The organism is Streptomyces sp. NPDC059668, from assembly GCF_042734135.1.
Lineage (GTDB): Bacteria > Actinomycetota > Actinomycetes > Streptomycetales > Streptomycetaceae > Streptomyces.
In genome coordinates this window covers 1-45,264 of the sequence record NZ_JBHWEL010000074.1, presented here as the reverse complement: position 1 = coordinate 45,264, position 45,264 = coordinate 1, and the positions used below count along the sequence as shown (strand labels likewise).

General features: G+C 75.5%; 6 protein-coding genes and 2 pseudogenes. 3 read left to right on the top strand and 5 right to left on the bottom strand.

Features of this window, described 5'->3' with window-relative positions:
- Nucleotides 1–69 precede the first annotated feature (69 nt).
- From ACFV2J_RS34865 to ACFV2J_RS34855, 3 genes and pseudogenes are all read left to right on the top strand, one after another.
- Complete coding sequence (locus ACFV2J_RS34865) at nt 70–15,954, top strand: type I polyketide synthase (protein ID WP_385442435.1); 15,885 nt, start codon at nt 70–72, stop codon at nt 15,952–15,954.
- Between the two features lie 165 nt (nt 15,955–16,119).
- Nucleotides 16,120–26,412 carry a type I polyketide synthase gene (locus tag ACFV2J_RS34860; RefSeq protein ID WP_385442433.1) on the top strand — a complete coding sequence of 3,431 codons (10,293 nt, stop codon included), beginning with the start codon at nt 16,120–16,122 and terminating at the stop codon, nt 26,410–26,412.
- A gap of 95 nt (nt 26,413–26,507) precedes the next feature.
- Nucleotides 26,508–37,442, top strand: a pseudogene (locus tag ACFV2J_RS34855) (type I polyketide synthase); the annotation flags it as partial.
- An 85-nt stretch (nt 37,443–37,527) separates the two neighbouring features.
- On the opposite strand, the gene ACFV2J_RS34850 reads toward ACFV2J_RS34855, so the two are convergent.
- The 5 genes and pseudogenes from ACFV2J_RS34850 to ACFV2J_RS34830 all read right to left on the bottom strand — a co-directional run.
- Nucleotides 37,528–38,559 carry a ketoacyl-ACP synthase III family protein gene (locus ACFV2J_RS34850; RefSeq protein WP_385095112.1) on the bottom strand — a complete coding sequence of 344 codons (1,032 nt, stop codon included), beginning with the start codon at nt 38,557–38,559 and terminating at the stop codon, nt 37,528–37,530.
- A gap of 208 nt (nt 38,560–38,767) precedes the next feature.
- The gene (locus ACFV2J_RS34845) at nt 38,768–42,877 is read right to left on the bottom strand and encodes an AMP-binding protein (protein WP_385442438.1); all 4,110 of its coding nucleotides are present in this window, start codon (nt 42,875–42,877) and stop codon (nt 38,768–38,770) included.
- A 29-nt stretch (nt 42,878–42,906) separates the two neighbouring features.
- The gene (locus tag ACFV2J_RS34840) at nt 42,907–43,764 is read right to left on the bottom strand and encodes an ABC transporter permease (protein ID WP_385094489.1); all 858 of its coding nucleotides are present in this window, start codon (nt 43,762–43,764) and stop codon (nt 42,907–42,909) included.
- Nucleotides 43,764–44,756, bottom strand: a complete 993-nt coding sequence (locus tag ACFV2J_RS34835; RefSeq protein WP_385094492.1) for an ATP-binding cassette domain-containing protein — start codon at nt 44,754–44,756, stop codon at nt 43,764–43,766. The genes ACFV2J_RS34840 and ACFV2J_RS34835 overlap by 1 nt, the downstream gene beginning before the upstream one ends.
- Before the next feature lie 38 nt (nt 44,757–44,794).
- Nucleotides 44,795–45,264 (bottom strand): annotated as a pseudogene (locus ACFV2J_RS34830) (dehypoxanthine futalosine cyclase); the annotation flags it as partial.

The following is a 45,264-nucleotide window of genomic DNA, read 5'->3' as shown; positions in this document are numbered from 1 at the left end:
CTCTCTCTATCTCTATCGCCGCGCGGAGCTCCCCCGGGGGGGGCGGGCGCGTGCCGGGCGGCGAAGGCCGTGGGTGCCGATCATCTCGACTCCCTGACGCGGGACTTGGACCTGTCGGCGTTCGTGGTGTTCTCCTCGATCGCCGGTGTGTGGGGCAGTGGTGGCCAGTCCGCGTACGCCGCCGCCAACGCCCACCTCGACGCCCTGGTCGAGCGGCGCCGGGCCCGGGGCCTTGCCGGCACCGCCGTCGCCTGGGGCCCCTGGGGCGAGAGCGGCATGGCCGCCGACGCCGAGGCCCAGGACCTGCTGCGCCGCCGTGGACTGCGCCCGCTGGAGCCCGACGCGGGCCTGCGCGCCCTCTCCCGCGCCCTCGAACTCGGCGACACCACCGTGGTCGTGGCCGACATGGACTGGGACCGCTTCGCTCCCGCGTTCACGACCGGCCGCCCCAGCCCCCTGCTGTCCGCACTGCCGGAGGCCTCCGACGCACCGCGCGGCACCGGCCCGGCCGCGGACACCACGAGCGCGGGCGCCGCCCTGCGCGAACGGCTCGGCCCCCTGCCGGCCGAGGACCGCGACACGGCCCTCCTCGACCTGGTCCGGGAGCACGCCGCCACCGTGCTCGCCCACACCGACACCACGGCCGTCGCCCCCGGGCGGACCTTCCGCGAACTGGGCTTCGACTCCCTGACCGCGGTCGAACTGCGCAACGAACTCACCGGCGCCACCGGGGTGCCGCTGCCCTCCACCCTCGTCTTCGACCACCCCACCCCGCTGGCCGTCGCCGTCCGGCTGCGCGACGAACTCTTCGGCACCGACACCGGCGCCGACACCACCGCCCGGCCGCCGGCGGCCACCGTCACCGACACCGACCCCGTCGTCATCGTCGGCATGGGCTGCCGCCTGCCGGGCGGCGTGAGCGGCCCCGAGGCACTGTGGCGGATCGTCTCCGGCGGCCTCGACACGGTCTCCGGATTCCCCGAGGACCGCGGCTGGGACCTGGAGACGCTGCTCGCGGCCAGCGACACCCGCTCGGGCGGCTTCCTGCGGGAGGCCGCCGGCTTCGACGCCCCGTTCTTCGGCATCAGCCCCCGCGAGGCCCTCGCGATCGACCCCCAGCAGCGCCTGATCCTGGAGACGTCCTGGGAGGCGCTGGAGCGCGGCGGCATCGACCCGACCGGCCTCAAGGGCACCCGCACCGGCGTCTTCGTCGGCGCCGGAAGCTCCGGCTACGGCTCGGGCCTGACCGAGGTCCCCGAAGGCCTCGGCGGACACCTGCTGACCGGCGGCGCCGGAAGCGTCGTCTCCGGCCGCGTCGCCTACACGCTCGGCCTCGAAGGCCCCGCGGTCACCGTCGACACCGCCTGCTCCTCCTCCCTCGTCGCCCTGCACCTCGCCGTGCAGTCCCTGCGCACCGGCGAGTGCGACCTCGCCCTGGCCGGCGGCGTCACCGTCATGGCGAACCCCGGCGCCTTCGTCGAGTTCAGCCTCCAAGGAGGCCTCGCACCCGACGGACGCTGCAAGGCGTTCGCCGACGGCGCCGACGGAACGGGCTGGTCCGAAGGTGTCGGCGTCCTCGTCGTCGAGCGGCTGTCCGACGCCCGCCGCAACAACCACCGCGTCCTCGCCGTCGTCCGCGGCACCGCCGTCAACCAGGACGGCGCCTCCAACGGCCTGACCGCCCCCAACGGCCCCGCCCAGCAGCGCGTCATCCGCGCCGCCCTCGCCTCGGCGGGCCTCACCCCGGCCGACGTCGACGCCGTCGAGGCGCACGGCACCGGCACCGTCCTCGGCGACCCCATCGAGGCACAGGCCCTGCTCGCCACCTACGGGCAGAACCGCCCCGCCGACCAGCCGCTGTGGCTGGGCTCGGTCAAGTCCAACATCGGCCACACCCAGGCCGCCGCCGGTGCCGCCGGCATCATCAAGATGGTCCTCGCCCTCGACGAGGGCGTCCTCCCGCGGACCCTGCACGCCGACGCGCCCTCCTCACGCGTCGACTGGAACACGGGCGACGTCCGGCTGCTGACCGAACAGCGGCAGTGGCCCGACACCGGCCGCCCGCGCCGCGCCGGTGTCTCCGCCTTCGGCGTGTCCGGCACCAACGCCCACGTCGTGATCGAGCAGGCCCCCCAGCAGCCCGCCGCCCCCGCCCGCCGGACCGCCGCCGAGACGGTGACCCCGTGGATCGTGTCGGCCCGCAGCGCCGCCGCCCTGCGCGAGCAGGCCGCACGCCTGCTGGCCCACGTCGAGGAGCACCCCGCACTCGACACCGCCGACATCGCCCACGCACTGGTGACGACCCGGCCCGGCTTCGAACACCGGGCCGTGGTCCGCGGCACCGGACGCACCGAACTCCTGCGCGGGCTCGCCGCCGTCGCCGCGGGCGAACCCTCCCCGCAGGCCGTCACCGGCGACACCCTGACCGAGGGGACCACCGCGTTCCTGTTCGCCGGCCAGGGCACCCAGCGGCCGGGCATGGGCCGCGAGCTGTACGACGCCTTCCCCGTCTACGCGGACGCCTTCGACGCCGTGTGCGGCCACTTCGAAGGCGGACTGGAACGGCCGCTGCGCGAGGTCGTCTTCGGTGACGACGCCGCCCTGCTGGACCGCACCGAGTACGCGCAGCCCGCCCTGTTCGCCGTCGAGGTCGCCCTGTACCGCCTGGTCGAGTCCTGGGGCGTACGGCCCCACCACCTCCTGGGCCACTCCGTCGGTGAACTGGCCGCCGCCCACGTCGCGGGCGTCCTCACGCTGCCCGACGCCTGCCGGCTGGTCGCCGCCCGGGGCCGGCTCATGCAGGCCCTCCCGGAGGGCGGCGCCATGACCGCACTCCAGGCCACCGAGGAGGAGGTCCTGCCCCTGCTGGCCGGCCGGGAGGACGAGATCGGCATCGCCGCCCTCAACGGCCCCCGGTCCGTGGTGGTCGCCGGCGACGAGCCGGCCGTCCTCGCCGTGGCCGCGCACTTCGCGGGCGAAGGACGCAAGACCACCCGGCTGCGCGTCAGCCACGCCTTCCACTCACCCCGCATGGAACCGGTGCTGGCCGACTTCCGGGCCGTCGCCGAAAGCATCACCTACAGCGAGCCGCGCATCCCGGTCGTCTCCGACCTCACCGGCCGGCCCGCCGAGGCCGGGGAACTCACCTCGCCCGAGTACTGGGTGCGCCACGTCCGCCAGGCGGTCCGCTTCGCCGACGGCATCGCCTGGCTGGAGGACCACGGCGTCGAGCACTGCCTCGAACTCGGCCCCGACGCCACCCTCACCACCCTCGCCCAGGGCTGCTGGGAGTCCCACGGCCACCTCACCGTGCCCGCGCTGCGCGCCGACCGCCCCGAACCGGCCGTCCTCATCGCCGCCCTGGGCGCCCTGTCCACCCGCGGAGTCCCGGTCGACTGGCCGTCCTTCCTGGACGCGGTCGCCCCCGGCGGCCGGCCCGTACCCCTGCCCACCTACGCCTTCCAGCACCGTACGTTCTGGCTCGACGTACCCACCGGATCCGGCGACCCGTCCGCGGCCGGACTCCTCGACGCGGACCACCCGCTGCTGACCGCCGTCGTCCCGCCCGCCGAGGGCGCCACCGTCGTCCTGACCGGACGCCTGTCGGCCCACGCGCAGCCCTGGCTCGCCGCCCACCGCGTCAACGGCTCCGTCGTGGTGCCGAGCACCGCCTTCCTCGAACTCGCCCTGCGCGCCGGTGCCCACACCGACTGCGGGCACGTACGCGAACTCGTCCTGGAATCCCCGCTCGTCCTGCCCGAACACGGCCGCGTCCACCTCCAGATCCGGGTCGCCGAACCCGACGCGCTGGGCTCCCGCGTCTTCGGCGTGTACGGCCGGCCGGAGAATCCCGACACGGACGGCCCCTGGACCCGGCACGCCGGCGGCCTGTTGAGCGCCCGGGAACCCGAACGCGGTGCCCGCACACCCGAGTTCGACTTCACCGCCTGGCCGCCCCCCGGCGCCGAACCCCTCGACGCCGACGGTGTCTACGAACGGCTCGCCGCCGCGGGACTCGACTACGGGCCCGTCTTCCAGGGCCTGCGGGCCGCCTGGAGCCACGGCGAGGACGTGTACGCCGAAGTCGCCCTCCCCGAAGGGACCGCGCAGGAGGCCGGACGCTTCGACCTGCACCCCGCGCTCCTGGACGCCGCCCTGCACCCGCTCGGCCTGGGCACCTTCGACGGATTCGGTGACGGCCGCGTCCTGTTCTCCCTCGCCGACGCCTCACTCCATGCCACCGGCGCCACCACCCTTCGTGTCCGCCTCTCCCGCCGCGGCCCCGACACCCTGACCCTGGAAGCCGCCGACGCGATCGGCGAACCCGTCCTCACCATCGCCTCCCTGCTCATGCGGCCCGTCGACCCCCACCACACGAGCGCCCCCGCCGCCCCCGCCACCTCCGACCGGCCCGCCCCCGCCCGCAGCCGGGCCGTCGCCCGCCGCACCGCGGCCCGCGCCCAGCAGCCCGGCAGCCTGCTGGAACGGCTGTCGAACCGGCCCCCGGCCGAACGCGCCCGCGTCCTGCTCACCACCGTGCGCACCCAGGTCGCCGACGTCCTCGGCTACGAGGGCCCCACCGACATCGAGCCGGCCCACTCCTTCTCCACCCTCGGATTCACCTCACTCACCTCCGTCGAACTGCGCGACGCGCTCAGCACCGCGCTCGGCGTCGCCCTCCCGGCCACCCTGGTCTTCGACCACCCCACCCCCCACGCACTCGCCCGGCACCTCGACGCCGACCTGTTCGGCAGCACCGACCACGACGACGACCACACCCGCCGCCCGGCGTCCGCCGACGACGACCCGATCGTCATCGTCGGCATGGCCTGCCGCTACCCCGGCGGCGTCCGCAGCCCCGAGGACCTGTGGGACCTCGTCGTGGCCGGCGCCGACGGCATCTCGCCGCTGCCCGGCGACCGCAACTGGAGCCCCGAGACCCTCTACCACCCCGACCCCGACCACCCCGGCACCGTCTACACCCGCGAGGGCGGATTCCTCCACGACGCCAGCCAGTTCGACCCCGCGTTCTTCGGCATCAGCCCCCGCGAGGCCCTCGCCATGGACCCCCAGCAGCGGCTGCTGCTGGAGACGTCCTGGGAAGCCCTGGAACGCGCCGGCATCGACCCGGCCACCGCACGCGGCAGCCGCACCGGCGTCTTCGCCGGCGTCACCTACCAGGACTACGTCACGATCCTGGCCGCCGCCGACGACAACGTCGAGGGCTACGTCGGCACCGGCAACTCACCCAGCGTGCTGTCCGGCCGCATCGCCTACACCCTCGGCCTGGAAGGCCCCGCGGTGTCCGTCGACACCGCCTGCTCCTCCAGCCTCGTCGCCCTCCACCTCGCCTCCCAGGCACTGCGCCAGGGCGAATGCTCCCTCGCACTGGCCGGCGGAGTGACCGTGATGTCCACACCCGGCTCCCTCATCGAGTTCAGCCGCCAGCGCGCGCTCGCCCCCGACGGCCGCTGCAAGCCGTTCTCCGCGGACGCCGACGGCGCCAGCTGGGCCGAGGGCGTCGGCATGGTCGTCCTCGAACGGCTCTCCGACGCCCGCCGCAACCACCACCCCGTCCTGTCCGTGCTCCGCGGCTCCGCCCTCAACCAGGACGGCGCCTCCAACGGACTGACCGCCCCCAGCGGACCCTCCCAGCAGCGCGTCATCCGCCAGGCGCTCGCCGGCGCCGGACTGACCCCCGGCGAGGTCGACGCGGTCGAGGCACACGGCACCGGAACCACCCTCGGCGACCCGATCGAGGCCCAGGCGCTCATCGCCGTCTACGGCCAGGACCGGCCCGAGGACCGGCCCCTGTGGCTGGGCTCCCTGAAGTCCAACATCGGCCACAGCCAGGCCGCCGCCGGCGTCGGCGGCATCATCAAGATGGTCATGGCCATCCGCGAGGGCGTCCTGCCCCGCACCCTGTACGCCGACAACCCCACCCCGCACGTCGACTGGAGCGCCGGCGACGTCCGCCTGCTCAACCGACAGCTCGACTGGCCCGAGACCGGACGCCCGCGCCGCGCCGGTGTCTCCTCGTTCGGCATGAGCGGCACCAACGCCCACGTCATCGTCGAACAGGCACCCGCCCCCGAAACGGCCACCGCCCCGCCCGCGACCCCGGACCCCGCGGCCTTCACCGGCGCCCTGCCCCTCGTACCGACCCTGCTGTCCGGCCGCACCGAAGCCGCCCTGCGCAGCCAGGCCGCACGCCTGCGCACCCACCTGCTCGCCCGCCCCGACACCCCGCTCACCGACCTCGCCTACTCCCAGGCCACCACCCGCTCGGCGTTCGAACACCGGGCGGCCGTCCTCGCCACCGGCCGCGACACCCTCGACGAGGCACTCGCCGCCCTCGCCGCCGGCGCCCCCGTCACCGGACCCGGCGTCGTCTCCGGCACCGCGCCCACCGCCGCCGACCCCGTCCTGGTCTTCCCCGGACAGGGCGCCCAGTGGACCGGCATGGCACGCGAACTCCTCACCGAATCACCCCTGTTCGCCGCACTCGTCGCCGACTGCGAACGCGCGCTCGCCCCCCACATCGACTGGTCCCTGACCGCGGTCCTGCGCGGCGACGAGGACGCGGCCGACATCGGCCGGGTCGACGTCGTCCAGCCCGCCCTGTGGGCCGTCATGGTCGGCCTCGCCGGCCTGTGGCGCTCCCTCGGCATCACCCCCGCCGCCGTCGTCGGCCACTCGCAGGGCGAGATCGCCGCCGCCTGCGTCGCCGGGGCCCTGTCCCTCGACGACGGCGCCCGGATCGTCGCCCTGCGCAGCCGGGCCATCGTCGCCATCGCCGGCACCGGCGGCATGATGTCCGTACCGCTGAGCGCCGACGAGACCCGCGCCCGGATGAGCCCGTGGGCCGACCGCCTCGCCGTCGCCGCCGTCAACGGACCGGCCTCGGTGGTGGTGTCCGGCGAAGCCGCCGCGCTCGACGACCTGTTCACCGCCCTCACCGAGGACGGCGTACGCGCCCGCAAGGTCGCCGTCGACTACGGCTCCCACTCGCCGCAGGTCGAACCCATCCGCGCGACCGTGCTCGACGCCCTCGCCGGCATCGAGCCGCAGGACGCCGGGATCCCCTTCCGCTCGTCCCTCACCGGCCAGTGGCAGGACACCACCACCCTCGACCCCGAGTACTGGTACACCAACCTGCGCGAGACCGTCCGCTTCGAGGACGCCGTCCGCGGCCTGATCGCCGAAGGCCACCGCACCTTCATCGAGGTCAGCCCGCACCCCGTGCTCGCCGTCGGCCTGCGCGAGACCCTGGAGGACGCCGGCGTCGAAGGCGCCGCGCTCGGCTCCCTGCGCCGCGACAAGGGCGGCCTCGGTCAGTTCCTCACCTCCGTCGCCGAGGCCCACGTCAACGGCGTCACCCTCGACTGGACGGCCGTGTTCACCGCCACCGGCGCCCACCGCGTCGACGTACCCACCTACCCCTTCCAGCAGCAGCGGTACTGGCCCCACGTCCCGGAGCAGGACACCTCCGCCTCCTCCGACACCGCCACGGACACGGTGGAGTCCCGCTTCTGGGAGACCGTCGACCAGGGAGACCCGGAAGCCCTCGCCGACGCCCTCGACCTGCCCGCCGACGCACCGCTCAGCGCCTTCCTGCCGGCCCTGTCCACCTGGCGCCGCACCAGCCGCGAACGCTCCACCACGGACTCCTGGCGCTACGGCGTCGGATGGTCCCCGCTGACCGACAACGCCGCCGGCGCCCTGTCCGGCACCTGGCTCCTCGTCGCCCCCGACGGCACCCACGACGCCCTCGTCGCCGACGCCCACCGCGCCCTGACCGGCGGCGGCGCCCGCGACACCCGGCTGGTCACCGTCCCCGACGGCGGCACCGACCGCACCCACCTCGCCGCCCTCCTGACGGCCGCCCTCACCACTGACGACGCCACCCCCGCCGTGGCGGGCGTCCTGTCCCTGCTCGCCCTCGACGAACGCCCCCACCCCGACCACCCGGCGCTCCCGCACGGCCTCGCCGGCACCGTCGCCCTCCTCCAGGCCCTCGGCGACACCGGCACCGACGCCCCGCTGTGGTGCGCCACCCGCGGCGCCGTCGCCGTCGGCGCCTCCGAGACCGTCACCAGCCCCGCCCAGGCGCTCGTCTGGGGCCTCGGCAGGGTCGCCGCCCTGGAACACTCCGAACGCTGGGGCGGCCTCGTCGACCTGCCCGCCGCACTCGACGGCCGGGCCGGCACCCGCCTGTGCGCCGTCCTCGCCGCCCCCGGCGACGAGGACCAGATCGCGATCCGGCCCTCCGGCTCCTTCGGACGCCGCCTGGTCCACGCCACAGCCCCCCTCGCCGACACCCCGGCCTGGCAGCCGCGCGGCACCGTCCTGGTCACCGGCGGCACCGGCGCCCTCGGCGGCCACATCGCCCGCTGGCTCGTCGGACGCGGCGCCACCCACCTGGTCCTGGCCGGCCGGCGCGGCGCCGACGCCCCCGGCGCGAGCGAACTGCGCGACGAACTCACCGCCCTCGGCGCCGACATCACCCTCGCCGCCTGCGACGTCGCCGACCGGGACGCCCTGGACGGCCTGCTCCGCTCGATCCCCGCCGACCGCCCGCTGGACGCCGTGTTCCACGCCGCCGGCTCCCTCGACGACACCGTCGTCGACTCCCTGACACCCGACCGCATGGACCCCGTCCTGCGCGGCAAGGCCACCGCCGCCCGGCACCTCCACGAACTCACCCAGGACCTGGACCTGTCGGCCTTCGTCCTGTTCTCCTCCTCCTCCGGCGTCCTCGGCGGCGCGGGCCTGGGCAACTACGCCCCCGGCAACGCCTACCTCGACGCCCTCGCCCAGCACCGCCGCTCCCAGGGCCTGCCCGCCACCGCCATCGCCTGGGGCCTGTGGGCCGACGGCGGCATGGTCGGCGACGCCGCCGGCGACCGCATGCGCCGCTACGGCGTCCACCCCATGGACACCAAGTCCGCCTGCGACGCACTGGGCCGCGCCCTGGACGCCGACGACACCACCGTCGTCGTCACCGACCTGCGCTGGGACACCTACGCGCTCGCCTTCACCGGACCGCGCCCCAGCCACCTCCTCGACGAACTGCCCGCCGCCCGCCGCGCCCTGGACACCGCCCGCACCCAGCAGGCCGAAAGCCCCGCCGCGGACGCCTCCTCCCTCCAGGCCCACCTCGCCCAACTGCCCGCCTACGACCGGGCCGGCGCCGTCCTCGACGTCGTCCGCTCCTACGTCGCCAACGTCCTCGGCTACCCGTCCGCCGAGGCCGTCGAACCGGGCCGCCCCTTCACCGACCTGGGCATCGACTCCCTCAGCGCCGTCGAACTGCGCAACGGCATGAACCGCATCACCGGCCTGCGCCTGCCGGCCACCCTCGTCTTCGACCACCCCAACTGCGACGCCCTCGCCGGCCACCTCCTGAGCGAACTGGCCGGACAGGAACAGCCGGACACCCGGGCCCCCGAGCCCATCGCGGCCCCACGCGACGACGAGCCGATCGCGGTCGTCGCCATGGGCTGCCGCTTCCCGGGCGACGTCAGCACCCCCGAACAGCTGTGGGCCATGCTGCTCGGCGGCGAAGAGGGACTCGTGCCCTTCCCCGAGGACCGGGGCTGGGACCTCGACGCCCTGTACGACCCCGAGCCCGGGAAACCCGGCAGCGTCTACACCCGCACCGGCGGCTTCCTGAACGACGCCAGCGGCTTCGACCCGGCGTTCTTCAACATCTCCCCGCGCGAGGCCGTCGCCATGGACCCGCAGCAGCGCCTGCTGCTGGAGATGACATGGGAGACGTTCGAGCGGGCCGGCATCGACCCCAGGACCCTCAAGGGCAGCCGCACCGGTGTCTTCGCCGGCACCAACGGCCAGGACTACACCGGCATGCTGGCCGCCTCCCGGGAGGACTTCGAGGGCTACATGCTGACCGGCAACGCCGCCAGCGTCGTCTCCGGCCGGCTCTCCTACACCTTCGGCCTGGAAGGCCCGGCGGTCACCGTCGACACCGCCTGCTCGGCCTCCCTGGTCGCCCTGCACCTGGCGGTGCGCTCGCTGCGCTCCGGCGAGTGCGACCTCGCCCTCGCCGGCGGCGTCACCGTGATGGCCTCACCCGGCCTGTTCGTCGACTTCAGCCGGCAGCGCGGTCTGTCGCAGGACGGCCGCTGCAAGGCGTTCGCGGACGCCGCCGACGGCACCGGCTTCTCCGAGGGCGGCGGCATGCTCCTGGTGGAGCGCCTCTCCGACGCCCGCCGCAACAACCACCCCGTCCTCGCCGTCGTCCGCGGCTCCGCCGTCAACCAGGACGGCGCCTCCAACGGCCTGAGCGCCCCCAACGGCCCCGCCCAGCAGCGCGTGATCCGCGCGGCGCTCGCCGACGCGGGGGTCGCGGCCACCGAGGTCGACGCCGTCGAGGCGCACGGCACCGGAACCATGCTCGGCGACCCCATCGAGGCCCAGGCGGTCCTCGCCACCTACGGCCAGGACCGCGAGCCCGGACAGCCGCTGTGGCTCGGTTCGGTGAAGTCCAACATCGGCCACACCCAGGCCGGCGCGGGCGTCGCCGGGATCATCAAGATGGTCCTGGCCCTGAACAACGGCGTCCTGCCCGCCACCCTCCACGTCGACCAGCCCTCCACCCACGTCGACTGGACGGAGGGCGACGTGCGGCTGCTGACCGAGGCCGTCGACTGGCCCGAGGCGGACCGACCCCGCCGCGCCGGTGTCTCCTCCTTCGGCATCAGCGGCACCAACGCCCACGTCATCCTCGAAGCCGCCACCGACGAGGAACCCGCCCCCGCCGCCACCGAAACGGCCCCCGCCGACGGCGCGGTGCCGTGGATCGTGACCGCCCGCAGCCGCACCGCCCTGCGGGCCCAGGCGGACCGCCTCCTCACCCACCTCGCCGGCCGGCCGGAGACGGACCCCGCCGACGTGGGCCTGTCCCTGGCGGCACACCGCGCGGTCTTCGAACACCGCGCGGTCGTCCTCGGCGAGGACCACGACACCCTCGTCCAAGGCCTGCGCTCACTGGCCGCCGACGAGCCCGACGCCTCCACCGTGACCGGCTCCGCCCGCGGCGAGGGCAAGCTCGCCTTCCTCTTCTCCGGCCAGGGTGCGCAACGCCTGGGTATGGGACGGGAGTTGTACGACTCGTTCCCGGTGTTCGCGGAGGCCTTCGACGCGGTGTGCGCGGAGTTGGACGAGGGTCTGCGGGAGGTTGTCTTCGGTGAGGACGCGGAGCTGCTGAACGAGACGGGCTGGACTCAGCCCGCGTTGTTCGCCATCGAGGTGGCGTTGTTCCGGCTGGTGGAGTCGTGGGGGATGAGTCCCGACTTCCTGGTGGGTCATTCGGTGGGTGAACTCGCTGCCGCGCACGTGGCCGGGGTGTTCTCGCTCGAGGACGCCTGCCGGCTGGTGTCGGCGCGCGGCCGGCTCATGCAGCAACTTCCCTCCGGTGGTGCGATGTTCGCGCTGGAGGCGTCCGAGGGCGAGGTCCTGCCGCTGCTGGAGGGCCGGGAGGCGGAAGTGTCCGTCGCCGCCGTCAACGGCCCCCGCTCGGTGGTGATCTCCGGTGTCGAAGCGGTGGCGGAGGTCATCGCCCAGGAGACAGCCGCCCTGGGCCGCCGCACCTCCCGTCTGCGGGTCTCGCACGCCTTCCACTCGCCGCTGATGGAACCCATGCTGGCCGAGTTCCGTGCCGTGGCCGAGAGCGTGACGTACACGCCGCCCCGTATGGCGGTCGTCTCGAACGTGACCGGACAGGCCGCCGGCGTGGGGGAGTTGGAGTCGGCCGAGTACTGGGTGCGGCACGTGCGGGAGGCCGTACGGTTCGCCGACGGGATCACCTGGCTCGAAGGACGCGGCGTACGCCGGTTCGTGGAGCTCGGCCCGGACGGCACCCTCACCGCCCTCGCCCAGTCCAGTGCCTCCGGCGGCGACGAGATGCTCTTCGTCCCCGTCCTGCGCAAGGACCGCCCCGAGCGCGAAGCACTGCTCCTCGGCCTGGCCCAGGCGTTCGCCAAGGGCGTCGACATCGAGTGGGCCCACGTCTTCGACGGCGCCGGCGCCCGGACCACGACCCTGCCGACGTACGCCTTCCAGCGGCAGCGGTTCTGGCCCGGACCGCCCGTCCTGCTCGGCGACGTCGGCTCGGCGGGCCTGGACTCCGCCGCGCACCCGCTGCTCGGTGCCGCGGTCGAACTGGCCGGAGGCGACGCCCGCCTCTTCACCGGACGCCTGTCGCTGCGCGGCCAGACCTGGCTCGCGGACCACGCCCTCACCAGCACCGCCCTGTTCCCGGCCACCGGCTTCCTCGACCTGGCCCTGCACGCCGCGGAACACGTCGGCTGCGACCGGGTGGAGGAACTGACCATCCTCACCCCGCTCACCCTCCCCGACAGCGGCGCCCTGCACGTACAACTGCACGTGGAGGCCGCCGACGCGAACGGCGCCCGCACCCTGAGCGTGCACTCCCGCACCGAGGACGCCGCCCCCGAGACGCCGTGGACGCTGCACGCCTCCGGCCTGCTCACCGACGACGGCGCGACGACGCCGGACACCGCCTACGACTTCACCGCCTGGCCGCCGCAGGACGCCGACGAAGTACCGCTCGACGGGTTCTACGAGCGGTTCGCCGAACGGGGCCACCTGTACGGGCCGCTCTTCCAGGGCCTGAAGTCCGTGTGGACACGCGGCGAGGAGGTGTTCGCCGAGGTCGCGCTGCCCGAGGACGCCGACCCGTCCGCCGACGCGTTCGACCTGCACCCGGCCCTGCTCGACGCCGCCCTGCACGCCGTGATGTTCGTGCCCATGAAGGACGCGGGCCGGCTGCCCTTCTCCTGGAACGACGTCCGCCTGGAGGCCGCCGGCGCCGACGCCCTGCGGGTCCGCATGGTGCAGACGGGCCCGGAATCCATCGGCCTGGCCCTCGCCGACACCACGGGACGCCCCGTCGCCACCGTCGGCTCGCTCACCCTGCGCGAACTCACCGGAGACCTCGCGGGCGCCACCATCGGCGCACCGCGCCAGGAAGGCCTGTACGAACTGGACTGGACGCCGGTGCCCGCCGGCGCCCGGACGCCCGGCACGGACTGGACCCTGGTCGGCGGCCCCGAAGCCCGGCCGCTGGCCGCCGAACTGGAACGGACCGGATCACCGGTGCGGGCCTTCCCCGACCTGACCGCGCTCGCCGCCTCGGACCTGGAGATCCCCGAGACCGTCCTGCTGGTCCTGCCCGACCCCGACCCCGACACCAACCTCGACATCGACGTCGATGCCGGCGCCGGTGGTCTGGCCGGCGCCGCACGCGCCATCGCGCACACGACGCTGCGGCTCGTGCAGCAGTGGCTCGACGAACCCCGCTTCGCCCACGCCCGGCTCGCCGTCGTCACCCGCGACGCCATGCGCGTGGGAACCCGGCCCGCCGACCCGGCCCGCGCCACGGCCTGGGGCCTGGTCCGCTCGGCCCGCTCCGAGAACCCCGGCCGGTTCGTCCTCGCCGACCTCGACACCGCCCCCGCCTCGGCGGCCGCACTGCCCGCCGCCCTCGCCTCCGGCCACCTCGAACTGGCCGTCAGGGAGGGCACGGTGACCACACCGAAGATCATCCCCCTCGCCGTGCAGCGCGCGCTCACCGAGCCCGCCGACACCGCCGCCTGGCGGCTCTCCGTCGAGGAACGCGGAACACTGGAGAGCCTGAAGCTCACCGCGTGCCCCGAGGTGACAGGACCCCTCGCACCGCGCGAGGTCCGCATCTCGATGCGCGCCGCGGGCGTCAACTTCCGCGACGTCCTCACCGCGCTGGGCATGTATCCCGGCGACGCCACGGCGATCGGCCTGGAAGGCGCCGGCGTGGTCACGGAGACCGGCGCCGACGTCACCTCCCTCGCCGTCGGCGACCGGGTGATGGGCATGTTCGCCGGCGCCTTCGGCCCCGTCGCCGTCGCCGACGAACGGATGGTCGCCGCCATCCCGCGCGGCTGGACCTTCGCCCAGGCCGCCACCGCGCCCATCGTCTACCTGACCGCGTACTACGGCCTCGTCGACCTCGGCGGGCTGCGCCCCGGGCAGTCCGTGCTCGTGCACGCCGCCGCCGGGGGAGTGGGCACGGCCGCCGTACGGCTCGCCCGCCACCTGGGCGCCGAGGTGTTCGGCACCGCCAGCCCCGGCAAGTGGGACGCGCTGCGCGCCGCGGGCCTCGACGACGCCCACCTCGCCTCCTCCCGCGACCTCGGCTTCGAGAAACTCTTCCTGGAGACCACCGAGGGCCGCGGCGTGGACGTCGTACTCGATTCGCTGGCACGCGAGTTCGTCGACGCCTCGCTGCGACTGCTGCCGCGCGGCGGACACTTCCTGGAGATGGGCAAGACCGACGTCCGAGACCCGCGGCAGGTCGCCGAGGACCACCCGGGCGTCGCCTACCAGGCCTTCGACCTCGTCGAGGCCGGCCCCGACCGCATCGGGGAGATGCTGCGCGAACTGGTCACCCTCTTCGAGGAAGGGGTGCTGCCGCCGCTGCCGATGACCACGTTCGACGTACGCAGGGCCCCCGACGCGTTCCGCTTCCTCAGCCAGGCACGCCACATCGGCAAGGTCGTCCTGACCCTGCCGACCGCCCCCGACCCGGACGGCACCGTCCTGCTCACCGGCGGCACCGGCGGACTGGGCCGGATCACGGCCCGCCACCTGGTCGCCCACCACGGCCTGCGCCATCTCGTCCTGGCCGGCCGGCAGGGACCCGACGCGCCCGGCGCCGCCGAACTGCGCGAGGAACTGACCGCCCTGGGAGCCGACGTCGCCATCGTCGCCTGCGACACCGGCGACCGCGCCGCGCTGGCCGACCTCCTCGCCTCGCTGCCCCCGGCCCACCCGCTGACCGCGGTGATCCACACCGCGGGCGTCCTGGCCGACGGCGTCATCTCCTCGATGACACCGGAACGCATCGACCGGTCCATGCGGCCCAAGGCCGACGCCGTGACCAACCTGCACGAACTGACCCGTGACCTGGACCTGGCGCGGTTCGTGGTCTTCTCGTCCGTGGCCGGCACGTTCGGCGGCGCCGGACAGGCCAACTACTCGGCCGCCAACGCTTTCCTGGACGCCCTCGCCCACCACCGCCGCGACCTGGGCCTGCCGGCCACCTCCCTCGCCTGGGGCACCTGGCTGCCCGACGCGGGCATGACCGGCGAACTCGGCCAGGCCGACCGCGAACGCCACGCCAGGACCGGCATGGTCCCGCTCGGCGCCGAACTGGGCATGCGCCTGCTCGACGCCGGCCCCGCCACCGACCGCGCGGTACTCCTGCCCATGGACCTCGACCACGCCTCCCTGCGCGAACACGCCGACGTACTGCCCCCGCTGCTGCGCGCCATGGTCAAGGCGCCCGCCCGGCGCCGGGCCGAGACGTCCGCCGCCGCGGCCGGCAGCACCCAGACCCTCGCGGAGCGGCTGGCCCCGCTGCCGGCCGCCGACCGGGAACAGCTGCTGCTCGACGCGGTCGCCGAGCAGGCCGCGGCCGTCCTCGGCCACTCCTCGGCCGCCGAGATCGAACCCGAGCAGTCCTTCAAGGAACTCGGCTTCGACTCACTGACCGCGGTCGAACTGCGCAACCGTCTCAACGCCGTCACCGGCCTGCGGCTGTCGGCGACCCTCGTCTTCGACTACCCGACCCCCGCCGTCCAGGTCCGCCACCTGCTGACCCAGCTCGACCTGCCCGACCCGCCCGGCGGCGCGCAGGCACTGCTGGGCGAACTCGACCGCCTGGACGCCGCGTTGAACGGCACCGACGTGGACGACACCGAGGTCCGCTCCCGCGTCACCGACCGGCTGCGGGACCTGCTGGCCCGCTGGTCGGGCGCGCCGGTGACGGTCACCGGGACCGAGGAACCGGACGCCGGGGACGGCGAACTGGAATCGGTCGAGACCGCCGACGATTTGTTCGACCTCATCGACAGGGAGTTGGGAACGACGTGACAACGGCAGCGGACGCCCGCACAGCGGCGGCACCCGCCGCCGCGAATCACCCCCCTACGGGAATCGATCCCTCCCCTCGGGCCCCTCGGGCACTGGACCTCCCCACTCCGGCACTGGCTCCCGCACGGCGGACACTGTCCGGCTCGGGTCAAGGAAGTGAGACACGTGGCTGACGACGGCAAGTACGTCGAGTACCTCAAGCGGGTGACGGCAGAGCTGCGGCAGACCCGCCGGCAGCTTCACGAGGTGGAGGAGAAGCAGCGCGAGCCCATCGCCATCGTGTCGATGAGCTGCCGCTTCCCCGGCGCCGTGGCCACCCCCGAGGACCTGTGGCGGCTCGTCGACGAGGACGGCGACGCCATCGGCCCGCTGCCCGCCGACCGCGGCTGGGACATCGAGGACCGCTTCGACCCCGACCCCGACAAGCCGGGCACCTTCTCCACCCGCGAGGGCGGCTTCCTCGGCGACGCCGCCGCGTTCGACGCCGGCTTCTTCGGCATGAGCCCCCGCGAGGCCCTCGCCACCGACCCCCAGCAGCGACTGCTCCTGCAGGCGTCCTGGGAACTCCTCGAACGCGCCGGCATCCCTCCCGCCACCCTCCGCTCCAGCGCCACCGGCGTCTTCGTCGGCGCCGCCACCTCCGGCTACGGCCAGGGCCCCGTGGAGGTCCCCGAGGACGTCCACGGACTGATGCTCGCCGGCAACGCCACCTCCGTCGCCTCCGGCCGCATCTCCTACGTCCTGGGCCTGGAAGGCCCCACCGTCACCGTCGACACCGCCTGCTCCTCCTCCCTGGTCGCCCTCCACTGGGCGGTGCAGGCCCTGAGGTCGGGGGAGTGCGACCTCGCCATGGCCGGCGGCGTCGCCGTCATGGCGACCCCCGGACTGCTCTTCGAGTTCAGCCGGCAGCGCGGCCTCGCCGCCGACGGCCGCTGCAAGGCGTTCTCCGACGACGCCGACGGCACCGGATGGTCCGAAGGCGTCGGCCTGCTCCTGGTCGAGCGCCTCTCCGACGCCCGCCGCAACGGCCACCCCGTCCTCGCCGTCGTCCGCGGCTCCGCCGTCAACTCCGACGGCGCCTCCAACGGCCTCACCGCCCCCAACGGCCCCGCCCAGCAGCGCGTCATCGAACAGGCCCTGGCCAACGCCGGTTTGAGCGCCGCCGACATCGACGCCGTCGACGCCCACGGCACCGGCACCTCACTGGGCGACCCGATCGAGGCACAGGCCCTGCTGGCCACGTACGGCGGCGCCAAGGACGCCGACCGTCCGCTGCTGCTCGGCTCCCTGAAGTCCAACCTCGGCCACACCCAGGCCGCCGCCGGCGTGGCCAGCATCATCAAGATGGTCATGGCACTGCGCCACGGCCGCCTCCCGCGCACCCTGCACGTCTCCGAGCCCTCGACCCACGTCGACTGGGCGGCCGGCCACGTCCGCCTGCTCACCGAGCCCGCCGAATGGCCCGACACCGGGGACCGGCCGCGCCGCGCCGCCGTGTCGTCCTTCGGCATCAGCGGCACCAACGCCCACACCATCCTGGAGGCCGCGCCCGCCGAGCCGCCGGCCGACGCCCCCACCGACGCCCCCGCCGACGCCCTCGCGCCCGCGACACAGGCCGCCCCCGCCGACGCACCGGCCGCCTCCCCGGCCGTGCCGTGGATCGTCTCCGCGCGCAGCGCCGCCGCCCTGCGCGGCCAGGCCGCCCGGCTCCTCGACCGCGTCACCGCCGAGGACGACACCGCCACGCCCGGCATCGCGCACGCCCTCCTCACCACCCGTCAGCTCTTCGAACACCGCGCCGTCGTCCTCGCCGAGGACCACGCCGCCGCGCTGCGCGGCCTGGCCCGGCTCGCCGACGAGGACCCCGACGCGCCCGACGCGCCGCACGTCGTCACCGGCCGCGTCCTGCGCGGCGCCACCGCCTTCCTCTTCTCGGGACAGGGATCCCAGCGCATCGGCATGGGACGCGAGCTGTACGCCGCGTTCCCCGCGTTCGCCGCGGCCTACGACGCGGTCTGCGCCCACCTCGACACCGCCCTGGGCCGGTCCCTGAAGGGCATCGTCCTCGACGGCGCCGAGGGCCCCGGGGCCCTGGACGGCACCGACCTCACCCAGCCCGCCCTGTTCGCCCTCGAAGTGGCCCTGTTCCGGCTGCTGGAGTCCTGGGGCGTCAAGCCCAAGTACCTCGTCGGGCACTCCCTGGGCGAACTGTCCGCCGCGCACGCCGCGGGCGTCTGGTCGCTGGCCGACGCCTGCCGGCTGGTCGCGGCCCGCGGCCGCATCATGCAGGCGCTCCCGCCGGGCGGCGCCATGATCTCCGTCGAGGCGACCGAGGACGAGGTCACCGCGCTGCTCGCCGCCCACGGCGACGCCGTGAGCATCGCCGCCCTCAACGGCCCCCGCTCCACCGTGATCTCCGGCGACGAGAACGCCGTCGAGCAGGTCGCCGCCCAGCTGGAGGCCCGGCAGCGGCGCACCCGGCGCCTGCGCGTCGGCCACGCCTTCCACAGCGCCCGCATGGACGCCGCCCTCGACGAGTTCCGGACCGTCGCCGAGAGCGTCACCTACCACGCGCCGCGGATCACCGTCGTCTCCAACCTGACCGGCCGGCCCGCCACCGCCGAGGAACTGCGCTCGCCCGACTACTGGGTACGCCACCTGCGCCGGCCCGTGCGCTTCGCCGACGGCATCGACTGGCTCGCCGGACACGGCGTCAGCCGGTTCGTCGAACTCGGACCCGACGCCACCCTGACCGCGCTCGCCCGCACCTGCCTGCCCGACGACACCACCGAACGGGTCTGCCTCGCCTCCCTGCGCAAGGACCGGCCCGAGGCCCCCGCACTGCTGGCGGCCGTGGCCGGACTCTTCGCGCACGGCGCCGCCGTGGACTGGGAGCGCCTGCTGCCCCCGCCCGCCGCCGCCCGCGTCGACCTGCCCACCTACGCCTTCCAGCGCGACGACTACTGGCTGCGCATGAGCGCCCGCGGCGCCGGCGACCTGTCCGGCGCGGGACTCGGCAGCGCCGGGCACCCGCTGCTGAGCGCCGTCGTCCGCGTCGCCGACGACGGCCGGGTCCTGCTCACCGGCCTGCTCTCGGTGCGCTCCCAGCCCTGGCTCGCCGACCACCAGGTCTCCGGCGCCGTCCTGCTGCCGGGCACCGCCTTCGCCGAACTCGCCCTGCGCGCGGGCGACGAGGTCGGCTGCGACCTGCTGGAGGAACTGACCCTCGAAGCCCCGCTCGTCCTCGCGGAGAAGGACACCGCGCAGCTCCAGCTCGTCCTCGGCGCCCCCGACGACACCGGCCGCCGCCACCTGGCCGTCTACGCACGCCCCGAGACCGCAGCGGGCGACGACACCGACACCGGGTGGACCCGCCACGCCTCCGCGGTCCTGGCCGCCGGCGCGGCCGGGGCCTCCTTCGACCTGACGGCCTGGCCGCCGCCCGGCGCCAAGTCCGTACCCCTCGACGGCTTCTACGCCGCCCTCGCCGACACCGGCTACCAGTACGGCCCCGTCTTCCAGGGCCTCAAGGCCGCCTGGCGCGCGGACGGGGCCTGGTACGCCGAGGTCGCCCTGCCCGAGGACCAGCACAAGGACGCGGCCCGCTACGGACTGCACCCCGCGCTGCTGGACGCCGCCCTGCACGCCCAGCTCACCGCCCCCGCGGGGGAGGAGAGCGGCCCCGCCGGGGTCGGCCTGCCGTTCTCGTGGAGCGGGGTGCGCCTGCACGCGGTCGGAGCCACCAGCCTGCGGGTACGGATCGAACCGTCCGGCGCGAGCGGGGTCGCCCTGCGCATCGCCGACGCCGAGGGCCACCCCGTCGCCACCGTCGACACCCTCGTCTCCCGGCCCGTCTCCGCCGACAGCCTGCGCGGCGCCGCCGCCCCGGCCGCCGCCGGCGCCCTGCACCGCGTCACCTGGAGCCCCGTCGAGAACACGCCGGCCGCACCCCCGGCCGGCCGCTGGTACGTGTACGCGGACGGCACCGGCCTCGACACCGGCCTCGACGCCGCCTGGCCGCGCGTGGCCGGCCCCGACGACGTCCCCGAGGACGCCGAAGCGGTACTGCTGCCCTGCCCCGCCGGTGACGACGCCGGCGCCGTCGCCGCGCACCTCCTGGGGACCCTGCGGACCTGGCTCGCCGACGACCGCACCGCCGGCGCCCGCCTCGTCGTCCTCACCCGCGGGGCCCTCGCCGCCCGCGACGGCGAGGACGTCCCGGCCGTGGCCGCCGCCGCTGCCTGGGGCCTGGTCCGCTCCGCCCAGACGGAGAACCCCGGACGCCTCGTCCTGCTCGACACCGCCGCCGGCACCGCACCCGCCGACCTCGCCGCGGCCCTCGCCACCGGCGAACCCCAACTCGCCCTGCGCGACGGCCGGCTGCTCGTCCCCCGGCTCACCCGCGTGCCCACCGCCGTCCCCGCCGCCGACCCCGACCACGCCCCCGAGACCCCCTGGGACCCGGAAGGCACCGTCCTGATCACCGGCGGCACCGGCTTCCTGGGCGCCCTCGTCGCCCGCCACCTCGTCACCCAGCACGCCGTACGCGGCCTCGTCCTCGCCTCCCGGCGCGGCGCAGACGCCCCCGGCGCCGACGCCCTCGTGGCCGCACTCGCCGCCGAGGGCGCGGAGGTGACCGTCGAGGCCTGCGACACCGCCGACCCCGCCGCCCTCGCCGCCCTCCTCGCCCGGATCCCCGCCGACCGGCCGCTGCGCGGCGTCGTGCACACCGCCGGCGTCCTCGACGACGGCGTCCTCGCCTCACTCACCCCCGAGCGCCTCGACACCGTCCTGCGCGCCAAGGCCGCCTCCGCGCTCGCCCTGCACCACGCCACCCGCGACGCGGACCTGACGGCGTTCGTCCTGTTCTCCTCCGCCGCCGGACTGCTCGGCGGCGCCGGACAGGCCAACTACGCGGCCGCCAACACCGTCCTGGACGCCCTCGCCCAGCACCGGCACGCCCAGGGCCTGCCCGCCACCTCCCTCGCCTGGACGCTGTGGGCCGGCGACGCCGGCATGACGGGCGGCCTCGGCGAGGACGACATCCGGCGCATCGCCGCCTCCGGCCTTCCCGCGATCACCGCCGAACAGGGCCTCGACCTCCTCGACGCCGCCCTCGCCACCGGCGAGCCGCTGCTCGCCCCGCTGCGCCTGGACACCGCCGCGCTGCGCACCGCCGCCGCCGCGGGCCGGCTGCCCGTGCTGCTGCGCGGCCTGGTCCGGGCCCCCGCCCGGCGCACCGTCGAGGCGGGCACCGGCGGCGCACCCCGGCTGAACGCACGCCTGGCCGGCCTGGAACCGGCCGAACAGGAACGCCTCCTCCTGGACCTGGTACGCCGGCACGCGGCCACCGCCCTCGGCCACGACACGGCCGGCGCGGTCGGCGCCGACCAGTCCTTCCGCGACCTCGGCTTCGACTCCCTCACCTCCGTCGAACTGCGCAACCGCCTCAACACCGAGACCGGACTGCGCCTGCCCCCCACGCTCGTCTTCGACCACCCCCGGCCCGCCGCGCTCGCCCGCCACCTGCGCGAGGAACTCGGCGGAACCACCGTACGGACGGAGACCGCCGCCGTGGCCGCCGCCGACGACGACCCCGTCGTCATCATCGGCATGGCCTGCCAGTACCCCGGCGGCGTCACCTCCCCCGAGGACCTGTGGCGCTTCGTCGCCGAGGGCGGCGACGCCATCTCCGCGTTCCCCTCCGACCGCGGCTGGGACCTGGAACGCCTGCCCGGCCTCCAGGCCGGATTCCTCTACGGGGCCACCCACTTCGACGCCTCCCTGTTCGGCATCTCGCCCCGCGAGGCCCTCGCCATGGACCCCCAGCAGCGGCTGCTGCTGGAGTCCTCCTGGGAGGTCTTCGAGCGGGCCGGCATCGACCCGCTGTCCCTGCGCGGCAGCCGCACCGGCGTGTTCGTGGGCGCGATGGGCTCCGGATACGCCTCCGGGCTCGCCGACATCCCCGAGGGCATGGAGGGCTACATCGGCCTCGGCGTCTCCGGCAGCGTCATCTCCGGCCGCGTCGCCTACACCTTCGGCCTCGAAGGCCCCACCATGACCATCGACACGGCCTGCTCCTCGGCGCTGGTCTCCCTGCACCTGGCCGCGCACGCGCTGCGCACCGGCGAGTGCGGCATGGCCCTGGCCGGCGGCGTCACCGTGATGGCCACCCCCGGCACCTACACCGAGTTCACCGCGCAGAACGGTCTCGCCGCGGACGGCCGCTGCAAGGCGTTCGCCGCGTCCGCCGACGGCACCAGCTTCTCCGAGGGCGTCGGAGTCCTGCTCCTCGAACGGCTCTCGGACGCCCGCCGCAACAACCACCCCGTCCTCGCCGTGGTCCGCGGCTCGGCCACCAACCAGGACGGCGCCTCCAACGGACTGACCGCCCCCAACGGCCCCTCCCAGGAACGCGTCATCCGCCAGGCCCTCGCCGCCGCGGGCCTCACCTCCCGCGAAGTGGACGCCGTCGAGGCGCACGGCACCGGCACCAGCCTCGGCGACCCCATCGAGGCCCGCGCCCTGTTCGCCACCTACGGCCAGGACCGGGAGGACGGCCGGCCCCTGCTGCTCGGCTCCGCCAAGTCCAACTTCGGCCACACCCAGGCAGCCGCCGGCGCCGCCGGAGTCATCAAGATGGTCATGGCCATGCGCCACGGCGAACTGCCCCGCACCCTCCACGTCGACGAACCCTCCGAGCACATCGACTGGTCCAGCGGCGCCATCGAACTGCTCACCGAGCCCCGCACCTGGCCCGCCGACACCGCACGCCCCCGCCGGGCCGGCGTCTCCTCCTTCGGCATCAGCGGCAGCAACGCCCACGTCATCCTGGAGGAACCGCCCGCACCCCGGCCCGCCCCCGCCCGCCCCGAACCGGCCGCCCGGCCCCGCGCGTTCACCGTCTCCGGACACACCCCGGACGCCCTGCGCGCCCAGGCCGCCCGGCTGCGCACCCACCTCCTCGCCCACCCCGGCACCGACCTGCGCGACCTCGCGCACTCCCTGTCCGCGGCCCGCCACACCCTCGACCACCGCGCCGTCGCCGTCGCCGGCGACCACACGGAACTGCTCACCGCACTCGCCGCCACCGCGCAGGGCACCGGCGCCCCGGACGTCGTCACCGGCGTCGCCACCGGCGGCGCCGGGACCGCGTTCCTCTTCAGCGGCCAGGGCGCCCAGCGCCCCGGCATGGGCCAGGACCTCTACCGGACCCACCCCGTGTACGCCGAGACCTTCGACACCGTCTGCGCCGAACTCGACCGCCACCTCGACGGACCGCCCCTGCGCTCGGTGGTCTTCTGCGAGGAGGGCTCGCCCGAGGCCGACCTGCTCGGCCGGACCGCCTACACCCAGGCCGCGCTGTTCGCCGTCGGCACCGCCGCCCACGCCCTGGTCCACTCCTGGGGCGCCCGCCCTGACGCCCTCATCGGCCACTCCATCGGCGAACTGACGGCCGCGCACGCCGCGGGCGTCCTCACCCTCCCCGACGCCTGCGCCCTCGTGGCCGCCCGCGGCCGGCTGATGCAGGCACTGCCCGAGGGCGGCGCGATGACCGCCGTCGAGGCCACCGAGGAGGAGGTGCGCACACTCCTCGACGAGAGCGACGCGAACGGGGAGCGCGCCGGCATCGCCGCCCTCAACGGCCCCGCGTCGGTCGTCCTCTCCGGCGACAGCGACGAAGTCGAGCGGATCGCCGCCGTCCTGGCCGGGCGCGGACGCCGCACCAGGCGCCTTCGGGTCAGCCACGCCTTCCACTCCGCCCGCATGGACGCGATGCTCGACGAGTTCGAACAGGTCGCGGCACGCGTCACCTACGCCCCGCCCGCCCTGCCCGTCGTCTCCAACGTCACCGGGCGCCTCGCCGAAGGCGACGACCTGCGCACGGCGGCCTACTGGAGGCGGCACGTGCGCGACGCGGTCCGCTTCTGCGACGGCGCGCGCGCCCTGGAGGCCCTCGGCGTCACCACGTACCTCGAACTGGGCCCCGACGCCACGCTGACGACGATGGCCCTCGACAGCGTCACCGACCCGACGGCGGCCGCCGCCGCACCGCTGATGCGGCGCGAGGGCGACGAGCGCCGCTCCGCGCTGCTCGCCGCGGGCCTGCTGCTCGCCCGCGGCGCCGAACTGGACCCGGCCGCGCTGCACGACCCCGACGCGCTGCGCGGTGCACTGCCCACCTACGCCTTCCAGCGCGAGCGCTACTGGCTCCAGTCCTCCGCGCAGCCCGCCGGGGCGGCCGTCCCGGCCGACTCCGCCGAGGAGGCGCGGTTCTGGGACTTCGTCGAACAGGCCGGCCCGCAGGACCTCGCCGACCGCCTCGGCCTCGACACCGACGCACCGCTCAGCGCGGTCCTGCCCGCGATCTCCTCCCTGCGCCGGGAGCGCCGGCAGACCTCCGAGGCGGAGGGCTGGGAGCACCGCGTCGTGTGGAAGCCGGCCGTCGAGGAGGCCGCCGCCCTCACCGGCACCTGGCTGCTGCCCGTGCCCGCCGCCGACGCGGACGGCGCCTGGGCCACCTCGATCGCCGCCGCCCTGGGCGCGCACGGCGCCCACGCGGTGAGCGTGCCCGTCGACTGCGCGTCGGCCGACCGCGTCACCCTGGCCGCCCAGTTGACCGACGCCCTCGCGAAGACGGACGGCGGCGTCCTCGGCGGCATCCTGTCCCTGCTCGCCGCCGACACCCGGCCCCTGCCGGAGCACCCCTCCACCCCGAGCGGCCTCGCCGCCACCGCCGCGCTCGTCCAGGCACTCTCCGACAGCTCCGAGGGCCTGGACGGCCCGGACGGCCCGGGCACAGCGCCCGGATCGGCCCCCGCGCCCCTGTGGTGCCTGACCGCCGGCGCCGTCGGCGTCCACGCCCAGGAGACACCCACCGCACCCGAACAGGCCGCCGTCTGGGGCTTCGGCCGCACCGCGGCCCTGGAACACCCGCAGAGCTGGGGCGGACTGGTCGACCTGCCCGGCACCACCGACGCCCCGGTCGCCGAGGACATCGGCCGCCGGCTCAGCGCGGTCCTGGCCGGCCGGGACGGGGAGGACCAGGTCGCGGTCCGCGGCTCCGGCACCTTCCTGCGCCGCCTGGAGCGGATACCGGCCGGCGCCGCGCCCGCCCCCGCCCCCGCCTGGCACGGCACCGTCCTGCTGACCGGCGCCACCGGCGCCCTCGGCGTGCACACCGCCGCCTGGCTCGCCGCGCAGGGCGCCGAACGGGTCCTCGCCGTCAGCCGTTCCGGCGCCGGCGCCGAGGGCGCGGCCCGGCTGAAGGCCGCACTGGAGGGCACCGGCACCGCACTCGAGATCGCCGCCTGCGACGTCGCCGACCGCGACGCGCTCGCCGCCCTGCTGGCCCGGCACCCGGTGGACGCCGTGGTGCACACCGCGGGCGTCCTCGACGACCGGCTCATCGACACCCTGTCGCCCGAGAGCCTGGAGACGGTGCTGCGGCCCAAGCTGGCCGCCGCCCGCAACCTCCACGACCTCACCCGCGACCGCGACCTGTCCGCCTTCGTGCTGTACTCCTCCGTCTCCGGCACCCTCGGCACCCTCGGCCAGGCCAACTACGCCGCCGCCAACGCCTATCTGGACACCCTCGCGCAGCAGCGCCGCGCCGCCGGACTGCCCGCCACCTCCCTGGCCTGGGGGCCGTGGGCCGGCGGCGGCATGGCCGCACAGAACACCGGGGCCGAGGAGCGCATGCGGCGCAGCGGCATGAACCCGCTGGACCCGCGGCGCGCCCCGGCGGCCCTCGGCCGGGCCGTGGCCCGCCCGGACGCCGCCGTGACCGTCGCCGACGTCGACTGGGCACGCTTCGCGCCCGGCTTCACCTCGGCCCGGCGCAGCCCGCTCCTGTCCGACCTGCCGGAACTCCGCGACCTCGCGGCCGCCCGCCCGGCGGGCCCGGGCGAGGACGACGCCGCCGGCACCCTGCGCTCCCGGCTGGCCGAGCAGTCCGCCGCCGAGCAGGAGCGCACGCTCCTCGCCCTGGTGCGCGGCCAGGCCGCCGGGGTCCTCGGCCACGCCTCCACCGACAAGGTCGGCGCCGCCCAGGCCTTCAACGCCCTCGGCTTCGACTCCCTGACCGCCGTCGAGCTGCGCAACCGGCTCGGCACCGCCACCGGCCTGGCGCTGCCCGCCACGCTGCTGTTCGACCAGCCCAACGCGAGCGCCCTCGCCGGATACCTGCGCGGCCGGCTCACCGAGGGCATGGACGGCGCGGGCCGGGCGCTGGCCGAACTCGACCGCCTGGAATCCGCGTTGACGGACCTGGCGGACGACGACGCGCGGCGGGACCGGATCGGCGCCCGGCTGCGTTCCCTGCTGGCCCGCTGGGACGGCCCGGACCGCGGCGCCGTCCTCACGGCGACGGCGACGGACGACGTCAGCGACCGGATCAACTCCGCAGCGGCGGACGAGATCTTCGACTTCATCGAGAACGATCTTGGAATCTCCTGAGGCCGCCGCGGCGGCGACGGCGAACGGACACAGGACCGGGGAACGGGTGAACACGCATGAGCGATGAACAGAAGCTCCTCGGCTACCTGAGGAAGGTCACGGCCGATCTCCACCAGACACGGCAACGGCTGAGCGAGGCCGAGGCCCGCAACCGGGAACCCGTCGCGATCGTCGCCATGGGCTGCCGCTTCCCGGGCGGAGTGACGGACCCCGAAGGCCTGTGGCGGCTGCTCGGCTCGGACGCCGACGCCATGACCGAATGGCCCGTGGACCGCGGCTGGGACACCGACTCGCTGTACGACCCCGAGCCCGGCACCCCCGGCCGCAGCTACACACGGACCGGCGGATTCATCGACCGCGTCGCCGACTTCGACGCCGGCTTCTTCGGCGTCTCGCCCCGCGAGGCCGTCGGCACCGACCCCCAGCAGCGCGTCCTGCTGGAGATCTGCTGGGAGGCCCTGGAACGGGCGGGCATCGACCCGGCGGCCCTGCGCGGCAGCCGCACCGGCGTGTTCGCGGGCACCAACCTCCAGGACTACACCACCCTGCTCAGCCTCTCGGACAACGCGGGCGACGACGGCGTCGGCAACTCCGCTAGCGTCCTGTCCGGCCGCGTCTCCTACACCCTCGGCCTGGAGGGCCCCGCGGTGTCCCTCGACACCGCCTGCTCGTCCTCCCTGGTGACCCTGCACCTGGCCGTACAGGCCCTGCGCAACGGCGAGTGCGACCTCGCGCTCGCCGGCGGCGTCACCGTCATGTCGACGCCCACCGTCTTCCTGGAGTTCAGCCGGCAGCGCGGCCTCGCCGCCGACGGCCGCTGCAAGGCCTTCGCGGACGCCGCCGACGGCACCGCCTGGGGCGAGGGCGCCGGCGTCCTCGTCGTCGAGCGGCTCTCCGACGCCCGCCGCAACAACCACCCCGTCCTCGCCGTCGTCCGCGGCTCCGCCGTCAACCAGGACGGCGCCTCCAACGGACTGACCGCCCCCAACGGCCCCTCCCAGGAACGCGTCATCTGGCAGGCGCTCACCTCCGCCGGCCTCGCCCCCGCCGACGTCGACGCCGTCGAGGCGCACGGCACCGGCACCAGCCTCGGCGACCCCATCGAAGCGCAGGCACTGCTGGCCACCTACGGACAGGACCGGCCCGCCGACCGGCCGCTGCTGCTCGGCTCGGTCAAGTCCAACATCGGCCACACCCAGGCCGCCGCCGGAGTCGCCGGCGTCATCAAGATGGTCCTCGCGCTGCGCGAGCGGCACCTGCCCGCCACCCTGCACGTCGACCGCCCCTCCCGCCACGTCGACTGGTCCGCCGGCCACGTCGAACTGCTCACCGGCGCCCGGTCCTGGCCGGCCGCCGACCGGCCGCTGCGCTGCGGCGTCTCCTCCTTCGGCGTCAGCGGCACCAACGCCCACGTCATCCTCGAACAGCCCCCGGCGCCGCCGGAGACCGCACAGCCCGCCACCGACGGCCCGCCGCCCGCCGCGGCCACCGGCCCCTTCGCCTTCCCGGTGTCCGGACGCACGAGCGCCGCGCTGCGCGCCCAGGCCCGGCGCCTGCACGACCACCTGACCCACGGGGACCGCCCCGCCCCGCACCCCGCCGACCTCGCCCACGCGCTGACCCGCACCCGCTCCGCCCTGGAACACCGCGCCGTCGTCGTCGCCCGGGACACCGGCGAACTCCTCGCCGGCCTGGACGCCGTCGCCGAGGACACGCCCGCGCCCTCCGTGGTCAGGGGCGTCGCCGACACCGAGGGCGGCCCCGTCTTCGTCTTCCCCGGACACGGACCGCAGTGGCCCGGCATGGCCACCGAACTCCTCGACACCGACGAGCTGTTCCGCACCCACTTCACCGAAGTCGCCTCCGCCGTCGAGGAGTACACCGACTGGAAGGTGCTGGACGTGCTGCGCGAGGCCGACGGCGCCCCGCCGCTGGACCGCGTCGACATCGTCCAGCCCGCCCTGTTCGTGGTCTGCGTGGCACTCGCCCGGCTGTGGCGGTCCCACGGCGTGCGGCCCGTCGCCGTCGTCGGCCAGAGCCAGGGCGAGATCGCCGCCGCGCACGTCGCCGGCGCCCTCACCCTGGCGGACGCCGCCCGCATCGTCGTCACCCGGGGCCGCGCGCTCACCCCGCTCGCCGGCCGCGGCGGCATGCTCTCCGTACCGCTGCCGCTCGCCGAGGTGACACTCCGCCTGGCCCGCTGGGAGGGACGGATCTCCGTGGGCTCGCTCAGCGGCCCCCGCGCGGTCGTCGTCTCCGGCGAGGAGGAGGCGCTCGGCGCCCTGCAGGCCGAACTCGCCGCCGAGGGCGTCACCGCCCGCCGCGTCGCCATCGCCTACGCCTCGCACTCCGCGCAGATCGAGGAGGTGCGCGACGACCTGCTCGCCGCGTTCGCACCGGTCGCCGCACGCCCGGCCGAGGTGCCGTTCTACTCCACGGTCACCGGCGACCGGATCGAGGACACCACCACGCTGGACGCGGACTACTGGTACCGCAACGTCCGCCAGACCGTCCGCCTCGGGGACGCCGCCGGGGCGCTCGCCGCCGCGGGCCACCGCGTCTTCGTGGAGGTCGGCCCCCACCCCGTGGTGACCACCGTCCTCGGCGACGTCCTGGACGAGGCCGGCGCCGCCGACAGCGCCGTCGTCGGCACCCTGCGCCGCGGCGACGGCGGCCCCGGCCGCTTCCTGCTCTCCCTCGCCGAACTCCACGTACGGGGCTGCGCCGGACTGCGCACCGCCGACGACACCCCCGCACACCGCGTCGACCTGCCCACCTACGCCTTCCAACGCCGCCGCTACTGGCCCGAGTTCACCCGCGCCGCAAACGCAGGCAGCGCGCGGGGCACCGTCGACGGGCCGTTCTGGGAGGCCGTCGAGCAGGGCGACGTCACGGCCCTCACCGCCGCCCTCGACCTCGACGAGGACGCCGTCTCCCGGCTCGTCCCGGCGCTGGCGCACTACCGCCGGCACAGCGCCGAGACCGCCGTCGCCGACTCCTGGCGCTACCGCATCGCCTGGCAGCCCGTCGAGGACGGACCCGCCCCCGCCCTCACCGGCCGCTGGCCCGTCGTCGTCCCCGCGGGCCACGAGGACGGCCCCGAGGCCACCGCCCTGACCGCCGCCCTGCGGCGCGCCGGCGCCACCCCGGTGACCGTCACCGTCGACTGCGCGGCCGACCGGACCACCGTCACCGCCGCCCTCCGCGCCGCCCTCACCGGGAGCGCCGGCCCCTCGGCGCAGCCCGCCGGGCCCGCCGGGACGAACCACGCCGCCGGAGCCGCCGGAGCCGCCGGAATCGTCTCGCTGCTCGCCCTCGACGAGGACCCGCTGCCCGCACTGCCCGCCGTGCCGAGGGGGTTCGCCGGGACCGTCACCCTCGTCCAGGCGCTGCAGGACCTCGGCACCGACATCCCGGTGTGGTTCACCACACGCGACGCCGTCGCGACCGGCGCGCACGGCGCCCCGCGCACGCCCGTCCAGTCGATGATCTGGGGATTCGGGCGGGTCGTCGCCCTCGAACAGGCCGACCTGTGGGGCGGTCTCGTCGACCTGCCCGCCGCCCTCGACGAGCGGGCCGCCGACCGGTTCGCCGCCGTGCTGGCCGGCCGCGACCACGAGGACCAGGCCGCGATCCGCGCCACCGGCGTCCTGGGCCGCCGGCTGCTGCGCGCGGCCACCGGCGCCCTGCCGGCCGGCCGCCGCTGGCACCCGGAGGGCACGGTCCTGGTCACCGGCGGCACCGGCGCACTCGGCCGGCACGTCGCCCGCTGGCTCGCCGGCTCCGGCGCCCGCGACCTGCTGCTGGTCAGCCGCTCCGGCCCGGACGCGCCCGGCGCCGCCGAACTCGCCGCCGAACTCGCCGCGCTCGGCGCCCGCGCCGAGATAGCCCGCTGCGACATCGCCGACCCCGACGACCTCGCCCGCCTGCTCGCCGCGATCCCCGCCGAACGGCCCCTGACCGCCGTGTTCCACACCGCCGCCGTCCTCGACGACGGCGTCATCGGCTCCCTCACCCCCGACCGCCTCGCCGACGTCCTGCGCGTGAAGGTGGGCGGCGCCCTCAACCTCGACTCCGCCACCGCCGGACTCGACCTGTCCGCCTTCGTCCTGTTCTCGTCCTCCTCCGGAGTCTTCGGCAGCCCCGGACACGGCAACTACGCCCCCGGCAACGCCTTCCTCGACGCCCTCGCCGAGGACCGCCGCGCCCGCGGCCTGCCCGCCACCGCCGTCGCCTGGAGCGGCTGGGCCGACGGCGGCATGGCCTCCGGCACCGTCGGCGAACGCCTGGAACGCCACGGCGTACGCCTCATGGACCCCGACACGGCCGTCACCGCGCTCCAGCACGCCCTCGACCACGACGACACCACCCTCGTCGTCACCGACATCGACTGGGAGGTGTTCGGCGCCGAACTCGCCAAGGGCCGCCCGCGCCGCCTCTACGCCGCCCTGCCCGAGGCACGGCAGGCCCCGGCCGGCGCGCGCGGCACCGCACCGGAGCCCGCACCGGGGGAGCGCACCGGCCTCGCCGAACAGCTCGCCCCCCTCGGCGACAGCGACCGCCGCAGCGCCCTGCTCACCCTCGTCCGGGCCCACATCGCCTACGTGCTCAACCACCCCAGCCCCGACGAGGTCGAACCCAACCGGGCCTTCCGGGAACTCGGCTTCGACTCGCTGACCGCCGTCGAACTGCGCAACGCCCTCAACGCGGCCACCGGCCTGCGGCTGCCGACCAGCCTCGTCTACGACTACCCGACCCCCGCCGCGCTCGCCGACCACCTCGGCGCCGCGCTCGCCCCCACCGGCCCCCCGGCGGCCACCGCGCCCGCGGCCCCGGACGCACGGCGCCCGGACACCGACGACGACCCGATCGCCATCGTCGGCATGGCCTGCCGCTTCCCCGGTGACGTCGGCACGCCCGAGGAGTTCTGGCGGCTGCTGGCCGCCGGCACCGACGCCATCACCCCCTTCCCCGACGACCGCGACTGGGACCTCGACGCGCTCTACGACCCGGAGCCGGGCCGCAGCGGCGGCATCTCCACCCGGGCCGGCGGCTTCCTCACCGGGTTCGCCGACTTCGACCCGGCGTTCTTCACCATCTCCCCGCGCGAGGCGGCCGCGATGGACCCGCAGCAGCGACACCTGCTGGAGATGTCCTGGGAGACGTTCGAGCGGGCCGGCATCGAGCCCGGAGCGCTGCGCGGCAGCCGCACCGGTGTCTTCGCGGGCACCAACTACCAGGACTACTCCTCCCGCCCGCTCGCCCTCGACGAGGACGCCGGCGCCCACCTGGGCACCGGCAACTCGGCGAGCGTGCTGTCCGGCCGCATCTCCTACACCTTCGGCCTGGAGGGCCCGGCGGTCACCGTCGACACCGCCTGCTCCTCCTCGCTGGTCGCCCTGCACCTGGCGGTGCGCTCGCTGCGCTCCGGCGAGTGCGACCTCGCCCTCGCCGGCGGCGTCACCGTGATGTCCACCCCGGGACTGTTCCTGGACTTCAGCAGGCAGCGGGGCCTGGCGGCGGACGGCCGGTGCAAGTCCTTCGCGGACGCCGCCGACGGCACCGGCTTCTCGGAGGGCGGCGGCATGCTCCTGGTGGAGCGGCTGTCCGACGCCCGCCGCAACGGACACCGGGTCCTCGCCGTCGTCCGCGGCTCCGCCGTCAACCAGGACGGCGCCTCCAACGGGCTCACCGCCCCCAACGGCCCCTCCCAGCAGCGGGTCATCCGGGCCGCGCTCGCCGACGCGGGCCTCGGCACCACGGACGTCGACGTCCTGGAGGCACACGGCACGGGAACCATGCTCGGCGACCCCATCGAGGCCCAGGCGGTCCTCGCCACCTACGGCCAGGACCGGCCCGCCGACCAGCCGCTGTGGCTGGGCTCGGTGAAGTCCAACATCGGTCACACCCAGGCCGGCGCGGGCGTCGCCGGGATCATCAAGATGGTCCTGGCCCTGAACAACGGTGTCCTGCCCGCCACCCTCCACGTCGACCAGCCCTCCACCCACGTCGACTGGACGGAGGGCGAGGTCCGGCTGCTGACCGAGGCCGTCGACTGGCCCGAGGCGGACCGACCCCGCCGCGCCGGTGTCTCCTCCTTCGGCATCAGCGGCACCAACGCCCACGTCATCCTCGAAGCCGCCACCGACGAGGAACCCGGCACGCCCGCCGAGGCCGGACCCGCCGCGCCCGCGGCCGCCGGCACCCAGGCCCCCGTCATCCCCTGGGTGCTCAGCGCCCGCAACGCCGCCGCCCTGCGGGACCAGGCGAGCCGCCTGCTCACCCACCTCGCCGACCGGCCACAGGCCGACGCCCGCGACGTGGGACTGTCCCTCGCCACCACCCGTACCGCCTTCGAACACCGCGCCGTCGTCCTCGGCGCCGACCGGAGCGAACTCACCGAGGCCCTCACCGCGCTGGCCGAGGGGCGCTCCGAGCCCCGCACCCCGGCCGGCGTGGCACGCGGCGGCGGTCGCACCGCGTTCCTCTTCACCGGCCAGGGCGCCCAGCGCCCCGGCATGGGCCGCGAACTCCACCAGGCCTACCCCGTGTTCGCCGAGGCCTTCGACGCGGCCTGCGCCCACCTCCCCGGACTGCGCGAGATCATCCTCGGCGACGGCGACGGCGACCGTGGCTCCGAGGCCGCCGCCGAGCTCCTGAACCGCACCGAGCACGCCCAGCCCGCCCTGTTCGCCTTCGAGGTCGCCCTCTACCGCCTGCTGGAGTCCTGGGGCATCGTCCCCGACCAGGTCACCGGCCACTCCGTCGGCGAACTCGCCGCGGCCCACGTCGCCGGCGTCCTCTCCCTCCCCGACGCCTGCACCCTGGTCGCCGCCCGCGGCCGGCTCATGCAGCAACTGCCCCCGGGCGGCGCGATGGCCTCCCTCCAGGCCTCCGAGGCGGAAGTACTGCCCCTGCTCGCCGGACGGGAGACCACCCTCGGCATCGCCGCCCTCAACGGGCCCGCGGCCACGGTCGTCTCCGGCACCGAGGAGGCCGTCACCGCCGTCGTCGACCAGCTGGCGGCGCAGGGCCGCAAGACCTCCCGGCTGCGCGTCAGCCACGCCTTCCACTCACCGCTCATGGACCCCGTCCTCGACGCCTTCCGGTCCGTCGCCGCACGGCTCACCTACTCCGCACCGCACCTGGCCTTCGTCTCCGGCACGACCGGAGAGCCGGTCGGCGCGGCGCAGTTGACCGACCCCGAGTACTGGGTGCGCCACGTCCGCGAACCGGTCCGCTTCCAGGACGCCGTCCGTCACCTCCGCGACGGCCTCGCCGCCACCCGTTTCCTGGAGATCGGCCCGGACGCCACCCTGACCACCCTGGCCACCGCGGCCCTCGACGACCCCGACCGCCCCGCGGCCCAACTCGTCCCGGCCGTCCGCAAGGACGTCCCCGAGGCCCGCGGCCTGCTCACCGCGCTCGGCCGGCTGTTCACCACCGGCACCGAACCCGACTGGCCCGCCCTGTTCACCGGCGCCCGGCCGGTACCGCTGCCCACCTACGCCTTCCAGCGCGAGCGCTACTGGCTGCCCAGCGCCCCCTGGACCGGCGACCTGGAGGGCGCCGGCCTGGAAACGGCGGCCCACCCCTTCCTGGGCGCCGCCGTCAGCCCCGCCGGCTCCGACACCGTCCTGTTCACCGGACGTCTCTCCCTGCGCACCCACCCCTGGCTCGCCGACCACACCGTCCTCGGCCGCGTCATCCTGCCCGCGACCGGCTACCTCGACCTCGCCGTCCACGCGGGCGACCGCACCGGCTGCGCCCACCTCGCCGAACTCACCCTGCACAGCCCGCTCGTGATCCCCCACGACGGAGCCGTCCTGCTCCAGGTCACCGTGGAGGCACCCGACGAGCGGGGCCGGCGCGCCTTCGGCGTGCACGCCCGTCCCGCGGAGGCCGACGCCGCCACCCCGTGGGAACAGCACGCCCGGGGCACCCTCGCCCCCGGCGCGAACACCCCGGACACCCCGGCCGCCGACCTGAGCGTCTGGCCCCCGCACGGCGCCGAGACCGTCGCCGACGGCGGCCACTACGAAGGGTTCGCCGAGGCCGGGTTCGACTACGGGCCCAGCTTCCAGGGCCTGGGCCGGGTGTGGCGGCGCGGCGACGAGGTCTTCGCCGAGGCCGCGCTGCCCGAGGAGTACCGGTCCGACGCCCCCCGCTTCGGCCTCCACCCCGCCCTGCTGGACGCGGCGACCCACGCGCTTCTCGTCGAACTCCCGGGCGGCGCCGGGAAGTCGCCGGAGCCCATGCTGCCCTTCGCGTGGAGCGGCCTGACCCTGCACGCGGAGGGCGCCACCGCCCTCAGGGTGCGGCTGGCGCCGGCCGGCCACGACCACGGGTTCTCCGTGCTCGTCGCCGACACCGACGGCCGGCCCGTCGCCACCGCCGAGTCCATCACCCTGCGCACCGTGGCCGCCGCCCCGCCGCGCGAACACGACGACCGGGCACCCGGGCTGCTGCGCCTGGCCTGGAGCGACGCACGGCCCGCCCCGGCCGCGCCCCGCCCCGGATCGGCCCGCTGGATCATCCTCGGCGAGGGCGACGACCGGGTGGCCCGGGCCGTCGACGCCGCGGGCGTCCACCTGGAGGCGTACGCCGACCTCGAAGCACTCGGCAAGGCCGTGGACACCGGCATGACCCTGCCGGACATCGTGCTCGTCGCCCCGGGCGGCCACCGCCCCGACGACGGACACGACGTCCCCGGCACCGTCCGCTCCGCGCTCACCCCGGCCCACGACCTGATCCGCGGCTGGCTCGGCGACGAACGCTTCGCCGCCTCCCGCCTGGTGTTCGTCACCCGGTCCTGCGTGGCCACCGACGACGACGGCGGCATCCAGGACCTGGCGGGCGCGGCCCTGTGGGGCATGGTCCGCTCCACACAGGCCGAACACCCCGGCCGCTTCCAGCTCGTGGACCTGCCCGGCACCCCCGACGCGGCGGACGAGCACGCCCTCCTCGCCGCCGTCGCCGCCGTCCACCCGCAGAGCGCGGTACGCGCCGGCCGGGTCCTGCTGCCGGGCCTCGCCCCGGTCGAGCCCGGCACCGAGGCACCCGCCCTGGCGTCCGGCACCGTCCTGGTCACCGGCGCCACCGGCGCCCTCGGCAGCGCCCTCGCCCGGCACCTGGTCACCGCCCACGGCGTCCGCGGCCTGCTGCTCACCAGCCGCCGCGGCCCCGACGCCCCCGGCGCCGGCGCACTGCGCGACGAACTCACCGCACTCGGCGCGGACGTCACCCTCGTCGCCTGCGACACCGCCGACCGCGCCCAGGTCGAACGCCTCCTCGCCGCCGTCCCCGCCGACCGGCCGCTGACCGGCGTGGTGCACGCCGCCGGCGTCGTCGACGACAAGCCGGTCACCGCCCTGGACCCCGAACGCTTCGAGCGGGTCCTGCGCCCGAAGGCCGACGGCGGCTGGCTGCTGCACGAACTCACCGCCGGCCACGGCCTGTCCGCGTTCGTCCTGTTCTCCTCCGCCGCGGGAACCTTCGGCTCCCCGGGCCAGGCCAACTACGCCGCCGCCAACGCCTTCCTCGACGCGCTCGCCTCCCACCGGCACTCGCTCGGCCTGCCCGCCTCCTCCCTCGCCTGGGGAGTGTGGGAGAGCGACAGCGCCATGACGGCCGGCCTCTCCGACACCGACCGCCGCCGCATGACCCGCGGCGGCATGCGCGCGCTGTCCACCAAGGACGGACTCCTCCTGCTCGACAGCGCGCTGACCACCGACCGTCCCGCCCTCATCGCCATGGACACCACCGCCGGCACCGGCGCCCTGCAGGCGCTGCTGCGGCCGGCGGACCGCCCGGCCGGCCGGCGCAGCGCGGCCGGCGCCCGGTCGGCACCGGCCGCCGCCGTCCGGCTGAGCGGACTCGACCCGGCCGGGCGCCGCACCGCGCTGCTCGGCCTGGTCCGCGAACTGGCCGCGGCGGTCCTCGGACACGCCTCGGCCGACGCGGTGGAGGCCGACCAGCTCTTCACGGAACAGGGCTTCGACTCCCTGACGGCGGTCGAACTGCGCAACCACCTGGCCACCGCGACCGCCCTGACCCTGCCGCCGACCCTCCTGTTCGACCACGCCACCCCGGAACTGCTCGCCGCCCACCTCGACCAGCGGCTGCTGGAGGCACCCACCGGCGCCGGCCCGGCGGCGCCGGCCGACCGGCCCGCCGCGCACGCCGGGGACACCCTCAGCGGCCTGTTCAAGCAGGCCTGCGAGAGCGGCCGCGTCGACGAGGGCTTCGCGCTGCTCCAGGCCGCCGCCGCACTGCGGCCGACCTTCGCCTCCCCGCGGGAACTGGCCGCGGTGCCCGAGCCGATCAGGCTCTCCAAGGGCGAGAGGGGCACACCGTTCGTCTGCTTCAGCTCCTACGTGGCGCTGGCCGGCGTGCACCAGTACGCGCGGTTCGCCTCCGCCTTCCGCGGCGAGCGCGACGTATGGGCCCTGCCCACCCAGGGGTTCGGCACCGGTGAGGCACTGCCCGCCTCGTTCGACGCCGTCGCCGCGCTCCAGGCCGAGGCGGTCACCCGGACCGTCGGCGACGGCCCCGTCGTCCTCGTCGGCTCCTCCTCGGGCGGCATCCTCGCCCTGGCCGCCGCCCGGCACCTCCAGGAGCAGGGCAGGCCCCCGGCCGCCGTGGTCCTGCTCGACACCTACATGCCGCGCGCCGACTCGCCGTTCCTGAAGTTCTCCCAGCAGATGCTGGGCGGCATGTTCGACCGCGAGTCGATGTTCGCCCACATGGACACCGACCGGCTGACCGCCATGAGCTGGTACATCAGCCTCATCGGCGAATGGGAGCCGGGAGCGCTGGACAGCCCCGTCGTCCTGGTGCGCTCCAGCGAACCCCCGGTGCCCGCCGACCCGAACAGCCCCCTGGAGCGGGAGGAGTGGCAGTCGTCGTGGGAGCGGGCGCACACCACGATCGACGTCCCCGGCAACCACTTCACGATGATGGAGACCCACGCCCGCGGCACCGCCGAGGCCACCGACGCGTGGCTGGCGAGCCTGGGCCAGGACGGCTGACCCACCCCGCACAGCACGGTGCCCCCTGTGTCCGGCCCGGACACAGGGGGCACCGTGCGTGGCGGAAGAGGCGCGGCGGCGGTGTTCAGACCGCCCAGTGCGGCGTGTCGGTGATGGTGAGCACGGCGGCACTGCACAGCCATCCCGGCCCCTGGGAGAACAGCAGGACGTTGTCGCCCGGCACCACCTCGCGCGTGCGCACCAGGTGCTCCAGGGAGATGAACACGTCGGCGCCGCCCACGTGCCCGACCGTCCTGCCGAAGTCCCAGCTGCACTCCGCCATGGTCAGCCCGAGCGGCAGCATGATCGAGTACTCGATCATCCGGCCGTCCATGTTGATCGGCACCACCTTGGTGAGGTCCGACGCGTTCAGGCCGGCGTCGACCAGCGACCGGTGGATCATGTCCAGGCCGAACAGGGTCAGCTTCTCCATCGTCTCCGACAGCGGCATCTGCTCGCTGAACTGCTCGGCCCGCTCGACCATGCCGGCCACCGCTCCGGTGTCCTCGCGCAGCAGCAGCGGCCCGTCCCCGCGGTGCCACGACTCCAGCTCGTGCAGCACCCCCGAGTTGAGGGAGCGCACCTCGGCGAAGCCCCCCTCGTCGCTCACCAGCACCGCGGCCGCGCCGTCGCCGAGGATGTACGCCTGGCCGAAGCCCTTCCAGCGGTCCATCTGCGGCGAGGAGAAGTTCTCGCCCGTCGTCAGCAGCACCGAGCCCGCCCCGGCGGCCCCGGTGAGCTTGCCGATCGCCACCTCCAGGGCGCTGAGCATGCCGTCGCAGCCCTGCTGGAGATAGAGCGCGGGAATGTTGCCCAGGCCCAGCTCCCGCAGGATGTAACCGGGCGGGTAGGCGCCGTCGGGACCCTGGTAGTGGACGGCGCTGTGGATGTACGCCCCGAGGTCCTCGGGATCGGTCTTCGAGCGCTCCAGCGTGGTCCGCGCGGCCGCCACGACCATGTCCATGGCCGGCACGTCACCGGCGACATGGGTGCCCGTCAGCCCGTTCGCCGCCTGGATCTCGCCGTCCAGCCGCCCTTCGGCCACGGCCTGCAGGGCGTCGGCCCACTCGGGCAGCACGACGCCCAGCGATTCGATGTGCACGTTCTCGACCCTCATCTGGCTTCTTCTCCTCTTCCGCCTTCGGGCGTTCTGTGTCGTGCGGCGTCATGACGGCGGACACCCCGCGTCACGACGGCGCCGGGGGGCGGCGGGGGGCCCGCCCTCGACGCGCGCCCGGGGCGCCGCGCCCCCCCCCCAACCCCCGCCCCCCGCCCCCCCCCCCGGCCGGGAATCCCGTGTCAACGGGCCTGTCGGACAGGCTGGTTCAGCGGGCGAGCAGCTCCTTCTTCAGATGGCGGCCGAGTCCGGCCGGCGTGGCGAAGTCGAACACCACGGCCGCCGACAGGGGCAGCCCGGTCGCCTCGACCAGCGCGTTGCGCGCGGTGAGCGCGGTCAGCGAGTCGAAGCCGAGCTCCCGCGTCTCGCCGTCCGGCGGTATCTGAGCGCCGCCCGGCAGCCCGAGGGAGACGGCGAAGTGGGCGCGCACCAGGTCGATGACGGCCTGTTCCTGCTCGGCGTCCGACAGGGCCGCCAGCCGGTGCCGCAGTCCGGACGGATCCGTCACCGCGTCACGGGCCACCCGGCGGCCCGTGCCGCGCACCAGCCCCCGCCGCAGCGCGGCCGAGCCGGTGAGCGGACCGGCCGGCCCGTCGGCGTCCGGGACGCCGGTGTCCGGGCCGGTGCGCGCGGCGACGACCGCGGGCAGCCCCAGCGAGCGCGCCGCGTCGAACAGGTCCAGGGCCTCCCGTGAGGCCAGGTCGGCGCCGCGTACCGACACGGCGGGCACACCGGCGGCCCGCAGCCGCACCGCCCACGCGTCCAGGAACGCGCCGGCGGCCTCGGCGACCAGTTCGGGGGCGGCCGCCGCGGGGGCGGGGGAGCTGAGCACGAACAGGTCCACGTCCCCGGGCGCGAGCTGGTCGCCGAGGGCGAGCGCGGTGTCGACGACGGGCCGCAGCACCGCGTCGACGTCACCGTCGGGCCCCTGGGACGCGAGGTCCACGGCCGCCGCGAACAGCACGGCCGACGGTCCGGCCGCCCGCAGCGGGCGCACGGCCGCCACCGGGTCCGCCGCGTCCCACGCGGCCACGGCCACGCCCGCCGCACCCGCGTCCGCCACGGCGTCCACGTCGGCGTCCGTCACCGGCGTGCCGGCCAACAGCACGTCACGGAAGCCGTGATCGGCCACCAGCCGCCCGGCCGGTGCGGTCGCCCCGGCACTCACCGCCAGCAGCAGGCCCGCGCCGTCCGCGGCGGGCACCGCGGTGCCGGCGCCGGGCGTGACGCGTTCGATCCGCGGCGCGCGCGCCGAACGGCCGCGCAGTGCCAGCCGGGGTTCCCCCGAGGCCACCGCGTCCGGCAGGACACGCCAGGCCCGCTTGGAGGCGTCCGTGTCGACCAGCAGGAAACGGCCCGGTGCCCGGTCCTGCGCCGCGCCGACCAGCCCCCACAGGGCGGCGGCCGGCAGGTCCGGCGCCGGGGAGCCGTCCCAGGCGGGCACGGCACCCCGGGTCAGCACCACCAGACGGCTGTCCGCGAACAGCGGATCACCCCACCGGCGTGCCCACTCCAGGCCCTCGCGCACGGCACCGCGCACCGCGTCCGCGGTGTCCGCGCCGCTCCGGGCGGCTTCCGGGACCCGGGAGACGAGCACCACGTCCGGCGGCGCGCCGCCGTCCGAGACGGCCTTCGCCAGGGCGCCGAGGTCCGGATACGTCTCGGAGTAACGCCCCGCGGCCATCAGACCGGCGCGGACGCGCAGCGGGTCGTCGCCGACCACCGCCCACCGCTCGTCGCCGTGCCGCGCGGCCGGCGCGAGCTCCACGTCGTGCCACACCTGGGTGAACAGACCGTCCTGCTGGAGTGCCGAGGCCCGGGCCAGCGCGGCCCGGGTCAGTCCGCCGGAGGTCACGGACTCCACGCTCAGCACCGGATCGCCGGCCGCGTCCGCGGCCTCGATGCCGAACCCGCCGTCGGGCCGCGGCCGTACCCGCACGCGCAGCACGGACGCCCCGGAGGCGTGCAGCGTCACCCCGTGCCAGGAGTGCGGCCACCACGGGCCCTCGCCGTCCGGGGCCGGGGCCTGGACGGCCGGGTCCACCCGGGTGTGCAGCAGCGCGGGCCGCAGCACCGCGTCCAGCAGGGCCGGATGCAGCCCGAACAGGGCCGCCTGCTCCCGGTTCTCGTCCAGCAGCGCGACCTCGGCGAACAGCTCCCCGTCACGCCGCCACACCGTCCGCAGCTCCCACGGCAGGCCGTTGTCCGACCCGGCCGGGAGGCCGTCCGCACCGGCCGGCAACTCCTCCAGCGGGACGCGCTGTGAACCGGCCGGCGGCCACACGGCCAGGTCACCGGGGTCCGCGTCGGGCAGGCCGGGCGCGAGCGTGCCGGACGCGTGCGAGGTCCACGGCCGTCCGCTCGCCCCTTTGCCGTCGCGCCGGGCGTGCACGGTGACGGGACGTGCACCGTCCTCGCCGGCCGCCTCGACGCTCACCCGCAGCTGGACACCGTCCCGCTCGGGCAGCACCAGCGGCTCACCGGTGCTCAGTTCCACCAGGTGCCCGCAGCCGACGTGGTCCCCGGCGTGCAGCACCAGCTCGGTGAGGACCGCGGGCGCCACGACGGCCGTGCCGGCCACCGTGCGCGAGGCGGGCGCGGTGCGCCCGCCGCCCTGCAGACGGCCCGCGAACAGCACACCGTCCCCGCCGGGCAGTTCGACCGCGGCCTGCAGCAGCGGGTGCGCGCCGTCCACCAGGCCGAGTTCCAGGGCCCCTTCGTAGACCCGCGAGGACCGCTCCGCCGTCCGGGACCTGCGCCACAGCAGCCGGCCGGGCAGCCCGGCCAGCCGTTTGCGGGCGATCTTCCCGGCCGGGTTGCGCGGGACCTCGTCGACCTCGTACAGCTCCTCGGGCAGCTTGAACGCCGACAGCTCCGCGCGGCACGCGGACAGGACCGAGTCCGTGTCGATGCCGCCGGGTCCGCGCACCAGGTACGCCACCGGCACCTCACCGAGCGTGTCGTGCGGCTTCGCGCCCACGGCCGCGTCCGCGACGCCCTCCACCCGGCCCAGCACCTTCTCGATCTCGCCCGGATGGATGTTCTCGCCGCCGCGGATGATGAGTTCCTTCAGCCGGCCGCTGATGGTGACGTACCCGGCCTCGTCCTGCCAGGCGATGTCACCGGTGCGGTACCAGCCGTCGCTCAGCACGGACGCCGTCGCCTCGTCCTGGCGGTGGTAGCCGAGCATCAGCGCCGGACTGGAGACCCACACCTCGCCCTCCGCGCCGCCGGGCACCTCCCGCCCGGTCCGGGGATCCGTCAGACGCAGCGTCAGGCCCGGCACCGGCAGCCCGCAGGAGCCCGGCACGTACGGGCCCTGGGGGAGGTTGGTGGTGATCGCGCCGCCGGTCTCGGTGCTGCCGTAACTGTCCAGCAGCGGCAGGCCGAACGCGGCACGGAAGGACTCGTGCAGCGACGCCGGGCAGGAGGAGCCCGCGACCATGCACAGCCTGAGGTCGGCCAGGGCGTCGAACCCGTCGGACCGGGCCCGCTCGACCATGTGGTGGTACATCGTCGGCACCCCGACGAGGAACGTGGAGCGCTCCTCGCGGGCCGTGCGCAGGATCTCGTCCGCCGCCAGCCCGTCGGTGATCCGGGCCGTCGCGCCGACCGCCACCACCCCGAGCACGCACACGTTGTGCGCGACGGCGTGGAACAGCGGCATCGGCCACAGCACCCGGTCCCGCGGCGACAGCCCGAGGACCGGGGCGGTGCAGGCGCCGGTCGCCCACAGCGACGACCGCTGGGTGGAGACCACGCCCTTGGGACGGCCCGTGGTGCCGGACGTGTAGAGCATCCACGCCGGCTCGTCCAGGCCCAGGTCGTCGCGCGGTGGATGACGTATCGACCAGGTCGTCGCCAGGGTCTCGTACCGCGGCAGACCGTGCTCCTCCTCGGGTCCGGAGGGGTCCGGCACGACCACGACCGCGACCCCCGGCCGGTCGACCAGGACCCGGCGCACCTGGGGCAGTTGGGCCACCCCGGTGATCACCATCCGGGCCCCGCAGTCGTCCAGCAGGAAGGACAGCTCGGCGTCGGTCGACTGCGGGTTGAGCGGGACGCCGACCGCGCTCGCCCGCGTGACGGCCAGGTAACTCTCCACCGTCTCCACCCGGTTGGGCAGATAGATCACGGCCCGCGTGCCGCGTGCCAGGCCCAGCTCGGCGAGATGGCCGGCCACCCGGGCGGTACGCAGGGCCAGTTCGGCGTAGGTCACCGAGCGGTGGGCGTCGCGGAACGCGGGCTGCCGCGGCCGCCGCTCGGCGTGATCGGCGAGCAGTTCGTGCAGCGGCCGGACGAGATCGGCACGGAACATCTCACTCACGCTCCTCGGACTCCCTGCGGTCAGGCGGCGGACAAGCGGTAGCGGCGCACCGCCAGCGCCCGGCACACCAGGGCGATGACGACCGACCACGTCACGGACACCATCACGGCGTGCTCGGCGGGCCAGCCGGTCGTCGCGTGCAGCCCGGGGTTGCCGAACAGGTCACGGGCCGACTGGACGGTGGCCGTGAGCGGGTTCCACTCCGCCGCGAAACGCAGCGGGGTGGGGAGCGTGGACGGTGCGACGAACGCGTTCGACAGGAAGGTCAGCGGGAACAGCCACAGGAAGTTGCCGGTCGCGGCGGCCTCCGGCGCGCGGACCGACAGACCGATGAGCACACCCACCCACGACAGGGCGTAGCCCAGCAGGAGCAGCAGCCCGAACGCCGCGGCCGCGTGCAGGAATCCGTGGTGGATGCGCCAGCCGACGATCAGGGCGCAGCCCACCATCACCACGATCACGGCGCTGTTCTGCACCAGGTCGGCGAGCGCGCGGCCGGTCAGCAGCGCCCCGCGGGCCATGGGCAGCGAGCGGAACCGGTCGACCATGCCGCTCTTGAGGTCGTTGGCCATGCCCACGCTGCTGTTGCTGGCGGTCGCGAAGGCGATGGTCTGAGCGAAGAAGCCGGGCATCATGTACTCGCGGTAGGCCTCCGGGCCGCCCGCGCCGGGCAGCGCGAAGGAGCCCGCGAAGAGGTAGGCGAAGAGCAGGACGAACACGATCGGCTGCACGAGGCTGAGGACCAGCACCTCGGGGATGCGGATCATCCTGATGATGTTGCGGCGCGTGATCACGAGCACGTCGTGGATCGCCTTCGCCGCGGACGCGGGGCGCAGGGCGTCCCCGCCGCGGGACTGTACCGCCCATGCCACGGTCATCACTCCTTCTCGTTCGACGCGCCGGCCGAGGCCATCGCGGGCCGGGGCCGGTCGCCGCGGGGCGGATCCGTCAGGGCCAGGAACACCTCGTCGAGGGTCGGCTGGCGCAGGCTGATGTCGCTGATCTCGATCCCGGCGCCGGCCAGGGCGCCGATGACCTCGGTCAGCAGGTGCACGCCGCCGCCCACCGGCGCGGAGACCAGGGACCTGGCCCGGTCCACGTCCGGTGCGCGGGTGCTGAAGCGGCCCAGCAGCGCGGCGGCGCCCTCGATCTGTTCGGCGCGCTCCACGACGATCTCGATCTGCTGCCGGCTGGTGCGTGTCTTGAGTTCGCGCGGTGTGCCCTGGGCGATGATCCGGCCCTGGTCGACGACGGCGATGTCCTGGGCGAGCCGGTCCGCCTCCTCCAGGTACTGCGTGGTCAGCAGCAGGGTGGTGCCCGCGTCGACCAGCCGGTCGATGGCCTCCCACAACAGCAGGCGGCTGGTGGGGTCGAGGCCCACCGACGGCTCGTCGAGGAACATCACCGACGGCCGCACCACCAGCGCGCACGCGAGGTCGAGGCGCCGTCGCATACCGCCCGAGTACGTGGTGGACACCCGGTCGGCGGCCCCGGTCAGCTCGAACTGCGCGAGCAGCTCCTCGGCCCGGCGCCGGGACGCGGCGGCCCGCATGCCGTACAACTCGCCGATCATGCGCAGGTTCTCACGGCCCGTCAGCCGGTCGTCGACGGCGGCGAACTGACCGGACAGCCCGATCGACCGGCGTACCAGGTCCGGGTCGCGGACCACGTCGTGGCCCGCGACCGTGGCGGTACCCGCGTCGGGGCGCAGCAAAGTGGTGAGCACCCGGACGGCGGTGGTCTTGCCCGCCCCGTTGGGGCCCAGCAGACCCAGCACGGTGCCCTCCGGGACCGTGAGACTGACTCCGTCGAGAGCCCGGATCTTCCCGAAGGTCTTGACGAGGCCCTCAGCGTGGATGGCGCCCGGCATGGCTTCTCCGTCCTGTTTCTGCGTTCGGTGGGACTTCGTCAGTTCGCGGAGATCAGCTTCAGCTCGGGGTGGGCGGTGCCGCCCGCGATCGCGGTGGACGAGATGTGGGAGACGACCCGCTCGTCGACCGGGTCGTTCGCCGGGTCGTCGTTGACCTTGAGGTGCTCGTAGGTCGTGGCGCGCTGCGCGGGCACCCGCCCGGCACCGCGGATCAGCGTGAGCAGTTCCACCAGGTTGGAGCGGTGCTTGGCGCCCGCCGAGGAGACCACGTTCTCCTCCAGCATCACGGAGCCGAGGTCGTCCGCGCCGTAGTGCAGGGTCAGTTGACCGGCCTCCTTGCCGGTGGTCAGCCAGGAGCCCTGGATGTGGGCCACGTTGTCGAAGAAGAGCCGGGCGATCGCGATCATCCGCACGTACTCGAAGAGCGTGGCCTGCGTGCGGCCCTTGAGGTGGTTGTTCTCGGGCTGGTACGTGTACGGGATGAAGGCGCGGAAACCGCCGGTCCGGT

What these genes read in the sequence shown, in the direction of transcription:
- ACFV2J_RS34840 (WP_385094489.1), bottom strand. Translation starts at nt 43,764, where the DNA reads ATGACCGTGGCATGGGCGGTACAGTCCCGCGGCGGGGACGCCCTGCGC.
- ACFV2J_RS34835 (WP_385094492.1), bottom strand. Translation starts at nt 44,756, where the DNA reads ATGCCGGGCGCCATCCACGCTGAGGGCCTCGTCAAGACCTTCGGGAAG.
- ACFV2J_RS34850 (WP_385095112.1), bottom strand. Translation starts at nt 38,559, where the DNA reads ATGAGGGTCGAGAACGTGCACATCGAATCGCTGGGCGTCGTGCTGCCC.
- ACFV2J_RS34845 (WP_385442438.1), bottom strand. Translation starts at nt 42,877, where the DNA reads ATGTTCCGTGCCGATCTCGTCCGGCCGCTGCACGAACTGCTCGCCGAT.